Genomic DNA, 54,183 nt, shown 5'->3' with positions numbered 1-54,183 from the left:
CGGCGGTCCTGGCACAGCTTGATCACCGAGCCGAGATACTCGTCCGGGGTCAGGATGGTGGCCTTGATCCAGGGTTCGGCGATGGTGGCGATCTTCACCGGGTCGGGCAGGTCAGCCGGATTGTGCAGCTCCAGCTCCGAGCCGTCGTTCAGGCCGATCTTGTAGACCACGCTAGGCGCCGTCGCGATCAGGTCGAGATCGAACTCGCGGCTGAGGCGCTCCTGGATGATCTCCAGGTGCAGCAGGCCCAGGAACCCGCAGCGGAAGCCGAAGCCCAGGGCCGCGCTGGTCTCCATCTCGTAGGTGAAGGAGGCGTCGTTCAGGCGCAGGCGGCCGATAGCGGCGCGCAGGTCCTCGAAGTCGGCGGCGTCCACCGGGAAGAGGCCGCAGAACACCACCGACTGGGCGACGCGGAAGCCCGGCAGGGCCGTCGCCGTCTGGCGCTTCTCATCGGTGATGGTGTCGCCGACGGCGGCGTCGGCCACCTGCTTGATCTGGGCGGTGATGTAGCCGATCTCGCCCGGGCCAAGCTCGCCGGTCTCGGTCTGCTTGGGCTTGAAGACCCCGATGCGGTCGATCTGGTGGGTGACGCCCGCATTCATCATGCGCACCTTCATCCCGGCCTTCAGCACCCCGTCGAGGACGCGGACCAGGACGACGACGCCGAGATAGGGGTCGTACCAGGCGTCCACCAGCAGGGCCTTCAGCGGGGCGTCGCGGTCGCCCTTGGGGGGCGGCAGGCGGGTGACGACGGCCTCCAGGACGTCGGCGATGCCCTCGCCGGTCTTGGCCGAACAGAGCACGGCGTCCGAGGCGTCGATACCTATGACGTCCTCGATCTGCTGGCGCACCCGCTCGGGCTCGGCGGCGGGCAGGTCGATCTTGTTGAGGACGGGGACGATCTCGTGATTGTTGTCGATGGCCTGATAGACGTTGGCGAGCGTCTGGGCCTCGACGCCCTGGCTCGAGTCGACCACGAGGATCGAGCCCTCGCAGGCCGCCAGGCTGCGGCTGACCTCATAGGCGAAGTCGACGTGGCCGGGGGTGTCCATCAGGTTCAGGACATAGGTCTCGCCGTCGCGGGCCGTGTAGTCGAGGCGCACGGTCTGGGCCTTGATGGTGATCCCGCGCTCGCGCTCGATCTCCATGTTGTCCAGCACCTGTTCGGTCATCTCACGCTTGGTGAGGCCGCCGGTCTCCTGGATCAGGCGATCGGACAGGGTCGACTTGCCATGGTCGATGTGGGCGACGATGGAGAAGTTGCGGATTTTGGAAAGAGGGGTGCTCATGGTGCGCCAGCCTCTACCACATTCCGGCGCTCCTGCGAGGGTGGAGGGGTGCTTGCCGCGCCATCATGCTTAATCAGGTGTTAAGCTGGACCGCCGCATTGATGACGCCAGGGGATGGGAGGCTGTTTCGCCTTCACTCGAGGACGTTCCATGGATCGCCGCACACTGATCGTTTCGGGCCTGGCCACGCTGGGCGCCGCCGGGGCCGCCAAGGCGCAGGAGCCGGGCCAGAACGGGCCCTACCAGACGCCCACCTATCCGGCGTCGCCGCCGGCCTATCCCAATCAGAATTACCCAAATCAGACCTACCCCAATCCGGGAGAGGCTCCGGCCGAGCCGTTCACCCGCGAGGAGATGGTCAACAACGTCTCTGACTTCCTGGGCGTGACGGCGGAGGCCGCGGGCGGGGCCATCGAGCGGGTGTTCCGCGACAACGGCCGGCCCACGGCCTATATCGCCGGCCAGGAGGCCTCAGGCGCGATCTCGGTCGGCGCCCGCTACGGCAAGGGCCTGCTGTACATGAAGAACCGCGCGCCGCTGGAGGTCTACTGGCAGGGCCCCTCGGTGGGCTGGGACCTGGGGGGCAACGCCAGCCGCGTCTTCACCCTCTGCTACAATCTCCAGTACCCGGAGATCCTCTTCCAACGGTTCCCGGGCGTCGAGGGCGCCGCCTATCTCGTGGGCGGGCTCGGTGTGAACTACCTGCAGTCCGACGAGGTCATCCTGGCGCCGATCCGCGCCGGCGTCGGCCTGCGCCTGGGCGCCAATATCGGCTATCTCGGCTTCAGCCGGAAACGCCGGACCTGGCCTTTCTAGGGCCGCCTCGGGTCCTTGTTTGCCGCGCTTCCGGGCGGCGAACCGGTTCCCACTTCGCCTGAAGCGCTAGTGCTTGTCGGTCTTGGAGGCCAGCAGGTCCATCAGGGCCAGCATTACGCCGGAGACCACGAAGGTCAGGTGGATGCCCACCAGCCACGCCAGGGTCCGGTCGGGGATCGGCTCGTTCTCCGACAGGCGCATGAAGGCCCGCAGCAGAGCGATGCCGGAGATCGCCACGATGGAGGCGATCAGTTTCATCTTCAGGCCTGAGAAGTCCACCGTCCCCATCCAGGAGGGGCGGTCCTCGTCGTCGCCGGTGTCGATCTTGGAGACGAAATTCTCGTAGCCCGAGAAGGTGACGATCAGCAGCAGGTTGCCGGCCAGGGACAGGTCGATGAGGGAGAGCGCCATGAGGATGGCCTCCTCGGGGCTCATCGTCGGGATGTGCTGGAACTCGTGCCACGCCTCGTTGAAGAAGACGAAGACCAGGGCGGCCAGGGCCATGATGAGGCCGACATAGAAGGGCGCCATCAGCCAGCGGGACCGGAACAGGCCGGTCTCCAGCCAGCGTTCGAGGACGGGCTTGGGCTTGGGCGATTTGCCGGGGCTGGACGTGGTCATGTTGGATGTATGGGATGATGCCTGGGGCGATTCAAGAGCGTTGGCGGGAACCCGCCGGCCTCCAAGGCGTAGCTCCGGAAATGCTGTGTCCCGGCGCCTGAGCGCCGGGCGCCCCTGGGAGTGCGCGCTTGGAGAAGCTGTCGGCCACGGTCTGGGATTGGTTCGCCACCGGCCAATGGCTGGTCCCAGCTGGCAAGCTCGCGGTGGCCGCGGTCATCGTCGCAACGGGATTCATCGCCGCCCGCCTGGTGTCGGGGGGCCTGAGCCGATGGCGCGGTCGCGCCCGGGGCGGGCGGCCCATCATCTATATCGTCGAGAAGCTGTCGGGATATGGCCTGGTGGTGGCCGGGTTCTTTGTGGCTCTGTCCACCCTGGGGATCGACCTGACCTCACTGGCGGTCTTCGCCGGCGCCTTGGGGGTGGGGGTCGGTCTTGGCCTGCAGGGGATCGTGCGGGAGTTCGTCTCGGGCCTGGTGCTGATCTTCGATCCCCACGTCCATGTGGGGGACTTCATCGAGCTGGAGAACGGGGTGCGCGGGGTGATCGTCGAGGTGGGGCCCAGGGCGTCGCGGCTGCGCACCAATGACGGGCTCAATGTCGTCATTCCCAATTCCAAGCTGATCGAGAGCCAGGTGATCAACTGGACCCTGAAGGGCGGCACCCGGCGGATCCATGTGCCCTTCTCGGTGGCCTACGGGGTGGACAAGGCCCTGGTGCGCGACGTGGTGATCCAGGCCGCGCGCGCCACACCCTTCACCCTGCCGGAGACCGAGGACCGCAAGACCCAGGTGTGGCTGATCGGGTTCGGCGACTCGGCGCTGAATTTCGAGCTGGTGGTGTGGCCTACCTTCGACGCGGTGAAGCGCCCGGCGGCCATGCACGCGGCCTATACCTGGGCGATTGAGGACGCCCTGCGCTCGGCCCAGATCGAGGTCCCCTACCCGCAGATGGACGTGCGGGTGCGCAGCCTGTTCGGCCAGGAAGGCGGCGAGGCGTTCACGGCCCTCGGCCTGAAGGCCGGCAGCGCGCACGAGCCGGCGCCCCACCCGGTGGTCGAGACCAAGAACGACGCCGCCGACGCCCTGGTCGCCGATGTCGAGCGCGAGGCCCGCGAGCGCCTGACCCAGGATCGGGAATAGGCCGCCTCAGCTCCGCAGCTTGGCGCCCACGGTCTTTTCGGCCGCGGCGACGATCCTGGCCGAGAGGGCCTCGATCTCGGGCTCGGTGAGGGTCTTATCGCGGGGCTGGACCAGGACCTCGACGGCGACTGACTTGGAGCCCTCGGGCACGCCGGGACCCGAATAGACGTCGAAGACCCGGGCGTCGGCGATCAAGGCCTTGTCGGCGGCCAGGATCGGACGGACCAGGTCGCCGGCCGCCACCTCGGACCCCACCACGAAGGCGAAGTCGCGGCTGAGCGGCATGAGGGTCGAGATGTCGAGGGCGGGCCTGGTCTTGGTGGACTTCCGCTTGCCCTCCGGGATGGCGTCCAGGTTCAGCTCGAAGGCCACCAGGGGGCCGTCGACGTCCAGGGCCTTGAGCACGCGCGGGTGCAGTTCGCCGAACTCGGCCACCACGGTCTTGGGGCCAAGCTGCAGTCGGGCCGAGCGGCCGGGATGCCACCAGTCGGAGGTCGAGCCCTGGACCACCTGCAGGTTCGGCGCGCCGATCTCCTCCAGGATCGCCATCAGGTCGGCCTTGAGGTCGAAAAGCGGATCGGACTTCGCGCCGTCCCAGCGGCGGGGCGGGTGGGGCGCGACCAGGGCGGCCAGCACGGTCATCTGGTCCTGCGGCACGTCGCCGCGATAGAGCGGGCCGATCTCGAAGGCCGCCAGGTCTGGGAAGCCGCGCCGGGCGTTGCGGCCCGCGGCCTCGATGAGGTTGGGCAGGATGGATGGGCGCATGCAGTCCAGATCGGAGGCGATGGGGTTGGTCACCACCAGCTTCGCATCGCCGCCGCCGAACAGTTTCGCCGTCGCCCGAGCCGTGAAGCTCCAGGTGATGGTCTCGGCATAGCCGCGGGCGGCCATGGCGCGCCGCGCGACGCGGACCCGGCCCTGGCGCGCAGTGAGTACGCCGCCGGCGGCAGGCGCCAGTTCGGGCAGGGGGGTGGCGGGCAGGGCGTCATAGCCCTGGATGCGGGCCACTTCCTCGACCAGGTCGGCCTTGCCCTCGACGTCGCGGCGCCATGACGGCGGGGTGACCTGGTCGCCGGCCACCGCGAAGCCGAGCTTGGTGAGAATCTCGTCGATCCGGGCGTCGCCGATGTCCAGACCCGAGAGGCGCTTCACATAGGTGTGGTCGAAGGTCATGGCGGTGGGGGGCGTGGGCGCCTCGCCCGCCAGGGTGACCTCTGAGGCCTCGCCGCCGCAGAGCTCCAGGATCAGCTTCGTCGCCAGCTCGAGGCCGGGGACCAGGGACTGCGGATCGACGGTGCGAGCGAAGCGGTACTGGGCGTCGGAATTGATGCCGGTGGAGCGCCCGGTCTGGGCCGTCAGGATCGGGTCGAACCAGGCGCTTTCCAGGAAGACGTCGGTGGTGGTTTCCGAGCAGCCGGTGCTTTCGCCACCCATGACCCCGCCCAGGCCGATGGCGCCCGAAGCGTCGGCGATGACGCAGATATCGGGGGTGACGGCGTAGGTCTTGCCGTCGAGGGCGGCGACCTCCTCGCCGTCGCGGCCCATGCGGGCCTCGACGAAGCCGCCGGTCAGCTTGGCGGCGTCATAGACATGCAGCGGCCGGGCGCGGTCGTAGGTGATCAGGTTGGTGATATCCACCAGGGTGTTGATGGAGCGCAGGCCGATGGAGGTCAGACGCTGGGCCAGCCAGGCCGGCGACGGCCCGTTCTTCACGCCGCGGATCAGCCGTCCCGAGAAGGCCGGGCAGGCCTCTGGCACGGGCAGCTTGATCGCGATCGGATTGGGGAAGGTCCCGGGGACCGGTGCGACGGCGATGTCCTTCAGGGTCCCTAGGCCCGCGGCGGCCAGGTCGCGGGCGATCCCGACGACGCCCAGCCAGTCGGGGCGGTTTGGGGTGACCTCGAAGTCGATCACCGCCTCCAGGCCCAGCGCCGTGGCGGCCGGGGTCCCGACCGCGAGATCGTCTGGCAGGTCCATGATGCCGTCGGACTCGCTGGCGGCCTCCAGCTCGGACGCCGAGCAGAGCATGCCGTTGGAGACCACGCCGCGCACTGGCTTCTCCACCAGCGTCACGCCGAGGCCCGGCACATAGGCGCCGATGGGGGCGTAGATGGTGGTCAGGCCCGCGCGCGCATTGGGGGCGCCGCAGACGATCTCCTTGCGGCCGTCGACGGTGTCCACCTGGCAGACCCGCAGGCGGTCGGCATTGGGGTGCTGCACGGCCTCAACGATCTTGGCGACCGTGAAGGCCGCAAGCTTGGTGGCGGGGTCTGCGACGTGCTCGACCTCAAGGCCGGCCATGGTCATGGCCTCCACCAGTTCGGTGGTGGAGGCGGTGGTGTCGAGGTGCTCGCGCAGCCAGGAGAGGGTGAATTTCATGATGCTCTCCTCAGCTCAGGCCGGTGGCGGGATTCGGCGCGGCGAAGGCCGAGAAGCCGTAGTGCTGCAGCCAGCGGACATCGGTGGCGAACATGTCGCGCAGGTCGGGCATGCCGTACTTGAGCACCCCCAGGCGGTCGACGCCGCAGCCGAAGGCGAAGCCCTGCCAGACGTCAGGATCCAGGCCGCAGTTGCGCAGCACATTGGGGTGGACCATCCCGCAGCCGAGGATCTCCAGCCAGTCGGTCCCCTGGCCGATCTTCACCTCGTCGCCCGAGCGGTCGCACTGCACGTCCATCTCGGCGCTGGGCTCGGTGAACGGGAAGTGGTGCGGGCGGAAGCGGGTGACCACGTCCGGGGTCTCGAAGAACCGGCCGAGGAAGGTCTCCAGGGTCCACTTCAGGTGGCCCATGTGGATGGCCTTGTCGATCACCAGGCCCTCGATCTGATGGAACATGGGCGTGTGGGTCTGGTCGCTGTCCTTGCGGAAGGTGCGGCCCGGCACGATGACGCGGATCGGCGGCTCCTGGCCTGAGGCGATCCAGGGGGCGGCCGGCTTCTGGTTGGTGCGGTTCATGACGCGGACCTGCACCGGGCTGGTGTGGGTGCGCAGCACCTTGCGCTCCCCCTGCTCGTTCTCCGGCAGGAAGAAGGTGTCGTGCATCTCCCGGGCCGGGTGCTTGGGGGGGAAGTTGAGCGCCGTGAAGTTGTTGAAGTCGGTCTCGATGTCCGGCCCTTCGGCCAGGGAGAAGCCCATGTCGGCGAAGATGGCGATCATCTCATCCATCACCTGCATGGTGGGATGGACCCCGCCCTTGCGGCGCGGCGCCGGCGGCAGGGAGAGATCGACGCGCTCGGCCGCCAGCCGGGCGTCCAGCTCGGCGGCTTCCAGGCCGGCCTTGCGCTCGGTGAAGGCGGCGGCGACGCGGTCGCGCAGGCCGTTGATCAGCGGGCCCTGTTCGCGGCGCTCGTCGGGGGACATGCCCCCCAGCGACTTGAGCAGGTCGGAGATCGCCCCGGACTTGCCCAGGGCCGAGACTCGGACGGCCTCCAGGGCCGTGAGGTCAGGGGCGGCCGCGATGGCGGCGGTGAGGTCGGCTTCGAGTTTGGCGGTCATGACACGGCGTTCTTAGAGGGGGTGACAGGGCGCGGGAAGAGGACAGCAAAAAGCCCTCCGGCGGTTCGGCCGAAGGGCTTTGAATGCTTTAGGAGCCAAGGGCTCCCGGGCCTCAAGCCAGAGCGGCGCGAACCTTCTCAGCGATGGCCTTAAACGCGGTGGGGTCGTTGCCCGCGATGTCCGACAGGACTTTGCGGTCGATCTCGATCCCGGCCAGGTCAAGGCCGTGGATAAAGGTCGCGTAGGTCAGACCCTCGATGCGGGCCGCGGCGTTGATGCGCTGGATCCAGAGCGAGCGGAAGTTACGCTTGCGGACCTTGCGGTCGCGGTAGGCGTACTGGCCGGCCTTGTCCACCGCGGCCTTGGCCGTGCGGATGGTGTTCTTGCGGCGGCCGTAGAAACCCTTGGCCTGCTCAAGAACCTTCTTGTGACGGGCGTGGGCGACGACGCCCCTTTTAACGCGTGCCATGTGTCAGTGCTCCGATCAAAGGCCGTAGGGCAGGTAGGACTTGATGGTCTTGACGTCGGACGACGACATGACCTTCGTGCCACGGTTCTGACGGATGTACTTGGCGCTGTGGCTCATCAGCCGGTGGCGCTTGCCCGCGACGCCGGCCTTGATGAGGCCAGACGCAGTGATTTTGAAGCGCTTCTTGGCGCCTGACTTAGTCTTCAGTTTCGGCATTTCTCTGCGGAGCGTGAGCCCCGTCCTCTGGCGTATTGATGAACCGTCCTGGCATGCCATTGGCCAGACGGTTCCGAAGGGGAGGGCGAATACGCGAAAGGCCGGGGGAAAGCAAGGGTTTGAGTCTCCCGAGACCCAGCCTGCCGGTTCCCGTGGATCTAGCCGGTTCGCCCGACATAGGGCATGCGGCGCGCCACCTGGATGGCGAGGATGAGGGCCGGTACGATCAGGATGGCGGTGAGCGCGAAGGGGGCGCCGGGTGAGACCAGGCTGAAGAGCTGGCCCGCATAGATGGGGCCGCCGATCCGGGCCAGCGCATTGTTGGACATGTTCAGGCCCAGCATCTCGCCCTGGCGGTCCGGCGGCGTGGCCTTGGAGATCAGGCCCACCAGGTTGGGGAAGCAGATGGACTGGCCAAAGCCCACGATGGCCAGGCCCAGCACCGCCTGGACCGGAACCTGGGAGCTGAACTGCACCAGCATGCCGACGAACATCAGGCACAGCCCGGCGATCAGGACCCGGGGCTCGCCGAAGCGGGCCACCAGCCAGCCGGTGGCGATGCCCTGGCTGAAGGCGCCGATAACACCGATGACCATGAAGGCCAGGCCGATCTCTCGCGGGCCCCAGCCGAACTTCGCGGCCGTCCACAGGCCGTAGGTGGCCTCGATGCCGGCGAAGCCCGAGACGATGACGAAGGAGATGATCAGGATGCGGGCGATCACCGGATGGGCGAAGGCTTCGCGCAGGGCCACCTGACGGCCGCGCGGGCGAACGTCCGGCGTGCCGGGCCGGGTCTCGCGCACGAAGAAGAAGACGCCTGCCGCCGAGGCCAGGCCAAGCGCGGCGGCCGCGAACAAGGGCAGTTGGAAGCCGATGGGGCCGAGGCTGGGCTGGGCCAGCAGGCCGCCCAGGGCAGGGCCGGTCATGAAGCCCATGGAGAAGGCCGAGCCCATCACCCCCATCCGCCCGGCGCGCTTCTCCGGCGGGGTGATGTCGGCCATGCAGCCTTGAAGCGTGGAGATATTGCCCGCGAAGAAGCCGCCGGCGAACCGTGCCACGAAGGCGAAGATGATGTTGGGGGAGAAGGCCAGGGCGATATAGGCCAGGGCGCTGATGGCGATGGTGGCGATCAGCACGGGGCGGCGGCCCACCCGGTCCGACAGCCGGCCCCAGAAGGGTTCCCCCAGGAACTGGCCGAAGGAGAACATCGAAAACAGCAGGGCGATCTGCCAGGCCGGGGCGTCAAAGGCCTGGCCGAAGAAGGGCAGCAGAGGAATCACCACGCCGAAGCCGGCGATGTTCAGGAACACCACCGACAGCAGGATGATCAGGGCGCGGAGGTCCTGCTTGTCGCTCGGAACGCCCGCGCCCGGCGGGGTCATGGCTCAGGCTTTGGCGGCTCGGTCAGGAGCCGCGATCTTCGGGTCGCCGACAGGGCCAGCAGGATGGCCGGCGCCACCACCAGGGCGCCGAGGATGAAGGGGCCGTCGCGCATCACGGGCACCATGAGCCCCGCGCAGACCGGGCCCACCACCCGGGCCAGGGCGCCGGTGGCGTTGTTGAGACCCATGATCTGACCCTGCCTGTGCGGGTCGGCGGTGCGCGAGATGATGGCGCCCACATTGGGGAAGGCCACCGACTGGCCGGCCGCGGTCAGGCACATCAGGGCGATGGTCATGGGGCCGCTGACGGAGAACACCTGCAGGGCCGCGGCGACGGCGGTCATGCCCATGCCGACCGACAACATCACCCCCTCGCCGAAGCGCTCCGACATCGGGCCGGTGATCATGGTCTGGAAGAAGAAGGCGGTGGCGCCGGTGAAGGCGAAACAAACCGCGATCTCGCGCGGGCCCCAGCCGAACCGGGCCTGGGACCAGAGGCCGAACTGGCTTTCGATGCCGGTGAAGGCGAAGCCCACCAGGAAGGTCAGCAGCATCATGCGGCCGATCACCGGATGGCTGACCGCCTCGCCGATCGCCGACCAGCGGCTGGGGCGATGGCTGATGCCCTCCTCGCGGACGCGGCTTTCCTTGATGAAGAACATGATGGCGACGACGCAGAGCGCCGCCAGGCCAGAGGCGATGAACAGGGGAATGCGGAAGCCGGCCGGGCCCATGCCGGTGTGGGCGAAGAAGCCCCCGACGGCCGGGCCGATGATCAGGCCGACGTTCCAGGCGGCGCCCTGGTAGCTCATCTGGCGGGCGCGTTTCTCCGGAGGCGTGACGTCGGCGATGTAGCCCTGGACCACCGCGCCGTTCCCGGCCGCCAGCCCGCCCACCAGGCGGATGGCGAAGGCCGCCCAGATGTTGGGGGCGAAGGCGAGCGCCAGGTAGCAGAGGCAGTTGCCGATGATCGTGGAGATCAACAGCGGCTTGCGGCCGTACTTGTCCGAAAGCCGTCCCCACAGCGGTTCGCCGAAGAAGGCTCCCACCGAATAGGCGCCGAAGATCGCTCCGATCTGCCAGGGCTCGGCGTCGAAGGAGTCGGCATAGAAGGGCAACAACGGGACGATGATCCCGAAGCCCAACATGTTGATGAAGATAACGGCGATCAGCGACGCCGCAGCAAAACGCGGCGCCGGGGCCTTATACGGCTCGGATTCAGACATAATGATCCGGTGTTAGGCTGCCCCGGTGGAGCCGTAAAGACCCAGCGTGAGGCTTGGTTGTCGCGGTTCACCTGAGACCACAAAAAAGCGGCCGCCCCTGGGGGACGGCCGCTTAAATCGTATGGGGCGCCGGGCTCTAGCGGGGCGCCAGGATCATGATCATCTGGCGGCCTTCCATGCGGGGCTCGTACTCGACCTTGGCCACCGGCTCGAAGTCGGCCTTCACCTGCTGGAGCAGCTTCATGCCAAGTTCGGGGTGGGCCAGTTCGCGGCCACGGAAGCGCAGGGTGACCTTCACCTTGTCGCCTTCTTCGAAGAAGCGATGCATGGAGCGCGCTTTGACTTCGTAGTCGTGGATGTCGATGTTGGGACGGAGTTTGATCTCCTTGATCTCCACCACCTTCTGACGCTTGCGCGCCTCGTTCTTCTTCTTCTGCTCCTGGAACTTGAACTTGCCGTAGTCCAGGATCTTGCAGACGGGCGGATCAGCATTCGGCACGATCTCGACCAGGTCGAGGCCAGCTTCTTCAGCGGCCTCCAGAGCGGAAGAGGTCGGCATCACGCCCTGCTTCTCACCGTGCTGATCGATGAGCAGAACTTTTGGGACGCGGATGTCGTCATTGATGCGCGGTCCGTCTTTGACGGGCGGCGCCTGCATGGGGCGGCGAATAGGCTTTTGCTCCGTGAGCTATTTCAAGGCGAACGCACCGGCCACGCAAAGCGCTCCGGGGTCGTGCGGACAGTATATGACCTTGCGGCCCCCCGCGATCAAGCGCCGCCGGGAGCTGGGGCCAAAGCATTCGCCGCCTGTGCGACGCTCGCCACAGCCAGATCGCCCAGATTGTCGGCCTGCAGGACCGCGACATGGCCGCGCGGGGCCGACAGGCTGGGGTCCGAGGCCCGTGAGAACAGCACGATGGTCGGCGCCCCCGTCGCGGCGGCCAGGTGCAGCGGCCCGGTGTCGTTTCCCACCACCAGGGCGGCCTTGGCGCCCAGGATGGCGATGCGGGCGAAGTCGGTGCGGCCGGTGAGGTCGCGGGCCTTGCCCACATAGCGCTGGATCTGGCGGGCCTCGGCGCTCTCCTGGGGGCCGCCCAGGATGACGATGTCGAAGCCGCGATCGTAGAGGATCTTGCCCAGCTCGCCGTAGCGGTCGACGGGCCAGCGTTTGTCCAGCCGGTGGGCCGAGCCGCCGGGTATGAACAGGACGTAGGGGCGGGGCATGACGCCGCCGGCCACGGGGCGTTCCTGCGGCGCCTTGCGCAGCACCCAGGAGAGATCCGGCGGCGGAGCGCTGCCCGGCTCGGTGGGGGCGTCGGGATAGATGCCGGCATATTTCAGCTGGTCGGCCTGGCGCTCCAGGGTGTGCATCGCGTTGCGGTGCGGGTTTTTGTGCGGCAGGGCGCAGCCGAGCGCGATCCCTGACCATTCGGGGGGGAAGGGCCGCAGCATCTGGAAGATGCGGTTGGACGCCGCCGAGGTCTGGAGGTCGTAGACCCGGTCATAGCGGGCCTTCTTGATCCGGCCGCGCAGGGCCAGCCATTCGCCGGGGCCGTTGGGCTTGCCGTCGGTCTCCACGGCGTTGAAATAGGGCGAGCTCTTGGCCAGGCCCTCGAACTGGGGGGTGGTCAGCAGGGTGATGTGGGCGCGCTTGTGCGCCTCGCGGATCTTCTTCATCGCCGCCAGGGCCAGGACGAAGTCGCCCAGGGCCGACAGCTTGATCACCAGGATCTTCTTGATCTCACGCGCCATGGGCTCTGGCCTCCAGCACGCGTTCATAGGCTCCCAAGGTGGCCGCGCACATGGCCTCGGCGGAATAGAGCTGGCGGGCGCGGGCCGAGGCCAGCTCCCCCATCCTGCGAAGTTCGACCGGCCCGGCCTCGATGGCGTGGGTCATGGCCGCGGCCCAGGCCGAAGCGTCGCCGGGGGGGACCAGCCAGCCGGTCTTGCCGTCCAGCACAGTCTCGGTGGCGCCGCCGTGGCTGGAGGCGATCACCGGGCGGCCCATGGCCTGGGGTTCCACGGCGGTGCGGCCGAAGGACTCCGGAACGGTCGTGGGCAGGATGGCGAGATCACAGACCAGGCAGGCGGCCGGCATATCGTCGCAATGGCCCACCAGCTTGATCTCGGCGCTTAGGCCCTGGTCGCGGATCGAGGCTTCAAGTTCCTCGCGGTAGTCGGTGCGGCCCTGGTCGTCGCCGGCGAAGATGATCAGGAAGTTCGACTGGCCGGCCGCCTTCATGCGGGCGGCGGCCTCGATGATGGTGGGGTGGCCCTTGATGCGGGTCAGGCGCCCGCCCAGCAGGATCTTCATGCGGTTGTCGTCCGGCGTGATCCCCCAGGCCTCGCGCAGGGCGGCGATCCGCTCGCGGGTCACCCAGGCGGGGTTGAAGCGATCCAGGTCGACGCCGCGCGGGATGGTGACGATCTTCTCGGCCGGAAGCGCATGCTCTCTCAGCACATGGTCGCGGGTGTAGTCGGAATTGGCGATAACCAGGTCGCCGCGGGTCATCACCGCGTTGTACCAGCGCTTCAGCTTGGTCCTGGCGTTGTAGATGCCGTGATAGGTGGCCACGAAGGGTGTTCCCGTCGCCTGGGCGGCCCACAGGGCGGAGAAGGCCGGGGCGCGGCTGCGGGCGTGGACCAGGCTGACCTTCTCCTTGCGGATCAGGTCCACCAGGCGCGCGGCGTTGCCCAGCATCACCAGGGGGTTCTTCGACTGAACGGGCATCTGCGCCAGGCGGCCGCCGTCGGCCTCAAGCCGCGCGGTCATGCGTCCGCCGCGCGTCGCCACCAGGGCCTTGCCGCCGGCGCGCACGACGGCGTTGGCCACATCAATCGTGGTCTGTTCGGCGCCGCCGGTCTCAAGCTCGGGGACGACCTGCAGCAATGTGAAGTTGGGAGGCAGTGGCACGGCCATCTGCATAACGCACTGCGGCGCCGCGTAAAGCCCGACGCACGCTGACGGGCGCCCTCGCACGGGCTATTGATCGCCGATGAGCGAAGAGACGTGTTTCCTGGCGCGGCCGGACGGCGAGCGGGTGGCGTGGCGCAAGGTGGCGGGCGCCGGCCCCACCGTGGTCTGGCTGGGGGGCTTCCGCTCCGACATGGCCGGGACCAAGGCGCAGGCCATCGCCGAGTGGGCGCAGGCGACCGGCCGGGCCCATGTGCGCTTCGACTATTTCGGCCACGGCGAGTCCAGCGGCGACTTCGCGCAGGGGACCATCACACGCTGGCGCGAGGACGCCTTGGCGGTCCTCGATGAACTGACCGAGGGGCCGCTGGTCCTGGTGGGGTCCTCCATGGGCGGCTGGATCAGCTGCCTGGCGGCCGCGGTGCGGGCTGAGCGACTCAAGGCCATGGTGCTGATCGCGCCCGCGCCTGACTTCACCGAGAAGCTGATGGAGCCGGAGATCGACGCGGCGGGCCGCGAGGCCCTGGCCCGCGACGGCGTCTGGATGCGGCCCAGCGACTATGGCGATCCCTATCCCATCACCGCCAGCCTGCTGGAGGACGGCGCCCGCTGGTCGATCCTGCCGGGGCCCGTGCCGATCCAGGCGCCCGTGCGCATCCTGCAGGGTGGGGCCGATCCCGACGTTCCCTGGCGCCACGCCCTGGAACTGGCCCAGGCGCTGAACAGCGACGACGTGGTCTTCAGCCTGATCAAGGACGGCGACCACCGGCTTTCGCGGCCGCAGGACCTCGCGCGCCTGCTGGCCGCCCTCGAGGAGGTCTGTTCGGACTGAGAACCGGCCTGTCCGGACAGGACTTTGATCGCCCTGCCGGCGGAAGTGGCTCAGACCGACGCCATGACAAGCCAGCACGCTCCCAAGACCGCCGCCTCCGAGTTCATCGAGATCGCCAAGACGGTGGGCGCCGCCCTGCTGATCGCCCTGGTGTTGCGGGTCATCTTCTTCCAGCCCTTCACGATCCCGTCGGAGTCCATGCAGCCCGCCCTGCTGAAGGGCGACTACATCATCGTCTCCAAGTACGATTATGGCTGGAGCGCCCACTCCATCCCGTTCAGTCCGCCGCTGTTCCGGGGGCGGATCCTGGACAAGGCGCCGCAACGCGGTGACGTGGTGGTCTTTCACCTGCCTCGCGACAAGAGCATCACCTACATCAAGCGGCTGATCGGCCTGCCCGGCGACCGCATCCGGGTGGCGGGCGGTCAGGTCTTCGTCAACGGCAAGGCCATCCCGCGCCGGCCGCTGGGCATGATCGAGGACCCCGGCGCTCCGGGGGTGCGGGTGATGCAGTACGCCGAGCCCAAGCCGAACGGCCGCAGCTACGTCACCTTCGACCGCGAGCCCGGCCATGAGGGCGACGACACCGAGGTCTATGTCGTGCCCGAAGGCCACTATTTCATGTTGGGCGACAACCGCGACAACTCCCTGGACAGCCGCTGGCCGCAGGAACTGGGGGTAGGCTACGTCCCGGCGCAGAACCTGGTGGGCAAGGCGCGCTTCATCATGCTGTCGTGGAAGGGCGGGGCCTCGATCTTCAAGCCGTGGACCTGGGTGATGCGGTTCGACGCGAGCCGCGCCTTCCACCGCCTGGACTAGCGGGCGGCGTACTCGGCGCGGCTGAGGACGCCGTCATGGTCGGCGTCGATGCGGTCGAACTGGGCGTGGGATAGGCTGGGCCGGGCCAGCGAGGGCAGGGCCGCGGCGCCCACTGCCGCGGCGATGGCGGCGCCGACGACAAGACGCAGACCCTTGCGGGGGGAACGGGGCTTGGCCGGCGCCTCGAGCTGCTGGTCGATGAAGGCGCGCAGGGCCTCGCTGGCCGAGCGGCCGTCGGCGCGGCAACGGGCCATGAAGGCCTCCTTGGTGGGATAGGGAATCCGAATCTCCAGGGATTCGCTTTTCTTCAGTCGTCCGGGCTCGGTCATGGTGGTCTCAGAAGCTGGCGCGACGCCAGCCAAGCCTATGTCGCGCGCGTGTGACAGGAAAAAGGTGTCCGGACAGTTCCGAAGGGCGGGTCAGCCGCCCGCCGCCAGGATCGCCGCGAGGCCCTCACGGTACGTCGGGTAGCGCGGCAGCCAGCCCAGTTCGGCCTTGGCGAGGGCGTTGGAGACCCGCTTGGTCTCGGCGTAGAACCGCCGCGCCGAGGGGGCGAGGGCCTCTAGGTCCAGGGTTTCCTCGGGCGGCGGCGCCATGCCCAGCAGCTTGGCGGCGTGCGCCACCACCTGGCTGTTGGGGGCCGGTTCGTCGTCGCAGAGATTGTAGATCCCACCAGCGCGGGGGCGGGCGATGGAGGCCTCCAGCCCGGCCGCCAGGTCATCCACATGGATGCGGCTGAACACCTGGCCGGGCGCTGACACGCGGCGGGCGCGGCCCTCCCGCAAGCGGTCGAAGGCTGAACGGCTGGGGCCGTAGATGCCGGGCAGGCGGTGAATGGTGACGGTCAGACCCATGCCCCGGCCCACCTCGAGCCAGTCGCGCTCGGCGCTGACCCGGCGCGCGCCCTCGGTGGACTGGGCGGCCAGCCGGCTGCTCTCGAACACCCAGCCCCCGCGCCGATCGCCATAGACCCCGGTGGTGGAGAGGTAGCCGATCCAGTCGGGGAAGGCGCCGGCTCGGGCCATGGGGCGCACCAGGGCCGGCAGGGCCGGGCAGCCCTGGTCGGTCGGCGGGGCGGTGATCAGGATGGCTTGGGCCGACCTCATCTGGGCGGCGATGGCGTCGGGGTCGCTCACCGGAACCGGCTCGATCCCCTCGGCGGCCAGGCGTTCCGACCCGCCATGGTCGCGGAACGTCGCCGCCACGGTCCAGCCCTGCGGCATGAGGCGCTTCGCCAGGGCGCGGGCGGAAAAGCCGTAACCGAAGACGAAGAGGCGCAAGGCCCAGGTCTCCTAGAGCAGGGCCTGGATGGCGGCGCGGGCCGCATCGGCGAACTCGGGCCGGCGCAGGGCGAAGGCGACATTGGCCCGCAACAGGCCGATCTTGTCGCCGCAGTCGTAGGTGACGCCGTCATATTCCAGGGCGTGGAAGGTCTGGGTCTTCATCAGCTGCACCATGCCGTCGGTGAGCTGGATCTCGCCGCCGGCCCCCTTGCCCTGGCGCTCCAGCAGCTCGAAGATTTCCGGCTGCAGGATGTAGCGGCCGGAGATGAACAGGTTCGAGGGCTCGGTCCCGGGGGCCGGCTTCTCCACCATGCCGGTCATGCGGTTCAGGCGGCCGTCCTGGCCGTCGAGGGCCACGATCCCGTACTTGTGGGCCTCGCCCTCGGGGCAGGGCTCCACCGCGATGACGTTGCCGCCGACCTTCTCGTAGGACGCCACGGCCTGGGCCAGGGCCGGGACCTCGGCGGCCATCAGCATGTCGGGCAGCATGACCGCGAAAGGCTCGTCGCCGATGATGTGGCGGGCGCACCAGACGGCGTGGCCAAGGCCCAGGGGCGCCATCTGGCGCACGAAGCTCATGCCGCCGGGACGCGGCAGGTCGGCGCGGACCTCGGCGAGGATGTCGGTCTTGCCCTTGGCTTCCAGCGCCCCTTCGATCTCGGGATTGGAGTCGAAGTAGTCCTCGATGGCGGCCTGGCCGCGGCCGGTGACGAAGACGATGTGCTCGATCCCCGCGGCGCGCGCTTCCTCCACCACATAGGAGAGGATCGGGCGGTCGAAGATGTTCAGCATGTTCTTCGGCGTGGTCTTGGCGCCGGGAAGCACCCGGGTCCCCAGACCCGCCACGGGAAGCACAGCCTTGCGCACAGGTTTCGTCATGCAGTCCTCCGTCGGCCTTTGCCTAGAGGACCCAACGCACGAAATCCATTACCGCCTTGTGACGAGCCGCCGCGACGCGTCGTTTGCGCGCCCGCTACTCGACCGTGACCGACTTGGCGAGGTTGCGCGGCTGGTCGACGTCGGCGCCCTTCTGGACGGCCACATGATAGGCCAGCAGCTGGATGGGGGCGGAGAACACCAGGGGCGCCACCAGGGGATCGCAGGTGGGAACGACGATCACCTTCACCCCGGCCGGGGCGTTTTCCGCGCCCTCTGCGTCGGTGAACAGGATGATCGGCCCGCCGCGCGCCATCACCTCGCTCATGTTGGACATGGTCTTTTCGTAAAGCGCGTCGCTGGGGGCGATGACGATCACCGGGGTGGCCTCGTCGATCAGGGCGATGGGGCCGTGCTTCAGCTCGCCGGCGGCGTAGCCCTCGGCATGGATGTAGCTGATCTCCTTGAGCTTCAGCGCGCCTTCCAGGGCCAGGGCCGACATGGCGCCACGGCCGAAATAGAGCACGTCGCGGGCCTTGGCGAGGTCGGGCGCCAGGGCGCGGATGGCGTCCTCCACGGCGATGGACTGGGCGATCAGGCGCGGCGCCTCCAGCAGCAGCCTGGAGAGGCGCGCCTCCTCGGTGGCGTCGAACATTCCCCGTGCCGCGCCCGCGGCGATGGCCAGGGCGGTGAGGGCCGCGACCTGGCTGGTGAAGGCCTTGGTCGACGCCACCCCGATCTCGGGACCCGCATGGGTCGGGAACAGCACGTCGGCCTCGCGGGCCATGGTGGATTCATGGACATTGACCACGGCGGCGGTCTGCAGGCCCTGGCCCTTGCACCAGCGCAGGGCCGCCAGCGTATCGGCGGTCTCGCCCGACTGGGAGACGACGATGGCCAGGGTGCCCGGCGTCACCGGCGGCTCGCGGTAGCGGAATTCCGAGGCCACCTCGACATCGACGGGGATGCGGGCCAGGCGCTCGAACAGGTAGCGGCTGATCAGGCCGGCATAGAAGGCCGTGCCGCAGGCGATGATCTGGATGCGGTCGACCTTGGCGAAGTCCACGCCGCCGGGCGCGGTCGCCTTGCCACTCACCGGGTCGAGATAGGCCGAGAGGGTGTGCTGGCAGGCGTCGGGCTGGTCATGGATCTCCTTCTCCATGAAATGCCGGTAGTTGCCGCGCTCCACCAGGGCCGCAGACGGGGAGACGACGCGCATCTCGCGGATCACGGCCTGGCCCAGCTCATTGAAGATCGAGGCTGAGTTGTGGTCGATGGCGACATAGTCGCCCTCTTCCAGATAGGCGATGCGGGTGGTGAAGGGACCGACCGCCAGGGCGTCTGAGCCCAGGAACATCTCTCCCGACCCGTAGCCCACCACCAGAGGGCTGCCGCGGCGGGCGCCCAGGATCAGGTCCTCGTGGCCCTCGATCAGGACCGCGATGGCGTAGGCGCCGTGCAGGCGGTCCAGGGTGGCCTTCAGGGCGGCCAGGGGTTCCAGGCCGGCAGCGAGGTTGGTGTCCAGCAGGTGGGCGATGACCTCGGTGTCGGTCTGGCTCTCGAAGCTGCGGCCCTTGGCCTCCAGTTCGCGCCGCAACTCGGCGAAGTTCTCGATGATGCCGTTGTGGACCAGGGTCACCTTGCCCGCCTGGTGCGGGTGGGCGTTGGCCTCTGTGGGCGCGCCGTGGGTGGCCCAGCGGGTGTGGCCGATACCGACCATGGCCTTCAGGGGCTGGGCGGCCAGCACGTCCTCCAGGGCGCGGATCTTGCCCTTGGCGCGGCGGCGCTCGATCTTGCCGCCGACCACCCCGGCGATCCCGGCGGAGTCATAGCCGCGGTACTCCAGGCGCTTAAGACTTTCCAGGAGCCGATCCTGAACCGGGGCCGTCCCGACAATACCGATGATGCCGCACATGGACCCGAGGTTCCTTTTGTCAAACGAAGGCGCAATAATCTTTGAAAGCCCACGCCGCCTTTAGCATTCGCAAACGCGGCGTCGACTAAATCTCAGTTTCGTATCGTTTCGAGAGCTGCCTCCTGATGACAAAGCGCGCCTATTTCGGAACTGACGGCATTCGCGGTCAGGCCAATAGCCACCCGATGACCGCCGAGGTGGCGCTACGCGTCGGTCTGGCCGCGGGCAAGCTGTTCATGTCGCAGGACGATCGCCGACACATGGTGGTGATCGGCAAGGACACCCGGCTGTCGGGCTATATGGTCGAGCCGGCCCTGGTGGCCGGGTTCGCCAGCGTGGGCATGGACGTGCGCCTGCTGGGGCCGATGCCGACGCCTGGCGTGGCAATGATGACCCGCTCCCTTCGCGCCGACCTCGGGGTGATGATCTCGGCCTCGCACAACGCCTTCATCGACAACGGCATCAAGCTGTTCGGCCCCGACGGCTACAAGCTGTCGGACGCGCGTGAGCTGGAGATCGAGGCCCTGATGGACCAGCCCCTGGCCGAGGGCCTGGCGGCGCCCACGGCGCTGGGCCGGGTCTCGCGCGTTGACGACAGCCAGGCGCGTTATGTGGAGATCGCCAAGGCCACCTTCCCGCGCCGCATGAGCCTGGCTGGCCTGCGGGTGGTGATCGATTGCGCCCATGGCGCGGCCTACAAGGTGGCGCCGGTGGTGCTGTACGAACTGGGCGCCGAGGTCATCAAGATCGGGGTCGATCCGAACGGCACCAATATCAACGAGGAATGCGGCTCCACCCATCCTGAGGCCATGGTCCGGGCGGTGCGCGAGTATCGCGCCGATATCGGCATCGCCCTGGACGGCGACGCCGACCGCCTGCTGATCTGCGACGAGAAGGGCCACGTGGTCGACGGCGACCAGATCATGGCCCTGATCGCCGACAACTGGGCCAAGCGCGACCGCCTGAACGGCGGCGGGGTGGTGGCGACGGTGATGTCGAACCTCGGCCTGGAGCGCTTCCTGGCGGCGCGGGACCTGAAGCTGGAACGCACCGCGGTGGGCGACCGGGCGGTGATGGTGCGCATGCGCGAGGGCGGCTTCAACCTGGGGGGCGAGCAGTCGGGCCATATGATTCTGTCAGACTTCTCCACCACGGGCGACGGCCTGCTGGCGGCGCTGCAGGTGCTGGCGGTGCTGAAACTGGCCGACAAGCCGATGAGCGAACTGGCCCACCAGTTCGAGCCGGTGCCCCAGCGCCTGGAGAACGTGCGTTTCGCCGGCGGCAAGCCGCTGGAGGACGAGCAGGTCAAGAAGGTGCTGGCCGCCGCTGAGGTGCGCCTGGCGGGCACGGGGCGCCTGGTGGTCCGCGCCTCGGGCACCGAGCCGCTGATCCGAGTCATGGCCGAGGCCGACGACGAGAAGCTGGTCCGTGAGGTCATCAAGGATATCGTCGGCGCGGTGAAGAAGGCCGCGGCCTGAGTTCCGGCCCGGTCTGCAACTGCGCAGAACGAGCCTGCTACACGCCCATTTGAAGGCCCGCGCCCTGCGGCAAGCTGAACAAAGGGTTTCCCAGGCTGTTCAACTCCGAGAATTCATGTCAGCTTCGTAATGTTGGGGTCGCTCGACCGGCCCCGGCAGGAAAAGAAGACAGTCCTTGGGAGGACACATGCAGCGTAGTCCCGTTATCGCGGGCGCGACGCGAGGGCCGATCCGGGCGACCAGCTCGATCGCCTGCCTCGCCTTCGTCGCGCTCCTCGCCGTCGCCTTCTGGGCCGGCGCGCTCTGGATCGGAACCGTACTCTTCAACCTGCTGAGCTAGACGCCGCAGGTTCACCCGATGCTTGCCGCGACGCCCGGCGGGCGTCGCTCGCCCTGAGCTACGCGCGCCCGATGGAGGCGTACTTGAAGCCCCGCGAGCGGATGTCCTCGGGCTTGTAGATATTGCGAAGGTCCACCAGGGTCGGGGTCTTCATCAGGCCCTTGATGCGATCCAGGTCCAGCGCCCGGAACTGATCCCATTCAGTGATGATCACCAGGACGTCGGCGCCGGTCGCCGCCTCGTAGGCGTCGGACTTGAAGTCCACACCCTTCAGCATGTGCTTGGCCTCTTCCCCCTCGGGGTCATAGGCCTGAACCTTCGCGCCCAGGGCCTGCAGGGCCGGGAGGATGTCGAGGGCGGGCGCGTCGCGCATGTCGTCGGTGTTGGGCTTGAAGGTCAGGCCCAGCACGCCGACGGTCTTGCCGGTCAGGTCGCCGTCGACGGCCTTGGCCACCTTGGCGGACATGGCCTTCTTGCGGGCGTCGTTGATCTCCACCGTGGTCTCGATCAGGCGCACGGGGCTGCCGGCGTCGGTGGCGGTGCGCACCAGGGCGAGCGTGTCCTTCGGGAAGCAGGAGCCCCCGTAGCCGGGGCCCGCGTTGAGGAACTTGCCGCCGATGCGCTTGTCCAGGCCGATGCCCTTGGCCACCTGCTGCACGTCGGCGCCCAGCGCCTCGCAGAGGTCGGCGATCTCGTTGATGTAGGTGATCTTCAGGGCCAGGAAGGCGTTGGCCGCGTACTTGATCAGCTCGCTGGTGCGGCGGCTGGTGAAGACGATGGGGGTCTCGTTCAGATAGAGCGGGCGGTAGAGTTCGGTCATAACCGGCCGGGCGCGCTCGTCCTCCAGGCCCACCACCACGCGGTCGGGACGCTTGAAGTCCTCGATGGCGGCGCCTTCGCGCAGGAACTCCGGGTTTGAGACCACGGCGAACTGGGCGTCCGGGCGTTTGGCCTTGATGATGCGCTCGATCTCGTCGCCGGTGCCGACCGGCACGGTGGACTTGGTGACGATCACGGTGAAGCCGTCCAGAAGGCCGGCGATCTCCTCGGCGGCGGCGTAGACATAGGAAAGGTCGGCATGGCCGTCGCCGCGACGCGAGGGCGTGCCCACGGCGATGAACACCGCGTCGGCCTTGGCCACCGCGTCGGCGGCCTCGGTGTCGAAGGACAGGCGGCCGGCCTTGACGTTCTGGGCCACCAGCACGTCGAGACCGGGTTCGTAGATCGGGATGCCGCCGGCCTTAAGGCGCTCGATCTTGCCGGCATCCTTGTCGATGCAGATGACGTCATGGCCGAAGTCGGCGAAGCAGGCCCCACTCACCAAGCCTACATAGCCGGTGCCAATCATCGTAACGTGCATCATCTACCCCCGAGTTCGTGCTGGCCCTGCGTCAGGCCGGTACATCTTTTTGCAGCGCAGCAAAAGTGGCGCCGTGCGATCAGACTTCCTGGTTGTAGGCGCCGACCTCAGGGCGCTTGGCGAGGCGCGGCTTCACCTCTTCGCGGAACAGGGCGCGCATGTCGGCGTCCGACTGGGTGCTCTCCACCACCACCACGATCTCGGGCTTGTTGGAGGAGGCCCGCACCAGGACCCATGAACCGTCCTCCAGCGCCACGCGGACGCCGTTGACGGTGATCACCTCGACGATCTTCCGGCCCAGGATCGTGCCCCCGGCCTTGGCCAGGGCCTCGTACTCGGCCACCACGTCGTCCACCACCCCGTACTTCACCTCGTCGCCGCAGTGGGGGGACATGGTCAGCGAGGTGTAGGCGATCGGCAGGGCGTCCTTCAGCTGCGAGAGCTTTTTGCCCGGATTGCGGTCCAGCATCGCCAGGATGGCGGCCGCCGCGGTCAGGCCGCAGTCATAGCCGCGCCCCAGGGGATCATTGAAGAAGAAGTGGCCGCTCTTCTCGAAGCCGGCCAGGGCGCCTAGTTCGGCGGTCTTGCGCTTGATGTAGGAATGGCCGGTCTTCCAATAGACGGTCTTGGCGCCGTTGGCGGCCAGGACCGGGTCGGTGGCGTAGAGGCCCGTGGACTTCACGTCGACCACGAAGGTGGCGTTCTGGTGCAGGACCGACAGGTCGCGGGCCAGCATCAGGCCGATCTTGTCGGCGAAGATCTCCTCGCCGGTGTCGTCCACCACGCCGCAGCGGTCGCCGTCGCCGTCGAAGCCCAGGGCCAAGTCGGCGCCGTGCTGGCGCACCGCCTTGGCCATCTCCTGCAGCATCTCGTGGTCTTCAGGATTGGGATTGTAGCGCGGGAAGGTCCAGTCGAGGTCGCAGTCCATCTCGATGACCTCGACCCCCATGCGGCGCAGGGCGTCGGGGGCGAAGGCGCCGGCGGTCCCGTTGCCGCAGGCGCAGACCACCTTCAGCGGCCGCTTCACGGCCACGCGGCGAACGATGTCGGCGACGTAGCGTTCCGGCACGCCGGTGACGTGGGTCAGGGAGCCGCCGGGGCGCATCTGGCTCAGGCCTCCCAGGACGATCTCCTTCAGGCGGCCCATCTCGACCGGGCCGAAGGTCAGGGGCCGCTGGGCGCCCATCTTCACCCCGGTCCAGCCGTTCTCATTGTGGCTGGCGGTGACCATGGCCACGCAGGGGGCGTCCTGGTCGAACTGGGCGAAATAGGCGATGGGCGACAGGGCCAGGCCGATGTCCAGAACCTCGCAGCCCGAGGCCAGCAGGCCGACGGTGAGGGCCTGCTTCACGGAGATTGAATAGGACCGGAAGTCGTGGCCGATGACGATCTTGGTCTGGCCCAGTTCCTGGATATAGGTCCCGAGACCCAGGCCCAGGGCCTCGATCCCCAGCAGGTTGATGTCGGGCCCTAGCAGCCAGCGCGCGTCGTATTCCCGGAAGCCGGTGGCCTTCACCAGCGGATAGATTTCGTAGTCGAGGGTATTGGGGACGAGGTCGGCGCGCGGGACAGGAAGCATCGGAACTCCATCGGACGTGTTCGTGCAGGGGTCTTAAAGGTCTTGAGGCCTTAAGACCATGCGAACGCGAGCCTTGAACTTGTGTTTCGTGACGTTTGCTACACGCCGGCGCGCACCAGGTCGTGAACGCGCAAGATTCCGACCGGCTTTTGGCCCTCCACCACGAAGAGCACGGTGACCATGGGCAGGGGGTCGCTCATCAGGGCGAGCGCCTCGCCGGCCAGCATGCCGGGGGGCGCGGTCTTCTTGGGCCCCGGGGTCATGACCTCGCCGGCGGTGTGGCCCATCAGGCCGTCGATGTGGCGGCGAAGGTCGCCGTCGGTGATCACGCCGCGGAGCGCGCCGTCCGGACCGGTGACGCCGACGATGCCGAAGGCCTTCTCCGTCATCACCAGCAGGGTCTGGGCCATGGGGGTGTCGAGGGAGACCAATGGCAGTTCGGCTGTGCCGTGCATCAGGTCGCCGACGGTCTGCAGCATGGCCCCCAGCTTGCCGCCGGGGTGGAAGGTCTTGAAGTCACGAGCGGTGAAGCCTCGCCGTTCAAGAAGCGCGACGGCCAGGGCGTCGCCGAGCGCGATCTGCAGGGTGGTCGACGTGGTGGGCGCCTTGACCTCGGCGGTGGCCTCGGCGGCGTCGGCCAGCTGCAGCACCACATCGGCCGCCTTGCCCAGCGCGCTCTGGGGGTCGGCGGTCAGCGCGATCAGGGGGATATGGAAGCGGCGCGAATAGGCCAGGACATCAGCCAGTTCCTTCACCTCGCCCGACTTCGACAGGCAGAGCACCACGTCGCCCTCGGCGATCATGCCCAGGTCGCCGTGACTGGCCTCATTGGCGTGGACGAAAAAGGCCGGCGCACCGGTGGAGGCGAAGGTGGCGGCGATCTTGCGCGCCACGTGGCCGGATTTCCCGATGCCGGAACAGACGATCTTGCCCTTGGCGGCGTAGAGGATGTCCACGGCCTTGGCGAAGGCCGCGCCCAGGCCGTCAGCCTGCTGGGTCAGGGCGTCAGCCTCGGCGGCCAGCACCCGGCGGCCCACGGCCACGGCGTCGAATTCGGTCATTGGGTCGGGGATATGGCTTGGCTCTGCAGGTCGGAGACCGCCTGCCGGGCCTGGTTGACGCGCCTGTTGGCCGCTTCGGTCTCCCGCTGCATCGCCGCCTGCACCGCCGGTGTCCGCTGGGTGGGCGTGCGCCCAAAGACGCCCGGCGAGCGGTCGCCAAGGCCCTGGGGCCAGACAAGGGCCAGGGCCACCATCACAAGGGCGGCCAGGGCGATGGCGGGGAAGAACAGGCGGTCACGCATGGTCAAGCCGATATAGCGGCTCCAATCGCCTCGGGCCAGCGAACCCTTGACCTCACCGGCTGCGCACCCTAGCCCGCAGGCCTCGCTCGCGAATGGAGGTTTCCCAGTGCCCACCCTGATCCTGCTGCGCCATGGCCAGAGCCGCTGGAACCTGGAAGACCGTTTCACCGGCTGGGTGGACGTGGACCTGACGCCGGAGGGCGAGGCACAGGCGACCAAGGGCGGGGAACTGATCAAGGCCGCCGGCATCCAGATCGACCGCGCCTTCACCTCGGTCCTGACGCGGGCCATCCGCACCTGCTGGCTCGCCCTGACGGCGGCGGGCCAGGTCTATGTTCCGGAAACCAAGGACTGGCGGCTGAATGAGCGCCACTACGGCGGACTGACCGGCCTGAACAAGGCCGAGACCGCCAAGAAACACGGGGACGACCAAGTCAAGGTGTGGCGGCGTTCCTATGACGTGCCGCCGCCGCCGCTGGCGCCCGGCGGGGAGTTCGATTTCGCAGGCGACCGCCGCTATGCCGGCGCGACCCTGCCCGACACCGAGAGCCTGAAGACCACCCTGGACCGCGTCGCCCCCTACTGGGCCGCCGAGATCGCGCCGAAGCTGGCGGCGGGGGAAACTCTCCTGGTGGCGGCCCACGGCAATTCCCTGCGGGCCATCGTCAAGCTGCTCTACGGCCTCAGTGACACCGCCATCATCGATGTGGAGATTCCCACCGGCAACCCGCTGCTGATTGAGCTGGACGCCGCCCTGAAGCCTGTTTCCGCGCGCTATCTGGACGAGGCCCGCGCCACCAAGCTGCCGACCTACGGCGCTTAACAGCTAGCGGGCGCCGCCCCGCAGGGCCTGGGCGATCTGGGCGTCCGTGCGGCGGACGGCCAGCAACAGCAGACCCGCCAGCAAGGCCGGAATGAGCGCCCAGGCCAGGCCCGCGGCGGCGAGCCCGGTGGCCGCGGCGATGCACACCCCCACCGCGACCTCGGCGAGGGTGGAGACCCAGCTCGACCCCCGGCGGCGGCGGAATTCCGAGCGCTTGGCCGGGCGCTGATACCAGATGTTGATGAGGCCGTTGGCCACCGTCGCCGCCGCGCAGCCGGCGGTCGCCGCAAGGCCGACCCGTGGCTCCAGCACGATCAGGGTGACCAGGATGGGGGCCAGCAGGGCGGCGATCGGGATGAAGGCCGCCGCCAGCTTGGCCCGGCGCGCGGTGGCGATAGGGGTGGGCGCGCCCGCGATCAGGTCGGGGGCGTCCTCCGCCGAGACGGTGATCCAGGCCAGGCTGGCGGCCACCTGGCCGGCCACGAAGGCCAGGGCCGCGGCCCCGCCCGGCAGCGCCAGCAGGGATTGGCTTCCGGCGTTGCGCACCAGGACGAAGGCCAGGGGCAGCAGGTACAGCACCCGCAGCATCACCTGGGACATCAGGGCCGCATCGCGGCTCATCAACCGCAACTCCTTGCGCACCGTGGCGGCGAAGGCCCCGCCGGTGAAGGCCACCGGCCGGGTGCGCGCCTTGACCGCGCCGGCCTCGGCCCCAGCGGCGGCGGCCGAGTCGGCGGCGAACCGGCCCCCCAGCCAGAGGTTCACGCCGGCGAACATCGCCAGGGCGGTCACCAGCAGGATCGCCGCCGCGCCCGGGTCGCCCAGCAGGGCGCGCAGGGGCAGGGCCGCCACCGGGGGGATGACGACGCCCGGCGCCGTGGCCGCTGCGACCAGGTCGCTCCAGACCGAACCCACCGGGGCGCCGAAGATGTTTCGCGCCTGGGTGACCAGGAAAAACCCCGCCCCGATCAGGGCCGAGGTCACCTGGGCGATGGTGCGGGTTCGTCGCGGACCGATGGCGGCGAACATGCCCACGGCCACCACCAGGCCGCAGGCCGTGGCCGCGATGGCCACGCTCGCCAGCACCAGGAAGGCCGACAGCCAGGGCGGGTGGCCGATCAGGGCGATGGGGATCAGGAAGGGGCCAAGGAAGGCCGAGAACACCAGGAACAGGTTCAGGGCGATGGCCGCGAACCGCACGGTCAGCACCTTGCGCGGATCGATGGGCGAGGAGAACAGCAGGTCCAGGTCGCCCCGGTCGTAGAGGACATCGGCGGCGGCGGCCAGGGTCTGGGACAGCATCAGGCTGAAGATCACCGCCAGGATGGCGTCGGCCAGCAGGACGCCCGTCGGGGTCACGGTGATCTCCACCCGGCGCAGCATCAGGCCGATTGGCACGCCGCCGGCCAGGGTGACCAGACCGACAGTGGCCAGCGCGATCCAGCCGCCGCGGCGGTTCTCGCCGCGCCGCGCCAGCAAGGTGCGCCAGCCCAGCCGCATCTCGTGGGCCAGCAGCCATAGGGTCGAGCCCGGCCTGGCGATCACGCGGGCGCGGCCTCGGTCTGGCCGGTGAGGTCGAGGAACAGGTCCTCCAGGCTGGCGTCGCCATCCCCGGCCTGGGCCCGCAATTCCTCCAGACGGCCCTCGATGAGCAGCCTGCCGTGCTGGATGATGCCGATGCGGTCGGCCATCCGCTCGGCCACCTCCAGGATATGGGTGGTGAGGATCACCGTCGCCCCGGCCCGGGTGCGGGCGGTCAGCAGGTCCTTCACCTGGCGCGCGGCGCCGGCGTCCAGGCCGGTGAGCGGTTCGTCGAGGATCAGCAGTTTCGGATCGTGGATCAGGGCGCCGGCGAGGGCGGTCTTCTGCTTCATGCCGCGCGAGAACCCCTCGCATCGGCGGCCGCGCTCGTCCCAGAGGGCGAGCATCCGCAGCAGCTCCTCGGAGCGGTTCCTGGCGGTCGCCGCCTCGACGCCCCAAAGTCCGGCCACGAACTCCAGATACTCCAGAGGGGTCAGGCGGTCGTAGAGCATGGGCTCGTCCGGCGCCCAGGCGATGAGCTGCTTGGCGGCCATGGGGTCGGCCAGCGCATCAACGCCGAACACGCTGATCGATCCGGTGTCGGGCTTCAGCAGGCCCGCCACCATGCGCAGGGTGGTGGTCTTGCCCGCGCCGTTGGGACCCAGCAGGGCGTAGAGTTCGCCGGAGCGGACCGTGAGGTCGAGGTTGTTTACGGCGGGCGTCCGGAAGGTCTTGTTGAGGCCCCTGATCACCAGTGCGTCGGTCACGAAGCCCTCCCGTCCAGGCCCGACTATGGGCGAGGGGCGAAGCCGGCTCAACCGCGCGGGCTTGCGGGGAACGCCCCGGGCGCCTCACAAACCCGGCATGACCGACGACGACCACATGCGCGCCGCCATCGCGTTGGCCCGCACTCAGCTCGGGAAGACCGGCCTTAACCCCTCCGTGGGGTGCGTGATCGTGGCCGGAGGCGCGGTGGTGGGGCAGGGTGTCACCCAGGCTGGCGGCCGCCCCCATGCCGAGGAACAGGCCCTGGATCAGGCCGGGGAAGCCGCCCGTGGCGCCGTGGCCTATCTCACCCTGGAGCCCTGCGGCCAGAGGTCCACCGGAACGGCCTCCTGCTCGGAACGGCTGGTGGCGTCCGGGATCGCGCGCGTCGTCATCGCCTGCACCGACGCCTCAACCTATGCGTCGGGGCGGGGCACGGAAAGGTTGCGCACCGCCGGCCTCAAGGTGGAGCTTGGTTTGCTGGAGACCGAGGCTGGGAGCCTCTACGCGGACTACCAGCCGCCCAGGACTTAGCGATTCTTCACCGTGTTTTCGCTAAGTGGCGGAAACAGCGTGTTAATTGCGAGAACCTATTCTGGGGACAGTAAGTTCAGGGTCCCCCAGCCTCCCATGTCGCTTCAAACCGCAACCATCCAGGATCTCCAGCCTCTCACCCAGGCTGAGGTCGACGCCATCTGCGCCAAGCATGACCGGCTCTGGACCTCCAAACCCGGCGGCGCCCGGGCGGTGTTCGCCTGGAAGAATCTCACCGGCCTGGACCTGCGCGGGCGCAATCTGTGCGACGGCGATTTCACCGGGGCCATCCTTTCCGACTGCCAGCTGCAGGGCACCCGGCTGGACCACGCCAACCTGTTCGGCGCAGACCTGCAGAACGCCAATCTCACCGACGCCTCCATGCGCCGGGCCGACCTGCGCGGCGCCTGCCTGCGCAACGCCAACCTGACCGGCGCCGACCTCTTTGAATGCGACCTGCGCGAAGGCTCCATCGCCTCAGTGGACCGCGTCCAGGGCCTGAAGGTCATGGAGCACCAGAACCGGGCGGGCGAGATGCAGGGCGCCATCCTGGCCGGCGCCAACCTGGAGCGGTCGCGCCTGTCGGGCGTCATGGCCGTCCGGGCCGACTTCACCGACGCGGTTCTGAAGGACGCCAAGCTGGTCCGGGCCAATCTCAAGCAATGCACCCTGACCGGCGCCAACATGGCCGGCGCCGACCTTTCCGGCGCCGACCTGGCGGGCGCGGACCTGCGCGACTGCATCCTGGTGGGCGCCAAGACCTACTCCTGGAACATCAGCCAGGCCGACATGCGCGGCGCGCTTACCGACCAGCCCTCGGGCAAGGCGGTCTCCGACCTGCCCTATAAGACCATGATCCGCGACCACGCCCGCTGGTGCGAGACCGGCGGGGCGGAAGGGTCGCCGAGCGTGTTCGACAACGCCGACCTGCGGGCCCTGGAGACGGTCCGCGGCTTCAACCTGACGGCGCTCTCGGCCAAGGGCGCAGTGTTCTACGGCCTCGACATGGAGGGCGTGCAGCTTCAGGGCGCGAACCTCGAGGGCGCCGACCTGCGGGCCTGCAACCTGCGCCGCGCCGACCTCAGGGGCGCGCGCATGATGGGCGCCAAACTGGCCAGCGCCGACCTGCGCGACGCCCAGATGGGGCCCCTGCTGCTGGGGGGCGACCGCATCCTGCCCTGCAATCTCACCGGCGCGAGCCTGAAGAACGCCGACCTGGCGCGCGCCGACCTGCGCCACGTCCTGCTGATCGACGCCGACCTGAGCCGGGCCAACTTCACCAACGCCCAGCTGCGGCAGGCCAGTCTCACCGGCGCCCAGAAGTGGGGCGCCCGGGGCCTGGGCGAGACAATCTGATCACGTTGCGCCAAGCTTAAGGGTTCGGTTGCATCTGGGGTCTAAGAAATTCCCACAGATCGCCGTTCGCCAGAGCCTGTCCGCATGACCAACATCACCTTGTCCGGCCGAAGAAAGCTGTCCGCTGGCGAGATCGAGCTGATCGTCTCCGGCCATGAGAAGTTCATCGCCCGGCGGCCCGGCGGCAAGCGTGCGATCCTGAAGTTCGTCGATCTCTCCGGCGCTGACCTGGCGGGTCGTAACCTGGCGGACGCCGACGTCTCGGCTTCGATCTTCGACGGCGCCAAGATGGCCGGGATCAACCTGGAACGCGCCATCCTGTTCGGCTGTGATCTGCGCAAGGCCGATCTGCGCCGCGCCCGCCTGGTCCGCGCTGACCTGCGCGGCGCCTGCCTGCGCGGCGCCAATCTCTCCCAGGCCGACCTGACCCAGGCCGATTTCCGGGTTGGCCAGGTGGCCCTTCCGCATCCTTCCAAGGGCCTGGCCTCTGTGGTGCACCAGACCCGCGAGGGCCAGCTGGACAACGCCATCTTCGCCGGCGCGACCCTGGACGGCTCGCAGCTCAACGACGCCTCGGCTTTCGCCTCGGACTTCACCGACTGCTCCCTGAAGGGCGCCAAGATGTCCGGCGCGAACCTGAAGGACGCCAATCTGTCGGGCGCCATGCTGGACGGCGCCGACGTGGCCAACACCAATTTTGAGGGCGCCAACCTTTCTTTCGCAACGATCACCGGGGTCGACGTGGCCCAGGCCCGCACCTACGGCGCCAACATGTCCGGCGCCATCCGCGCCCCCACCGCGGCCGCCATCGAGCGGGCGGAGGAGCTGTTCGCCCGCGCCCAAAGCAATCACCTCTGGTGCCAGACCGGCGGCCGCGAGGGGAAGCCCGCCACCTTCGACAATGAAGACCTGCGCCCCTTGGCCGATCGCCTGCGCGGGCTGCGGCTCAGCGCCATGAGCGCCAAGGGCGCGATCATGGTCGGTCTTGATCTCACCGGCTCTCATCTGCAGGGCGCGCAGTTGGACGGCGCGGACCTGCGAGGGGTCTGCATGCGGGACGCCGACGCTCGCGGCGCGCGGCTGACCGGCGCCAATCTCACCAAGGCCGACCTGCGCGGCGCCATCTTCGCGCCCCTGCCGCTCAGCGCCACCCGCCAGACCGCCGCCAGTTTCGAGCGGACCAATGTTCGCTACGCCCTGGCCCAGGGGGCTGACATGACCGGTGCGGTGCTGGACGGCGCCGACCTGCGCGGTTGCGACCTCACCGACGCCCGGCTGAGCGGGGCCAGCATCCGAGACGTCCAGCTGTACGCCACCCTCGGCTTCGAACTCGCCCGCGCCGCCGCCTGAGCGTTCGCTGACGCTGCGTCAGCAGCGTAGCCTGACTTCCTGAATTCAGAAGGAGGCTCCCGTGCAGACCGTCAGCGTGGAAACCATCGGGCGCATCGCGGTCGTCACCATCGAGCGGCCGGACGCCCGCAACGCCGTCGACGCTCCCACCGCCCAGCAGCTCTACGAGGCCTTCAAAAGCTTCGACGCCGACCCCGACCTGGACGTGGCCGTCCTGCAGGGGCGGGGCGGGACCTTCTGCGCGGGCGCCGACCTGAAGGGGGTCAGCGAAGGACGCGGCAATCCGCTGCATCGCGAGGGCGACCTTGGCCCCATGGGCTGTACGCGGCTGGAACTGTCCAAGCCGGTGATCGCCGCCGTGGAGGGCCATGCGGTGGCCGGCGGCATCGAGGTGGCGGCCTGGTGCGACCTGCGGGTAGCCGCGGAAGGTGCGATCTTCGGGGTGTTCTGCCGCCGGTTCGGGGTGCCCCTGATCGACCTTGGCACCGTGCGCCTGCCGCGCCTGATCGGCCACTCCCGGGCCATGGACCTGATCCTCACAGGACGACCGGTCGAGGCGGCGGAGGCCTACGCCATTGGCCTGGCGAACCGGCTGGTCCCCAAGGGCGAGGCGCTGACGCACGCGATCGAGCTGGCGCAACAGCTCAGCGCCTTCCCCCAGGCCTGCCTGCGCAGCGACCGCGCCTCGGCCATCGCCCAGTGGTCGATGGATTGGCCGACCGCCACCACCAACGAGGTCGATCTTGGCCGTGAGACCCTCCGGTCAGGCTCGGCGGTTCAGGGGGCGGCCCGCTTCGCCGCCGGCGAGGGGCGGCACGGAGAGTTCTAGTTCGCGGGCCGCAGGGCGGCGCGCGTCTCGCCGGGGCTGACAACGGCGTCCTTGTCGGTGTCCAGGCGGGCGAAACGTTTGCGAGTGTGCGCCTCCACATCGGCCAGGGTGACCTCCCCGTCCGTGTCGGTATCGGCCCGCATCAGCCGGCCCCCGGCGCCCCAGCGGGGACCGGAGACCTCGCGGTCGGCCCGGCCCTGCTCCAATTCCTCGGTGGTCACCTTGCCGTCCTGGTTAAGGTCGGCCGTGGCGAAGCGCTCCCGGGCGCGCGCCAGCATCCCGTCCAGGGTCCGGGGCTCGGCCATGCCGCGCCCGGTGGCGGCGGGGACCGCTGAGGTCGTCGGATCGATCGCCGCGACGGTCTTCTCGACCTTGGGCGCGCACGCGGCGAACGCCATCAGCGCGAGGACGGCGGCGGCGGGAACGGTGCGGTTCATGATGTCCTTGGCGGAACCAGCCCGGAGGCCGCGAAAGGCTGAGGGCGATGGCGGGCGAGTTGTTGTTGGCGATGACCGAGACGATCAGGCCGGGCCATGGCCTGATCATGCAATCTGAATATGACATCATCGATCTGAGCCCTGGCTGAACGCCGGGTATCATCTTCAGTTCATTGTATTTCCTCTGCGAAACACTGTGCTTCACGGCGAATAAGATGAGGCGTCGTTGACCGTGGATCCGCGGCGAGGGTCACGGAAAAGGGCGGCGCGTCGCCGCGCCGCCCTTCCGGTCAGCCAGCCCGAGAGGGGGTCAGGCGGCCTTTTCACCTTCGATGAGGCCGGTGGCCTCGCCCGTGGCGATCTCGATCCGGCGGGGCTTGAGGGCCTCCGGGAGTTCGCGCTTCAGGGAGATGGCCAGCAGACCATCGGAGAGCTTGGCCTCGGTGACCACCACATAGTCGGCCAACTGGAACCGGCGCTCGAAGTCACGCTCGGCGAGGCCGCGATGCAGGAAGCGGCGCTGGTCGTCATTGGCGGCCTTGCGGCCTTGTACGGTGAGGAGGTTTTCCTTCACCTCGATGTTCAGTTCGTCGGGACGGAAGCCCGCCACCGCGATCTCGATACGGTAGGCGTTCTCGTCGGTGCGCTCGATGTTGTAGGGCGGATAGCCGGTGGCGGCGTCCGCGCTGGCGGTTTCAAGCAGGGCCGCGAGACGGTCGAAGCCGACGACGGAACGATAGAGAGGGGAGAAATCGACAGTACGCATGTGGGTTACATCCTTCTTGGCTTAAGCAAGGTTGCAGGTCAGGGATGCAGGCGTCGCACGCACCGAAGTCACGCGCGGCCTGGAAGGCCCGGAATTCCAGCGCCTTCGAGATCTTAGGTAGGCGCCTCTTTTCGGGCTTCAAGGGGGTTTGTTCTGACGCAAACGTCATGGCGCGGGGCCTTGCCACGGAAGGCTTGGCCATTAGGGTCGCGCCGTCCCAAACACCCTGAGGTTCGCTCGATGTCCGCCCGCTCGCTCGCCCTGCTCTCCGCCCTGGCCGTCATCGCCGTGGCTCCCGCCGCCCAAGCCGCGGAGGACAAGGCGCTGAAGGCCGCTGTCGCCGGCCCGGCCCGCACCGAGGCCAACACCGTCCGCGACGCCGCCCGCCACCCCTATGAGACCCTGACCTTCTGGGGCGTGAAGCCCAAGCAGACCATCATCGAGATTTCGCCGGGCGGCGGCTACTGGACCGAGATCTTGGCGCCCTACGCCAAGGCCACCGGCGGAACCTACATCGCCAGCGCCGCCGACCTCGACAATCCCAAGCTCTCCGACGGCGCCCGCAAGGGCCGCCAGGCCTTCGAGGCCAAGTACGCCGACGAGGCCAAGTTCGGGAAGGTCGGCTTCGTGAACTTCGGGGCCGAGTCCAAGCCCCTGGGATCGGCCTCGGCCGACATGGTGATCACCGCGCGCAACATCCACAACTGGCTCTGGCAGCCCCCGATGCTCGACAAGGCCATGGCCGACTTCTACGCCGTGCTGAAGCCGGGCGGAGTCCTGGCCGTCGAGGAGCACCGCTCCGATCCGCGGCCGCAGAACGCCGACGCCCGGGATGGCTACGTCTCCACCGCCAATGTGGTCGCCGCCGCCGAGAAGGCCGGCTTCAAGCTGGCCGCCTCATCGGAGGTCAACGCAAATCCCAAGGACACCAAGGATCACCCCTTCGGCGTCTGGACCCTGCCGCCGGTGCGTCGCAACACGCAGGGCGACAAGCCTGCCGATCCGGCCTTTGACCGGGCCAAGTACGACGCTATCGGCGAGAGCGACCGCATGACCCTGCGCTTCGTCAAACCCCGCTGAGCCGCGGAGTTTTGACCGTCCCGCCGACTGAGGCTACTCCGGTGGGGCGGTTCGCCAGGGGTTCGGGTTCGTAGATGCTCTCAGCAGTTTCCCTGTCGCGGCGCGCGATGATCGGCTCCACCCTGGCGCTCGCCGCCTGCGGCAAGAAGGCCGACAAGCCGCCCGCCGCGAAGGCCGGTCCCCTGACCCTGGAACAGGTGGTGGCCGGCGCCTGGCGCGACCCCCTCGACAAGGTCCGCGATCCCTGGCGACACCCCGTCGAGACGCTCCAGTTCTTCCGCCTGGCGCCCGGCCAGACGGTCGTGGAGTTCTGGCCGGGGGCCGGCTGGTACACCGACATCCTGGCGCCCTACCTGGCGGCCACCGACGGCAAGCTGTTCGCCGCCGACCTGCAGACCAACGATCCCGGCGAACCCGCCGCCGCCGAGATCGTGGCCGCCTACCGCCGCAAGATCCGCGCCCAGCCCAAGCTCTATGGCGACGTGGAAATCACCTCCTTCGGCCCCACCAGCGGCGCGGTGGCGCCGGCAGGCTCGGCCGACCTGGTCCTGTTCATGCGCAACTTGCACAACTGGATGGCGGCGGGCATCGCCGAGAAGGCCTTCCATGACGCCTTCGTGGCCCTGAAGCCGGGCGGGTCCTTGGGGATCGAGGAGCACCGCGCCTCGCCCGGGGTCGTGCAGGACGTGCTGGCCGCCGACGGCTACGTGCAGCAGGCCTATGCGATCCAGCTGGCCCAGGAGGCGGGGTTCATCCTCGACAAGACCTCGGAGATCAACGCCAACCCCAAGGACACCAAGGACCATCCCTTTGGGGTCTGGACCCTGCCGCCGGTGCGCCGTTCCTCGCCCCGTGGCCAGCCGGCGGACCCGACCTTCAACCACGCCAAGTACGACGCCATCGGCGAGAGCGACCGGATGACCCTGCGCTTCGTCAAGCCGACCTGAGGTCCATGGCCAATCCCGACACCTCTGAGATCGCCGCGGGCTTCGCCGCCGCCGGCTGTGACGGCGCCCTGCATGTGCGCGACCTCGCCACCGGCGCCGAGTTCGGCTTCGAGGCCGACCGTCCCGTGGTCCCGGCTTCGGTGTTCAAGGTCCTGGTGGCCCTGGAGTTCTACGCCCGGGCGGCCGAGGGGGAGATCGATCCGGCGAAGCAGGTCGACCTGCGCCCCGCCGTTGTGACGCCAGGCCCGGTGGGGATCTCCAACTTCCAGGATCCGGTGCGTCTGTCCCTGCGCGACCTGGCTGCGATGATGCTGACCCTCAGCGACAACGCCGCCACCGACCTGCTGATCGCCCGCGTCGGCCTCGACGCCATCAACGCCCGCGCCGTCAGTTGCGGCTGCCGGGAAACGCGGATCGTCAGCGACCTGAAGGCGATGCTGGACACCATGGCGGTGGAGCTGGAGTTCCGGAACTACGCCGAACTGCTGGCCGCCCAGTCCGGCAGACTGGGTCCCGCCGCCCACGCCGGAAGCACCGATCCGGGCCGCATCGCCGCCGTCGCGGCCCTCGACCCAGCGCGGGGTTCGCGGACCACCGCGCGGGACATGACCACCCTGCTGGCGGCCGTCTGGAACGACACCGCGGCCCTGCCGCCGGCCTGCGCGACGCTACGTGATGTGATGGGTCGCCAGGTCACGAGGCGTCTGGAAGCCGCCGTGCCGCACGGCGGCGCGCTCGCCGCCAAGAGCGGCGCCCTGTTCGGCCGCGTGCGCAACGAGGTGGGGGTGATCACCTGGCCGGATGGCGCGCGCTATGCCGTCGCCGTCTTCACCCAGGCGCACCAGCCCTTTGTCGGCGCCGCCGTCATCAACGCGCAGATGGCGCGCGCGGTGAAACTGGGGATCGAAGCCCTGTGGGCAGGCTAGCTGTCGGCGCCTTCCCCCGTGGACGGGGGAGACTTCAGAGCTGGGTCTTGTAGTCGGCCATGATCACCTCTTCGGTCACCGGAACCTTGCCCATGTTCAGCTGGTCGAAGATGACCTCCGCCAGGGTGGGCAGGGTCGAGCGGTCGACCTGGGCCTCGGCCTCCCACAGTCGGCCGCGCATGATCGCCTTGGGGCAGTGGAAGAAGGCCTCCTCCACGGCGATGGACAGCACCAGGCGCGGCGTCTTCCCGAACTCCACGAACTGAGCCAGCAGGTCCGGATCGGCGCTGGCGCTGGCGCGGCCGTTCACGCGGTAGACGTCGTCAAAGCCGGGGATCATGAACATGAACCCGATCCGCCCCGGTCCGGCCAGCAGGTTGCGGAGGGTGTCGAGGCGATTGTTGCCCGGGCGGTCGGGCAGGAAGATCGTCCGCCCGTCCTCGCTAACATGGACAAAGCCCGGCTCCCCACCGCGAGGCGAGACGTCGATCGACCCGTCGGCCCCCGCCGAAGACACCACGCAGAAGGGCGAGAGCGCGATGAAGCTCCGGCCGTGCCTGTCGACCGTGGTCAGGGCCTTGTCGATCACCAGCTTGCCCGGCTGGCGGTATATCTGGTCCAGGTCGGCGAGCTCGAGCGTCCTCATGGCGTTTCCCGTTCTTGCGAAGCGTTCTCAACTATGCGCGCCGGTCCCGCGATGTGCAAGATGAACGGGACCCGAAACGCCGGGTCAGACTTGAGCCACCTTGATGCGCTATTCTGTCAGCATCATTCGTTCGAGAGCTGGAACATGTTGCGAATCCTCACTGCTGGCCTGATCACCCTGGCCGCCGCGGCGCCGGCCCTGGCCCAGGAGTCCACGATCCAGCCCGGCTATTGGGAGGTGACCAACAAGGTTCAGGCGGTGATCAGCCAGACCAAGAAGGAGCGGCGCTGCATCACGCCGTCTGAGGTCGCCAAGTTCACCATGGGACCCAGCAACCGCCACTACGCCTGCACCTATCCGACCCGGGTCTTCCAGGACGGCAAGATCACGCTCAAGGGAACCTGCGCCAGCAAGAAGGGCCGTCAGGTCGCCATCGAGGCCAAGGGGAGCTATTCCCCCAGCACCTTCAAGTTGGTGGCCGATGTGGACACCACCTATGCCGGCCTGCCGCTCGGCGGTCGCTTCACCACCGATGCGCGCCGTCTGGGCGACGTCTGTCCCGCGCCGGTCAAGGCGGGCTGATCCGGAGGCCCTGAAACCCTTCGCTAACCCTGCGAAAAGCGTCGCCGTTTACATCATTCGCGCGAGAGGCGAAGGTGCCCCTCCATCCACCGGGAAGGGCCGAATCCTTGGCGAGCTTGCAGGAACTGACCGAACGGGTGCGGACGGGCGTGGGCGACGACTCCGGCCTCGGCAAGTCCGTGAAGTTCGACCTCAAGGGCGAAGGCTTCATCCACATCGACGGCGGGGTCGTCAGCAATGACGACAAGCCCGCCGACCTGACCATCACCATCAGCCAGAACGACATGAAGGCCATGGGCAAGCGCCAGCTCGACCCCATGACCGCGGTCATGAAGGGGCGCATGCGGCTGTCTGACATGGGCCTGGCCATGTCCCTGCAGCCCCAGGTCCAGCAGCTGTTCTCGAAGATGGTGGCCGACCATGGCTGAGGCCGCGCCCCTGGTCTCCATCCCCTCCGCCCCGATCCCGGCGGGCGGCGTCGCCGAATGGGTGGTCGGCTCGGGCGGCGCGAAGCTGCGTGCGGCGATCTTCAAACCCAAGGACGCTTCGCGGGGCTCGGTGGTGCTGAGCACCGGCCGCACCGAGCACATCGAGAAGTACTTCGAGGTGGTCGAGGACCTGATGGCGCGGGGCTTTACGGTCCTGGTCCAGGAGTGGCGCGGACAGGGCCTGTCCCATCGCGAGCTGCCCGACCGCCTGAAGGGCCACGCCTACGGCTACCAGACCTTCGTCGAGGACTATCACGCCATCCTGGCGGCCTTCGAGGCGCGCCTGCCCAAGCCTTGGATCGCGGTGGGCCATTCCATGGGCGGCTGCCTCACCCTGCTGGCCCTGGCCAAGGGCGAGTCGCCCCGCTTCGCCGGCGCCGTGCTCTGCGCGCCCATGTTGGGGGTGCGCACCGGAAACACCCCGCTCTACCAGGCCAAGCTGATGGCCGCCTGGAAGAGCCTGACCGGCCGTGGCGGCCAGTACGTGCAGGACACGCCTGCCGACCCATTCAGTGAAGTCTTCGAGGGCAATGTCCTCACCCACGATCCCGTCCGCTTCGCCCGCACCCGAGCTCAGGTGGCGGCCAATCGGGACCTGGCGCTCGGCAGCCCCACCTGGGGCTGGCTCGATTTCGCGTTCCGCGCCACCGCCTACCTCGCCAATCCCGCAAATCTGCGGAGCGTCAAGATCCCTGTGGTCATCGTTTCGGCCGGAGACGACAAGCTGGTCGTCGACGACGCACAACGATCGGTCGCATCACATCTGCCCGACGGCGAATTCGTCAGCGTGGCCGGCTCCTATCATGAGATTCTTATGGAAACGAACAACAAGCGCTCCGGCTTCTGGGCCGCTTTCGACTCTCTGATCGGCAAGATCACCGGCGCCAAGCCAGCCCCCGCCAAGCCCGCGCCCGCAGCGGCGGCGCCCGCGGTCGCGCCGGCGCCGGCGCCGACGCCTGCGCCCAAGCCCGCCCCGGCCCCTGTCGCCGCCGCGCCCAAGCGCGCCGCAGCTCCGAAGGCCGCAGCCAAGCCCGCGGCCAAGAAGCCTGCCGCAAAGGCCGCCGCCCCCGCCAAGGCCGCTGCGCCGAAGGCGGCCGCGAAGCCTGCCGCCAAGGCTGCGGCCCCCGCCAAGGTCGCTGCGCCGAAGGCTGCGCCCAAGCCGGCTGCAAAACCCGCCGCCGCGAAGCCGGCTCCGAAGGCCGTTGCCGCCAAGGCCCCCGAGAAGGCCACGGCTCCGAAGCCTGCCGCCAAGGCTGCGGCCAAGCCCGCCGCCGCCAAGGCCGCGCCGAAGGCTGCTGCGACGCCGGCCGCCAAACCCGCCGTCGCCAAGAAGCCCGCCGCGGCCAAGAAGCCTGCCGCCCCCAAGGCCGCGCCTAAGAAAAGCTGATCTTTACCGCTCACCCCGGCGAAGGCCGGGGCCCAGATCCTAAGGCTCTGAGCGTCTGGAGAAGGGTCTGGGATCTATCGGCGGACGCATCGCTCTACGACCTGGTTCCCGGCCTTCGCCGGGATGTGCGGAATGCTCGTTAGTTCGCCGACCGCCGCAGGGCGACCAGGGCCTCGTCGAGGCAGGCCCGGTCGCCGGCGATGACGATCTGGCCGCCCTGCTGGCCGACGGAGTTTCCTCGCCAGTCGGTGACCAGACCGCCGGCCCCTTCGATCAGGGGGATGGCGCTCTCGATGTCCCAGGATTTCAGGCCAGCCTCGATGACCATGTCCATCGTGCCCGCCGCCACCATGGCGTAGGCATAGGCGTCGCAGCCCAGCCGGGCGAGCTTCGCCGCCGCGCGGACCTGGGTCCAGGCGCCCAACTCGGCGCCGCTGAAGCAGCCCTCGGGGTCCGTGGTGGCGATGATGGCGTCGGTCAGTTTCGGACAGGCGCGCACCTTCAGCACCTTCTCGGTCCCGCGCGCGATCAGGCGCGAGCCCCCGGCGTGGCCGATGTAGAGCTCGCCGATATAGGGCTGGCCGATGGAGCCGAGCACCGGGCGGCCCTCGTGCCGCAGCCCGATCAGGGTGGTCCAGACCGGCAGGCCGGCGATGAACGCGCGGGTCCCATCGACCGGATCCAGCACCCAGACAAACTCGGCGTCCGGGCGGTCTTCGCCGTACTCCTCACCGATTACCCCGTGGTCCGGATAGTGCTCGGTGATCAGCTTGCGGATGGCCGCCTCCGCGCCCTTGTCGGCGGCGGTGACGGGGTCGAACCAGATGGCCGTGCCCTTGTCCTCCAGACCGTGATCGGCCCGGAACAGCGGGGCGATGACCTCGGCTGAGGCGCGGTTCAGGTCGATCAGAAAGCTGTCGAGAGCAGCGAGACGGTCGGGAGCGAGCATGCACCCGCTTTATCCCGCCGCTCGCGCTTCCGATATCCCCCCAGATACTGAAGCGGGGGCTTTAGACGGCCTCGTGTTCGCCGTTGAGCGACTTGGCGAGGTCCAGCAGCCGGCGGCGCGGACGCTCACCCAGCTGGTAGTAGGCGCGGATCAGGTCGAGGGTTTCCTTGCGGGCGAACATCTCGCCCCCGCCGTCGCCTTCGTTGGCCGGTTCGCGCTGGGCCAGTTCCGAGAGGCCGTCATAGAAGTAGCCCACCGGCACTTCCAGGGCTTCGGAGAGCTGCCAGAGGCGCGCGGCCGAGATGCGGTTCGCGCCGCATTCGTACTTCTGGATCTGCTGGAACCGCACGCCGCAGGCGCCGGCCAGTTGTTGCTGGGTCAGACCCAGAAGACGGCGGCGCCGGCGAAGGCGCTTACCGAGATGAACGTCGATGTCGTTACCCATGGGATGCACCGCCCCCTTCTTCGTATCTGTTGGCGCCCGTCCCAAAGCGAGACGGTCTGGCCTGAAACCGGCAAGTCGCGCGCCAGGGGACTCCGGCTCGCGTTGCACGGATCGGGGCGCGCGTTTAGGAGGGGGCATGGCGGAGACGCGACCCTCCCTGGCCCAGCACGTCGTCTGGCGGCTCGAGGCCCTGGCCTATGACCTGGTCACCGGCCTGGCGCGGCTGTTCCCCATCGATGCGGTGTCGGACTTCGGGGCCTGGCTGTTCCAGCGCCTGGGGCCGCTGACCAGCACTCACAAGGTCGTGCAGACCAACCTGCGCATCGCCTTCCCCCAGGCCGACGAGGCCGAGATCGCGCGCCTGACCCGTGAGAGCTGGGCCGAGGCCGGGCGGGTGGCCCTGGAATTCCCCATCCTCGACAAGATCGTGGGCGACCCGACCCGGGTCGAGGTGGTGAACGCCGAGCGGCTGAGGCAGATCGCCGACAGCGGGGAATCGGTGGTGTTCATCTCGGGCCACTTCTCCTCGATGGAGGTGATGCCCGCCGCTATCGTCCATGCCGGGATCACCTGCCAGATCACCTATCGGGCGATGAACAACCCCCATGTGGACGAGAGCTTCCGCCGCAGCCGCTTCCGCTATGGCGTCCGGCTGTTCGCCCCGAAAGGGACCGAGAGCGCCCGCGAACTGATCCGGGCCCTGGGGCGGGGCGAGTGCGTAGCCCTGATGAACGACCAGAAGTTCAACGGTGGGGTGGCCGCGCCGCTGTTCGGCGTCACCTGCTACACCGCGCCAGGACCCTCCAGCTTCGCCCTGCGCTTCGGTATTCCGCTGCAGCCCATGTCGGTGCAACGCACCCACAAGGCGCGCTTCAAGGTGGTGGTTCACGACCCGATCCACCTGGCCAACACCGGTCACCGCAATGAGGACATCGCCGCCGGCGTCGCCCAGGTGAACGCTTTCATCGAGGACCGCATCCGCGACCGGCCCACCGAATGGTTCTGGGTCCACAAGCGCTGGCCCAACGAGGTCTACAAGCGGAGCCGCAAGTGAGCGGGGCCCTGAACGCCATCCAGCGCATGGACGCCCTGGCGGCGGGGCAGGGCGGCTTCTTCTATCCCTGGACCTCGAATCTTGGCGCCGGCGACGGCGAGGAGGCCTATGCGGAGCTGGTGGAACGCCATCTGTCGCCGAACCTGACCGTGCTGGAGGCCGGCTGTGGCCACGGCCCCGACGTGCTGCGCTTCGCCCCCCAGGTGGCCCGCTATGTGGGTTACGATTTCTCGGAAGGCTTCGTGCGCATCGCCCGCGAGCGGGCCGACCAGGCGGGGCTGAAGGACGTCGAGCTGATCTGCTCGAACTCCAGCGCGGGCGCCAATGGCGGCCGGCCGCGCATCCCCATGGGCGACGCCAGCGTGGACCTGATTGTGTCCCGGCGCGGCCCCACCAACTTCATCCTCGACGCGCCCCGCGTGGTGCGGCCCGGAGGCTGGCTGATCCAGCTCAATCCGGCGCCGTCGCCGCGCCATGCCTGGGACGACGAATTGCCGGAGGACCTGCGGTCAGAGCCCGCCCGGGACTTCGACATCGCCGGCCACATCTCAGGCCTGCTGGCGCAGGCGGATCTGGCCTTGCATTCGGGCTGGAGCTTCGATGTGCCGGAGCATTTCACCGACGCACGCCAACTCTACGCCTACCTGGCCTGGAACCAGTTCCATGGCCTGGGGCTGCGCGCCCAACCCCTGGAAAGCGCCTTGCCGTCCCTGCAGGCGGTGATGGCGAAACATGCGGGACCAGAGGGGCTGGACCTCCGGCGGCGGCGCTATCTGTGGTGCGCTCGCATCGCTTGACGGTGACAGGGTGGCAGCCCGCGCGGGGCCGATCAAGCCAAGCTATTGTGCTTTGCCAGGCCGCCGGACGTCGCCGATTTTCCGGTCATGACCTCAGATATCCATGGCGACTGGCACGGTGTCCTCGACACCGGCGCGGTGAAGGTGAAACTCGGGTTTCGGCTCGACGGCGACACGGCGTGGCTCAACACCCGCGCCGCCGGGGTTCTGGAACTGCCGCTGGCCCGGGACGGCCAGAGGGTCGCCTTCGGAAGCGTCCCCTTCGATATCGTGCTCGACCTGCAACGGGTAGGCGAGAGGCTGGAGGGGACCTGCTTCCACAACGCGGTCGATTTCCCGGTGAGCTTCGCGCCTGGCCTGGCGGCGCCAGCCGTCCACGCGGCCCGGCCGCAGACGCCCGCGCGGCCATTCCCGTATGAGACCGAAACCGTCACCTTCACCGGCGCTGACGGCTCCAAGCTGTCGGGAACCCTGACCCGGCCGTCGGAGCCTGGCCCGCATACCGCCCTCGTCCTCTCCTCCTGGTTCGGCCAGACTGACCGGGACCAGATGGTGGCCGGCCACAGGCCCTTCGCCCTGTGGGCCGACCAGTTGACCCGTCGCGGCTTCATCACCCTGCGCTACGACAAGCGCGGTGTCGGCGCCTCCGAGGGCCGTTTCGACACCGCCACGACGGCGGACTTCGCCGCGGATCTCGCCTGCGCCGTCGCCGTCCTGCGGAACCGGACCGACATCGGCGTCGTGGGCCTGCTGGGCCACAGCGAAGGCGGCCACATCTCGGCTGACCTCGCCGCGGCCGACCCCACCATCGCCTTCTGCGTGATGATGACCCCCACCGGCGTGCCCGATGAGCTCATCCTGGAGGCCGAGATGTTTAACGCCGCGCGGGTTGTGGGCGGCGTCCCCCGCGACTTCGATCGCACCGTGCGCTTTGTCCGGGCGCTTTCCGAAGCCTCCAAGGCCCCGACCGCCGGAGAGACCGTGACCCTCGCCAGGGAGATCCTGGCGGCGGAAGCCTATCCGCCAGAGCGCCTGGACAGCCGCGCCGCCATCGCCGCCTCGCCCTGGCGCCGCTACTGGGCCACCTACGACCACACGGCGGGCCTGCGGGGCCTGACCTGCCCGGCCCTGGTGGTGTTCGCCGGCATGGACCTGCAGACTCCGCCAAGGGCCCACGCGGCGAAGATCATGGCCGCCAATCCATCGGCCAACGTCGTGACCCTGCCAGGCCTCAACCACTTCCTGCAGCCGGCGATCACCGGCGCGCCATCGGAGTACGGGGAGATCGAGACCACCCTGGACCCGTCGGTCATCAAGGCCGTCTGTGATTGGATTGTCGAGGTTGGCAGGCCCTAGAGCATGATCGCTTGAGACGGAACCGCGCAGCGGTCCCGGCTCAGGCGTGAATCATGCTCTCGCTTATATCTGGAGCCTGATCCACCGCATCGGCGGAATCGCGAAGCGATTCCACCTCAACGGATCAGGCTCTAGGCCGGCGTCCTCGCCCCGACCATCAGGGTCGGGTCCAGGTTCCGCCCGCGCCACTTCATGCGCCAGCAGAGGTGGGGGCCCGTCGCGCGGCCCTCCTTGCCCACGGCGCCGATCACCTGACCCTGGCTCACCATCTCGCCGCGCCGGACGTCCACCCGCGACTGGTGCAGATAGAGGCTGATCAGGCCCTGGCCATGGTCGATCATGGTCAGGCCGCCCTCGAAGTGCATGCCGGTCTCGGCGAAGGCCACGACGCCGGCCGCCGGTGAGCGGATCGAGGCGCCGGCCGGCGCGGCCAGGTCGGCCCCGTAGTGGGGCGTGCGGGGTTCGCCGTTCAGCACGCGCTGGCCGCCGAACCGACCGCTGATCCGGTACTTGGCCAGAGGCGCGATGAAGCCGGTCTTGAACCCGTCCAGGTCGGCGCGGCTGGCGAAGCCCTGGGCCTTGCGGCCCGCCTCAGCCCGGATGCGGGCCAGCAGGGCCTCGCCCGTAGGGTTGACCTGGTTATTGGCCAGGCCGCCGATCCGCTGGATGTCGAAGTCGCCGGGCGCGATCTGGGCCATGTGGCTGGCCTCGCCGTCGGCATTCACCACGCGGATGATCGCCTGGGGCTCGGCGTCGCGGTCGAAACCGACGATGAAATAGCCGGCCTCCGAAGCCAGGCCCTCATCCACCCCGTTCACGAAGACCCTGGCGCGGGGGCTGGTGCGGCCGATGGCGAAGCCGCCCTGCTGGTAGCGGCCGGTCAGCAACAGCCCGGGCCCGGCGGCGCGCGCCGGGGTCCAGAGGCTGATCGCCCCGAGACCCAGAAGGGCGCCGCGCCGGTTCAGCGGTTGGTCGCCTGCCAGCGGGCCAGGCTCTCGGCGGGGCCGGCATAGGCTTCCTGCAGCGGCGCGCTCCAGTAGCGCAGGGCCTCCAGCGGCACCTTCACCCCGGAGACGGCGCAGACCACATAGCGGCCCGGCTTCAGGACGACGAACTCGCCGTCGCCATAGTGGACGACAGCCAGGTCGGCGGTGGATCCGGAAAGGTCATGGGCGTTCATGGGCGCCATCTTAAACGAGAGGGTGGCCTCAGAACAGGTCGCCCTGCGCGGAAGGTGTCGCGGGCGGCTTGGGCGCGCGGACGGCGCGCGCTGGGGCAGGTGGCGGCTCAGGCGCGGCGGTGGGCGTGCCGTCGATAGTGGCCTCGCGCGTCGTGTCGGCGAAGACCAGGCTCACCCCCTCGCCGCTGCGCAGGGATGCGCCGTCCAGGGCCAGGGAGCCATCGGCCCGGATCACCTTGGCGAAGCCCCGGCGAGGCGGGGCCTTGGGGTCGAGGGGCGCCAGCAGCTTAGCCTGATAAGCCAGCCGCTCGGTCATCCGCTCCAGGCCGCGGGCCAGGGCTGGCTGCAGGCGGATAAAGGTTCGGGCCAGAGCCTGGGCCCGCTGCTCCTGCGGACGCTGAAGCAAGGTCGGGACCAGGCGGGCGGCGGCGCGGCTCAGCTCGGCGCGGTGAGCCGCGACATTGCGTTCGAGGCCCGCCGCGAGGCGTGGTGACACGCCCGCCAGCCGCTCGGCGCGGGCTTGCTGGGGCCGCTGCAGCAGCCCTGGCGTCAAGCGTGAGGTGGCGCGGATCAGCTGTGTGTCGTGGATCGCGAAGTTGCGGTCCAAAGCGGCGGCCAACCGGCTGGCCGTTAGATTGAAGCGCTGGGCGGCCATTTCCACGAGGTCTCGAACCCGGTCCAACGCCCGCTTGGCGTTGGCCACTCGCTGCCGGCGATCCTCGACGATGCGGCCGCCCTGGCGGTGCAGGCGCGACGTCAAATCGAGGGTGGCGGCGCGCAGCTCGGCCAGGACGGGCGTGGCCATCTCGGCGGCCGCCGTCGGCGTCGGCGCGCGGCGGTCGGAGACGAAGTCGATCAGGGTGGTGTCGGTCTCGTGCCCCACCGCCGAGATCAGCGGGATGGTGCCGGCGGCCACCACCCGGGCCAGGCCCTCGTCGTTGAAGGCCCAGAGATCCTCCACCGACCCTCCGCCGCGCGCCACGATCAGCACGTCGGGGCGGGGCACGGGTCCGTCGGGGGCCAAGGCGTTGAAGCGCGCGATGGCGTTGCTCACCTGGGCGGCGGCGGCGTCCCCCTGGACCACGCACGGCCAGACGATCACCCGGCAGGGCCAGCGGTCGCGGATGCGGTGCAGGATGTCGCGGATCACCGCCCCGGTCGGGCTGGTGATCACGCCGACCACCATCGGCATAGCGGGCAGGGGGCGTTTGCGCGAAGTCTCGAACAGCCCCTCGGTCTGGAGCCTGGCCTTCAGCCGCTCCAGCTGGGCCAGCAGGGCGCCGACGCCCGCGGCCTCCATGGTCTCGATGACGATCTGATAGCGGGAGCCGGCGGGGTAGGTGGTGATCTTGCCGGTGACGATCACCTCCAGCCCCTGCTCGGGCCGGACCGACAGGTTCTTCACCGAGCCCTTCCACACCACCCCGTCGATGGCGGCGCGCTCGTCCTTCAGCGTGAGATAGACGTGGCCGTTGCCGTGGTGGGTGACCTTGGACAGCTCGGCGCGCAGACGGACGAAGCCGTAGGCGTCCTCAAGCGTGCGCTTGAGCGCGAACGCGAGTTCCGAGACGGAATAGGCTTTGGCGTTTGAGTCGGTCGACTCTGGCGCGAGATCGGTCATGCAAAGAGATTAGCGAGGGCTGGATCGAAACCCAAACCCTCGCCCGCTCTCCAAGCGTGAAACTAGATGTAGCGGCGCAGCGAACGGGCCAGTTCGTTGGGGCCCGAGCGCTTCTTGGCCTGGGCCGGCTGATAGGCGACCCGGGCGTGTTCGGCGCAATAGGGGCCGTCATCCTGGCGGCGGCCGCAGAAGGTGAAGCCATCGGTGGAGGGATCGCCGATCGGCCACTTGCACATGTGGGCGCCGAGGGTCAGCACGGTGGCCGAGCCGGGGGCCTCGTCGATATAGCGGACCGGAGCCGGCACGGGCGCCTGGGCCACCAGGGGCTCGGCGATGCGGCGCGGGGCGGCGGGTTGCGCCACGGCGCGTTGCGGACGCGGGGCCTTGAAGACCGGGCGGGCGGGCTTGGAGGGGGTGGCGCGGCCCGACAGTCCCAGCCGGTGGACCTTGCCGATCACCGCGTTGCGGGTGACCCCGCCAAGCTGCTTGGCGATCTGGCTGGCGGACAGGCCGTCCTGCCAGAGCTTCTTGAGATTTTCGACGCGTTCGTCTGTCCAACCCATGGTCTTGCTCCGCGTGTCCTGGTTCCATCAGCCCCGCGCGGCAGACCCAGGATCAATATGTTGTGGCAGCGCGCTACTCACGACATCACCAACTACCAGATATCGTAAACAGATCCTTAAGACCCACAATAGGCGCCCCTGTCTTCATCCACAGGAACCACATATAGCGTCGGAAGGCCGCACTCTTGCGCTTCCCGCGGCCTGGGCGCACATGAGCGCCCATGAAGGATATGCCCGACGCCGCAGCCGTTATGCCGCCCGAGCCCCGGGACTATCACGGGGTCAACTGGGCCGGCTTGCGCACCCTCTATCTCCGCGAGATCCGCCGGTTCTGGAAGGTGGGTATGCAGACCCTGGCGGCCCCGGTGGTCACCGCACTGCTGTACATGATGGTCTTCGTGGTGGCCGCCCAGGGCGCGAGGGTCCCGGTCCATGGCGTGGCCTTCGCCACCTTCGTGGCGCCCGGCCTGATCATGATGCAGATCCTCAACAACGCCTTCGCCAATTCGTCGTCGAGCCTGCTGCAGGCTAAGATGAACGGTCTGACCGGCGACTTCCTCACCCCACCTCTGACGCCCCTGGAGCATGTCGCCGGCTTCGCGCTGGGCGCCGCCACCCGCGGCATCGTGGTGGGCGCGGTCACCTGGCTCGCCGTCCTGCCCTTCGCCGACCTGCCGGTCACCCACCTCTGGGCGATCCTCTATTTCGGCGCCGGCGCCTCGATGATCCTGGGCCTGCTCGGCGTCATGGCCGGCCTCTGGTCGGAGAAGTTCGACCACATGTCGGCGGTGACCAACTTCATCATCATGCCCATGACCTTCCTGTCGGGCACCTTCTATCTGGTGGAGCGCCTGCCCGAGCCCTTCCGCTCGGCCAGCCACTACAACCCGTTCTTCTATCTGATCGACGGCTTCCGCTATGGTTTCATCGGCCACGCCGAGGGCTCGCTGATCGCCGGCATGGGCATGACCGCCGGCCTGGTGATCGCCTTCAGCTGCATCTGCCTGTGGATGTTCGAGACCGGCTACAAACTCAAGACCTGAGCGCGTCACACACCGGTCGTCGCCCAAGAATATTGACAGAGCGGGGTTCGAAGACGAAAACGTCGAGCCTTCCTGTCCCCGCCGCCACGCGCCGGGGACGCTTCTCTTTTGGGAGGTATCCCCAGTGACTGAAAAGACCGCGACGCAAGCCGCGCCCGTCCCCAGCGATCACATCATGGGCGTGTACAACCGCACCCCGCTGGCGTTCGAGCGAGGCGAGGGCGCGCGACTTTTCACCACCGACGGGGAGGCCTACCTCGACTGCATGGCGGGCATCGCCGTCAACGCGCTCGGCCACGCCAATCCCAAGCTGGTGCAGGCGGTGAAGGACCAGGCCGAAAAGCTCTGGCACGTGTCCAACATCTTCACGATCCCGGGCCAGGAAAAGCTCGCCAAGGTGCTGACCGACGCGACCTTCGCCGACGAGGTGTTCTTCACCAACTCCGGTGCCGAGGCCATCGAGTGCGCCATCAAGACCGCGCGTAAGTATCACTGGGCCAAGGGTCACCCGGAGCGCATCGACATCATCGGCTTCGACGGCTCCTTCCACGGCCGCACGCTGGCGGCGGTGAACGCCTCGGGCAACAAGGCCTACCTGGAGGGCTTCGGCCCGCCGATGCCGGGCTTCATCCAGGCCAAGTTCGGCGACATGGAGGCTCTCAAGGCCCTGGTCGGCCCCACCACCGCGGCGATCATCGTCGAGCCGGTGCAGGGGGAGGGCGGCGCGCGCTCCCTCACCGAACAGCAGCTCCAGGCCCTGCGCCGCCTGTGCGACGACACCGGGACCCTGCTGATCTATGACGAGATCCAGTGCGGCCTGGGCCGGACCGGCAAGCTCTTCGCCCATGAGTGGGCCAAGGACGCGGCGCCCGACATCATGGCCATCGCCAAGGCGCTCGGCGGCGGCTTCCCGGTCGGCGCCTGCCTGGCCACGGCCGAGGCCGGCCAGGGCATGACGGTCGGCTCGCACGGCTCCACCTACGGCGGCAACCCCCTGGCCATGGCCGTGGGCTTGGCGGCCATGGAGGAGCTCAACAGTCCCGAGCTCCTGGCCCACGTTCGTGAAGTGGCCGGCTATTTCGTGCAGCAGCTCTCTGGCCTGCAGGAACGCTTCCCCGACGTGGTGGAGGATATCCGCGGCAAGGGCCTGCTGATCGGCATCAAGCTGAAGACGCCCAACCGCGAGTTCATGCAGCATGCCCGCGACCAGCACATGCTGATCGCCGGCGGCGGCGACAACTGCGTGCGCCTGCTTCCGCCGCTGACGCTCACCCTGGAAGAAGCCCAGGAAGCCATCTCGAAACTGGAAGCGTCCTGCGAAGCGGCGCGAACCTCGGCGAAAGCCGCGGCCTGATTTAACTCCGCTCATCCCGGCGAAGGCCGGGACCCAGATTAGGACTTCTCGCTCTCAGGATGAACCTGGGCCCCGGCCTTCGCCGGGGTGAGCGGGATTTGGGGGATCCCCAATGACCCAAGTCAGACACTTCCTCGACCTCTGGCGGATACCCCCCGCCGACCTGCGCGTGATCCTCAATGACGCCAAGGCCCGCAAGGCCGCGCGCAAGGGCTGGACCCAGGGCCGCATCGACGCCGACGCGCCCGGCGCCGAGCGGACCCTGGCCATGATCTTCGAGAAGAACTCCACCCGCACCCGCTTCTCCTTCGACGCCGCCATGCGCCAACTCGGCGGCAATGTGATCATCTCCACGGCCAACGACATGCAGCTGGGCCGCGGCGAGACCATCGAGGACACCGCCATGGTGCTCTCGCGGATGGTCGATGCGGTGATGATCCGCGCCAACCGTCACACCGATCTGGAGACCTTCGCCGAGGTCTCCAAGGTGCCGCTGATCAACGGCCTGTCGGACAAGAGCCACCCCTGCCAGATCCTGGCCGACCTGCTGGCTTTCGAGGAGCGCTGCGGGTCAGTTGAAGGTAAAACGCTGGCCTGGATCGGGGACGGCAACAACGTCTGCTCGACCTTCATCCACGCGGCGCCCGTGTTCGGGTTCAAGCTGAAGATCGCCAGCCCCGCCAGGTACCATCCCGACCGCGTCGATCTCGCCCGCGCCGCCGACTTGCAGGGCCGGATCGAGGTGAGCGACAATCCGCTCGAGGCCGTCATCGGCGCCGACTGCGTGATCACCGACACCTGGGTCTCCATGGGCGACACCGATCGCGACGACCGGCTGGCGGCGCTGGGCCCTTATCAGGTCACCGAAGCCCTGATGGAAAAGGCCAATCCCGGCGCGGTCTTCATGCACGACCTGCCCGCCCACCGGGGCGAGGAGGTCACCGGCGAGGTGCTGGACGGTCCCCGCTCGCTCGCCTGGGATGAGGCCGAGAACCGCATCCACGCCCAGAAGTCGATCCTGGCCTGGTGCTTCGGCGCCATCGGCTGATCTGCCACGCTCGCAAAGCGGCGGGCCTTTCCCTATATGGCCCGCCCATGAGCATCGACACCACCGCCGCCCCCGACGACCTCGTCGCCCCCTTCCAGATCGAGGGTGAGCCCGTGCGCGGCCGCCTGGCCCGGCTGGGCGCCGCCGTGGACGAGATCCTGGCGGCCCACGACTATCCCGAATCCGTCGCCAACCTGCTGGGCGAGGCCTGCGCGCTTGCCGCCCTGGTGGGCTCCAACCTGAAGTTCGACGGGCGGCTGATCGTCCAGGCCCAGGGCGACGGCCCGGTCCGCTACGTCGTGGTGGACTACGACACCGACGGCGCCCTGCGCGGCTATTGCCGCTACGACCCCGACGCCGTGGCCAAGGCGGCCCAGGGCTTCGTGCGGCCGGGGGCCAAGACGCTATTGGGGGAGGGGGTCTTCATCATGACCGTCGACCAGGGCGCCGACATGGACCGCTACCAGGGCATCACCACCATCGAGGGCGAGACCCTGGCCCTGTGCGCCGAGCAGTACTTCGCCCAGTCGGAACAGACCCCCACGCGGGTGCGGCTGGCGGTGGGCCAGGCCGATCTGGGCGACGGCCTGCGCTGGCGGGCCGGCGGCATGCTGATCCAGAACATAGCCGAGGACGAGAACCGTGGTCCGACGGCGGAGGCCTGGGTCCGCACCCAGGCCTTCTTCGAGACCATCGGCGAGGACGAACTGATCGACCCCACCATCTCGGCCGAAACCCTGCTGTTCCGCCTGTTCCACGAGGACGGGGTCCGGGTCTTCGAGGCCAAGCCGCTGAAGGCCTTCTGCCGCTGCTCCCAGGACCGCATCGAGAGCGTGCTGACCTCGTTCTCGCCCGAGGAGCGCGCCGAGATGGTGGAGGACGACGGCCTGATCAAGGTGACCTGCGAGTACTGCTCCAGCACCTTTTCCGTCGACCCGGCGGATTTGAAGGCTGAGGCCTGACAACCCTCCCCCATCGAGGGGGAGGGTTAAGGCCTCAGGCCGCGTCCAGGGCCCGTTCGACGTCGCGGATCAGGTCCCCCGACCCCTCCAGCCCCACGCTCATCCGCACCCAGCCCTCGGTGAGGCCGATGCTCAGGCGCTCGGCCTCCGGCATGGAGCGGTGGGTGGTGGTGGACGGGTGGGTGGCCATGGACTTGGCGTCGCCCAGGTTGTTGGAGATGTCGACGATGGCGAGCGTATCGAGGAAGCGCCAGGCGGCCTCGCGGCTGCCCAGGTCGAAGGCCACGACGCTGCCGCCGCCGGACATCTGGTTGGCGATGATGGCGGCCTGGGGGTGGTCGGGGCGGCCGGGATAGATCACCTGCCGGCACTTGGCGTGCGCGCCAATGGCGTCGGCCACCTTGGCGGCGTTCTCTGTCTGGCGGGTGACCCGCAGCTCCAGGGTCTCCAGGGCCTTGACCAGCACCCAGGAATTGAACGGCGACAGCGCCGGCCCGGTGTGGCGCAGCAGGTCCTTGTAGCTCTCGGTCATCAGCTCCGCGCCGCCGAGGATCGCGCCCCCCAGCACCCGGCCCTGGCCGTCGATATGCTTGGTAGCCGAATAGACGACGATGTCGGCGCCCAGCGCCAGCGGCTTCTGGAAGAGCGGGGTGGCGAAGACATTGTCCACCACCAGCTTGGCGCCGGCCGCATGGGCGACGTCGGCGACGGCCCCGATGGCGGTCACCTCCAGCAGCGGATTGGCGGGCGTCTCCACCAGGAAGGCCTTGGTGTTGGGCCGCACGGCGTTCTTCCAGGCCTCAATGTCGGTGGCGTCGACGAAGGTCACGTCCACCCCGTAGCGGGGCATCAGTTCCGACAGGATCCAGCGGCAGGATCCGAACAGGGCCCGGCCGGCCACGATGTGGTCGCCGGCCCGAACCAGGCCCTGCAGGGCCACATGCACCGCGGCCATGCCCGACGCGGTGGCGCGGCACTGCTCGGCGCCTTCCAGCAGCGCCAGCCGGTCCTCGAACATCTGGGTCGTGGGGTTGCCGAAGCGCTGGTAGATGAAGCCCGGCTCCTCGCCGGAAAACCGCTTGTCGGCCGCGCTGGCGCTCTCGTACGAGAAGCTCTGCGTCAGGAAGAGGGCCTCGGAGATTTCGCCATAGGGAGAGCGGGCCATACCGCCGCGCACCAGCTTGGTCTCTTGCTGCCAGGTGTTCGGATCTTCGGCCATGGGGCGCTCCTCTAAGACGTCCGCAGAAAGCGCCTTCGCGCGCCAAACCGGAATCCAGTTTTCCTGCGAAAGCCTTCAGGGAGGGCGGCATCAACCTCACGGCGCGCCTCGGGGTCAAGCTTCACCGTTCGCCGTCTGGCTGAATCGGCTTCCGACTTGCCCAAAAACACGGCAACCTCAGCTCAACTATAGGGAGGACACCACCTAATGCCGCTCAATATGCTGTTTCGCCTTCTCGGCCTGATCCTGGTTGTGCTGGGCCTGCTCAACGTCGCCATCGGCTTCCTGCCGGCCTCGGTCCTGGCTTCCATTCCGAAACAGCTGATGCTGGTGGAAGGATTCGCCCAGTCGGTGAGCCTGCTCGGCCTCGGCGCCATGATATATCTGCTGGCCGAGATCGCCGCCAAGCGTCCCGCCAAGAGCTACTAGACCGGCCATGCCGGTCAATTTCGCGATCCGGGTCTTCAGTCTGCTCCTGACCTTCTTCGGGGCGCTGAACCTCGTGATCCTGGCCCTGTCGGACCATCTGCAAAGCTGGGTTCCGGCGGTGCTGCGCCCGGCCGCCAACTTCGGTGAGGCGCTCGCCCTGTTTGGGGTGGGCGCCGCCATCGCCATGCTGGCCGAGATCGCCGCCAAGGTCGGACGGGGTAAGCACTAGGCGGAGGGGGGCGGGGGAGGAGAGGCCCTAGCCCCTACCCTACCGCTCACCCCGGCGAAGGCCGGGATGTGGATTCTCGTTCGAAGTGCAACACCCTGGAGAAGGCCTCGGCTGGGGTGTGGAAGTCCAGGCACTGTCTTGGGG

At 68.7% G+C, this 54,183-nt stretch carries 57 protein-coding genes (1 of these 57 only partly in view); 26 read left to right on the top strand and 31 right to left on the bottom strand.

All coding sequences use genetic code 11. The annotated features are described in order from the left end of the window. A protein-coding gene (gene lepA, locus OCL97_RS14090) for a translation elongation factor 4 (protein ID WP_310542634.1) crosses the window boundary here: on the bottom strand, positions 1-1,289 show its 5' portion. The gene continues 517 nt to the left of window position 1, outside the view; the window shows 1,289 of its 1,806 coding nt (coding positions 1-1,289); it begins with the start codon at positions 1,287-1,289; the stop codon falls past the left edge of the window. 150 nt (positions 1,290-1,439) lie between these two features. Between lepA and OCL97_RS14085 the strand changes: the two genes are divergently transcribed. After that, positions 1,440-2,105 (top strand): DUF1134 domain-containing protein, encoded by a 666-nt coding sequence (locus OCL97_RS14085; protein ID WP_377370568.1) that lies wholly within the window; start codon positions 1,440-1,442, stop codon positions 2,103-2,105. Positions 2,106-2,171: 66 nt separating this feature from the next. On the opposite strand, the gene OCL97_RS14080 is transcribed toward OCL97_RS14085, so the two are convergent. Next, complete coding sequence (locus OCL97_RS14080) at positions 2,172-2,726, bottom strand: TIGR00645 family protein (RefSeq protein WP_304781071.1); 555 nt, start codon at positions 2,724-2,726, stop codon at positions 2,172-2,174. A gap of 128 nt (positions 2,727-2,854) precedes the next feature. Here OCL97_RS14080 and OCL97_RS14075 point away from each other — a divergent pair, with 128 nt between their 5' ends. Beyond that, on the top strand, positions 2,855-3,865 hold the full coding sequence (locus tag OCL97_RS14075) for a mechanosensitive ion channel family protein (RefSeq protein WP_304781068.1): 1,011 nt from the start codon (positions 2,855-2,857) through the stop codon (positions 3,863-3,865). Positions 3,866-3,871: 6 nt separating this feature from the next. Here OCL97_RS14075 and pheT read toward each other — a convergent pair whose 3' ends face one another. The 9 genes from pheT to OCL97_RS14030 all read right to left on the bottom strand — a co-directional run bounded on the left by pheT (position 3,872) and on the right by OCL97_RS14030 (position 13,568). After that, positions 3,872-6,244 (bottom strand): phenylalanine--tRNA ligase subunit beta, encoded by a 2,373-nt coding sequence (gene pheT / locus OCL97_RS14070; RefSeq protein ID WP_377370567.1) that lies wholly within the window; start codon positions 6,242-6,244, stop codon positions 3,872-3,874. Between the two features lie 10 nt (positions 6,245-6,254). Continuing rightward, positions 6,255-7,361 (bottom strand): phenylalanine--tRNA ligase subunit alpha, encoded by a 1,107-nt coding sequence (gene pheS, locus OCL97_RS14065; protein ID WP_377370566.1) that lies wholly within the window; start codon positions 7,359-7,361, stop codon positions 6,255-6,257. A 112-nt stretch (positions 7,362-7,473) separates the two neighbouring features. Beyond that, positions 7,474-7,830 (bottom strand): 50S ribosomal protein L20, encoded by a 357-nt coding sequence (gene rplT, locus OCL97_RS14060; RefSeq protein WP_304781060.1) that lies wholly within the window; start codon positions 7,828-7,830, stop codon positions 7,474-7,476. Between the two features lie 15 nt (positions 7,831-7,845). Then, positions 7,846-8,046, bottom strand: a complete 201-nt coding sequence (gene rpmI / locus OCL97_RS14055) for a 50S ribosomal protein L35 (protein WP_215342450.1) — start codon at positions 8,044-8,046, stop codon at positions 7,846-7,848. A 158-nt stretch (positions 8,047-8,204) separates the two neighbouring features. Continuing rightward, positions 8,205-9,428 carry an MFS transporter gene (locus OCL97_RS14050; RefSeq protein WP_377370565.1) on the bottom strand — a complete coding sequence of 408 codons (1,224 nt, stop codon included), beginning with the start codon at positions 9,426-9,428 and terminating at the stop codon, positions 8,205-8,207. Continuing rightward, positions 9,425-10,654, bottom strand: coding sequence for an MFS transporter (locus tag OCL97_RS14045; RefSeq protein WP_377370564.1), 1,230 nt, complete (start codon positions 10,652-10,654; stop codon positions 9,425-9,427). The genes OCL97_RS14050 and OCL97_RS14045 overlap by 4 nt, the downstream gene beginning before the upstream one ends. 136 nt (positions 10,655-10,790) lie before the next feature. After that, on the bottom strand, positions 10,791-11,312 hold the full coding sequence (infC, locus tag OCL97_RS14040) for a translation initiation factor IF-3 (RefSeq protein WP_215342444.1): 522 nt from the start codon (positions 11,310-11,312) through the stop codon (positions 10,791-10,793). Positions 11,313-11,422: 110 nt separating this feature from the next. Further along, the gene (locus OCL97_RS14035) at positions 11,423-12,406 is read right to left on the bottom strand and encodes a glycosyltransferase family 9 protein (RefSeq protein ID WP_304781049.1); all 984 of its coding nucleotides are present in this window, start codon (positions 12,404-12,406) and stop codon (positions 11,423-11,425) included. Then, the gene (locus OCL97_RS14030) at positions 12,396-13,568 is read right to left on the bottom strand and encodes a glycosyltransferase family 4 protein (RefSeq protein ID WP_377370563.1); all 1,173 of its coding nucleotides are present in this window, start codon (positions 13,566-13,568) and stop codon (positions 12,396-12,398) included. Before OCL97_RS14030 ends, OCL97_RS14035 begins: the two co-directional genes overlap by 11 nt. 82 nt (positions 13,569-13,650) lie before the next feature. Between OCL97_RS14030 and OCL97_RS14025 the strand changes: the two genes are divergently transcribed. Continuing rightward, positions 13,651-14,400: an alpha/beta fold hydrolase gene (locus OCL97_RS14025; RefSeq protein ID WP_377370562.1), complete on the top strand. Its 750-nt coding sequence runs from the start codon at positions 13,651-13,653 to the stop codon at positions 14,398-14,400. Positions 14,401-14,463: 63 nt separating this feature from the next. Further along, on the top strand, positions 14,464-15,219 hold the full coding sequence (gene lepB, locus OCL97_RS14020) for a signal peptidase I (protein WP_377370579.1): 756 nt from the start codon (positions 14,464-14,466) through the stop codon (positions 15,217-15,219). Here the strand turns inward: lepB and OCL97_RS14015 are convergent. From OCL97_RS14015 to glmS, 4 genes are all read right to left on the bottom strand, one after another. Then, positions 15,216-15,548, bottom strand: coding sequence for a hypothetical protein (locus OCL97_RS14015; RefSeq protein WP_377370561.1), 333 nt, complete (start codon positions 15,546-15,548; stop codon positions 15,216-15,218). The genes lepB and OCL97_RS14015 overlap by 4 nt on opposite strands. A gap of 90 nt (positions 15,549-15,638) precedes the next feature. Next, positions 15,639-16,499: a Rossmann-fold NAD(P)-binding domain-containing protein gene (locus OCL97_RS14010; protein WP_377370560.1), complete on the bottom strand. Its 861-nt coding sequence runs from the start codon at positions 16,497-16,499 to the stop codon at positions 15,639-15,641. Positions 16,500-16,511: 12 nt separating this feature from the next. Continuing rightward, positions 16,512-17,381 carry a UTP--glucose-1-phosphate uridylyltransferase gene (locus OCL97_RS14005; protein ID WP_377370559.1) on the bottom strand — a complete coding sequence of 290 codons (870 nt, stop codon included), beginning with the start codon at positions 17,379-17,381 and terminating at the stop codon, positions 16,512-16,514. 94 nt (positions 17,382-17,475) lie between these two features. Then, positions 17,476-19,293: a glutamine--fructose-6-phosphate transaminase (isomerizing) gene (gene glmS, locus OCL97_RS14000; protein ID WP_377370558.1), complete on the bottom strand. Its 1,818-nt coding sequence runs from the start codon at positions 19,291-19,293 to the stop codon at positions 17,476-17,478. Positions 19,294-19,418: 125 nt separating this feature from the next. Here glmS and glmM point away from each other — a divergent pair, with 125 nt between their 5' ends. Together glmM and OCL97_RS13990 are read left to right on the top strand one after the other, a co-directional pair. After that, positions 19,419-20,771, top strand: a complete 1,353-nt coding sequence (glmM, locus tag OCL97_RS13995; protein WP_377370557.1) for a phosphoglucosamine mutase — start codon at positions 19,419-19,421, stop codon at positions 20,769-20,771. A 187-nt stretch (positions 20,772-20,958) separates the two neighbouring features. Beyond that, positions 20,959-21,111, top strand: coding sequence for a hypothetical protein (locus tag OCL97_RS13990; protein WP_310542349.1), 153 nt, complete (start codon positions 20,959-20,961; stop codon positions 21,109-21,111). Positions 21,112-21,169: 58 nt separating this feature from the next. Here OCL97_RS13990 and OCL97_RS13985 read toward each other — a convergent pair whose 3' ends face one another. The 4 genes from OCL97_RS13985 to OCL97_RS13970 all read right to left on the bottom strand — a co-directional run bounded on the left by OCL97_RS13985 (position 21,170) and on the right by OCL97_RS13970 (position 25,353). Beyond that, on the bottom strand, positions 21,170-22,471 hold the full coding sequence (locus OCL97_RS13985; protein WP_377370556.1) for a UDP-glucose dehydrogenase family protein: 1,302 nt from the start codon (positions 22,469-22,471) through the stop codon (positions 21,170-21,172). Positions 22,472-22,550: 79 nt separating this feature from the next. Then, positions 22,551-24,050: a phosphomannomutase/phosphoglucomutase gene (locus tag OCL97_RS13980; RefSeq protein WP_377370555.1), complete on the bottom strand. Its 1,500-nt coding sequence runs from the start codon at positions 24,048-24,050 to the stop codon at positions 22,551-22,553. Between the two features lie 98 nt (positions 24,051-24,148). After that, on the bottom strand, positions 24,149-25,111 hold the full coding sequence (locus tag OCL97_RS13975) for a KpsF/GutQ family sugar-phosphate isomerase (RefSeq protein ID WP_377370554.1): 963 nt from the start codon (positions 25,109-25,111) through the stop codon (positions 24,149-24,151). Then, positions 25,108-25,353 (bottom strand): hypothetical protein, encoded by a 246-nt coding sequence (locus OCL97_RS13970; protein ID WP_304781192.1) that lies wholly within the window; start codon positions 25,351-25,353, stop codon positions 25,108-25,110. The genes OCL97_RS13975 and OCL97_RS13970 overlap by 4 nt, the downstream gene beginning before the upstream one ends. 106 nt (positions 25,354-25,459) lie before the next feature. Here OCL97_RS13970 and gpmA point away from each other — a divergent pair, with 106 nt between their 5' ends. Continuing rightward, positions 25,460-26,176, top strand: a complete 717-nt coding sequence (gene gpmA, locus OCL97_RS13965; RefSeq protein WP_304781015.1) for a 2,3-diphosphoglycerate-dependent phosphoglycerate mutase — start codon at positions 25,460-25,462, stop codon at positions 26,174-26,176. A gap of 3 nt (positions 26,177-26,179) precedes the next feature. Here the strand turns inward: gpmA and OCL97_RS13960 are convergent, their stop codons facing one another. Then, the gene (locus tag OCL97_RS13960; RefSeq protein ID WP_377370553.1) at positions 26,180-27,721 is read right to left on the bottom strand and encodes a hypothetical protein; all 1,542 of its coding nucleotides are present in this window, start codon (positions 27,719-27,721) and stop codon (positions 26,180-26,182) included. Further along, complete coding sequence (locus OCL97_RS13955) at positions 27,718-28,464, bottom strand: ABC transporter ATP-binding protein (RefSeq protein WP_377370552.1); 747 nt, start codon at positions 28,462-28,464, stop codon at positions 27,718-27,720. The genes OCL97_RS13960 and OCL97_RS13955 overlap by 4 nt, the downstream gene beginning before the upstream one ends. A 97-nt stretch (positions 28,465-28,561) precedes the next feature. Between OCL97_RS13955 and OCL97_RS13950 the strand changes: the two genes are divergently transcribed. The 4 genes from OCL97_RS13950 to OCL97_RS13935 all read left to right on the top strand — a co-directional run bounded on the left by OCL97_RS13950 (position 28,562) and on the right by OCL97_RS13935 (position 32,531). Continuing rightward, on the top strand, positions 28,562-28,996 hold the full coding sequence (locus tag OCL97_RS13950) for a bifunctional diaminohydroxyphosphoribosylaminopyrimidine deaminase/5-amino-6-(5-phosphoribosylamino)uracil reductase RibD (RefSeq protein ID WP_377370551.1): 435 nt from the start codon (positions 28,562-28,564) through the stop codon (positions 28,994-28,996). A 96-nt stretch (positions 28,997-29,092) separates the two neighbouring features. After that, positions 29,093-30,352: a pentapeptide repeat-containing protein gene (locus tag OCL97_RS13945; RefSeq protein WP_304781008.1), complete on the top strand. Its 1,260-nt coding sequence runs from the start codon at positions 29,093-29,095 to the stop codon at positions 30,350-30,352. Between the two features lie 84 nt (positions 30,353-30,436). After that, on the top strand, positions 30,437-31,702 hold the full coding sequence (locus tag OCL97_RS13940) for a pentapeptide repeat-containing protein (protein ID WP_305338945.1): 1,266 nt from the start codon (positions 30,437-30,439) through the stop codon (positions 31,700-31,702). A 61-nt stretch (positions 31,703-31,763) separates the two neighbouring features. Further along, entirely contained in the window at positions 31,764-32,531 is a 768-nt protein-coding gene (locus OCL97_RS13935; RefSeq protein ID WP_377370550.1) for a crotonase/enoyl-CoA hydratase family protein, read from the top strand. On the opposite strand, the gene OCL97_RS13930 is transcribed toward OCL97_RS13935, so the two are convergent. After that, positions 32,528-32,968 (bottom strand): EF-hand domain-containing protein, encoded by a 441-nt coding sequence (locus OCL97_RS13930; protein ID WP_377370549.1) that lies wholly within the window; start codon positions 32,966-32,968, stop codon positions 32,528-32,530. The genes OCL97_RS13935 and OCL97_RS13930 overlap by 4 nt on opposite strands. 310 nt (positions 32,969-33,278) lie before the next feature. After that, positions 33,279-33,734, bottom strand: a complete 456-nt coding sequence (locus tag OCL97_RS13925) for an Hsp20 family protein (RefSeq protein WP_304780997.1) — start codon at positions 33,732-33,734, stop codon at positions 33,279-33,281. A 240-nt stretch (positions 33,735-33,974) separates the two neighbouring features. Between OCL97_RS13925 and OCL97_RS13920 the strand changes: the two genes are divergently transcribed. The 3 genes from OCL97_RS13920 to OCL97_RS13910 all read left to right on the top strand — a co-directional run bounded on the left by OCL97_RS13920 (position 33,975) and on the right by OCL97_RS13910 (position 36,687). Next, complete coding sequence (locus tag OCL97_RS13920) at positions 33,975-34,814, top strand: class I SAM-dependent methyltransferase (RefSeq protein ID WP_377370548.1); 840 nt, start codon at positions 33,975-33,977, stop codon at positions 34,812-34,814. A gap of 74 nt (positions 34,815-34,888) precedes the next feature. Beyond that, positions 34,889-35,761 carry a class I SAM-dependent methyltransferase gene (locus OCL97_RS13915; protein ID WP_377370547.1) on the top strand — a complete coding sequence of 291 codons (873 nt, stop codon included), beginning with the start codon at positions 34,889-34,891 and terminating at the stop codon, positions 35,759-35,761. Between the two features lie 5 nt (positions 35,762-35,766). After that, the gene (locus OCL97_RS13910) at positions 35,767-36,687 is read left to right on the top strand and encodes a serine hydrolase (RefSeq protein WP_377370546.1); all 921 of its coding nucleotides are present in this window, start codon (positions 35,767-35,769) and stop codon (positions 36,685-36,687) included. A gap of 34 nt (positions 36,688-36,721) precedes the next feature. Here the strand turns inward: OCL97_RS13910 and OCL97_RS13905 are convergent, their stop codons facing one another. Further along, on the bottom strand, positions 36,722-37,333 hold the full coding sequence (locus tag OCL97_RS13905) for an MSMEG_1061 family FMN-dependent PPOX-type flavoprotein (RefSeq protein WP_377370545.1): 612 nt from the start codon (positions 37,331-37,333) through the stop codon (positions 36,722-36,724). A 144-nt stretch (positions 37,334-37,477) separates the two neighbouring features. Between OCL97_RS13905 and OCL97_RS13900 the strand changes: the two genes are divergently transcribed. The 3 genes from OCL97_RS13900 to OCL97_RS13890 all read left to right on the top strand — a co-directional run bounded on the left by OCL97_RS13900 (position 37,478) and on the right by OCL97_RS13890 (position 39,790). Next, a complete protein-coding gene (locus OCL97_RS13900; RefSeq protein WP_304780984.1) occupies positions 37,478-37,915 on the top strand; it encodes a DUF3617 domain-containing protein in 438 nt (145 codons plus the stop codon). A 107-nt stretch (positions 37,916-38,022) separates the two neighbouring features. Beyond that, complete coding sequence (locus tag OCL97_RS13895) at positions 38,023-38,343, top strand: SCP2 sterol-binding domain-containing protein (protein WP_304780982.1); 321 nt, start codon at positions 38,023-38,025, stop codon at positions 38,341-38,343. Further along, positions 38,336-39,790, top strand: coding sequence for an alpha/beta fold hydrolase (locus OCL97_RS13890; protein WP_377370544.1), 1,455 nt, complete (start codon positions 38,336-38,338; stop codon positions 39,788-39,790). Before OCL97_RS13895 ends, OCL97_RS13890 begins: the two co-directional genes overlap by 8 nt. A 139-nt stretch (positions 39,791-39,929) precedes the next feature. Here OCL97_RS13890 and hisN read toward each other — a convergent pair whose 3' ends face one another. Together hisN and OCL97_RS13880 are read right to left on the bottom strand one after the other, a co-directional pair. Further along, positions 39,930-40,739: a histidinol-phosphatase gene (hisN, locus tag OCL97_RS13885; RefSeq protein ID WP_377370543.1), complete on the bottom strand. Its 810-nt coding sequence runs from the start codon at positions 40,737-40,739 to the stop codon at positions 39,930-39,932. 61 nt (positions 40,740-40,800) lie between these two features. Continuing rightward, positions 40,801-41,184, bottom strand: coding sequence for a helix-turn-helix domain-containing protein (locus OCL97_RS13880; RefSeq protein WP_215906474.1), 384 nt, complete (start codon positions 41,182-41,184; stop codon positions 40,801-40,803). A 136-nt stretch (positions 41,185-41,320) separates the two neighbouring features. Here OCL97_RS13880 and OCL97_RS13875 point away from each other — a divergent pair, with 136 nt between their 5' ends. The 3 genes from OCL97_RS13875 to OCL97_RS13865 all read left to right on the top strand — a co-directional run bounded on the left by OCL97_RS13875 (position 41,321) and on the right by OCL97_RS13865 (position 44,391). Then, complete coding sequence (locus OCL97_RS13875) at positions 41,321-42,238, top strand: lysophospholipid acyltransferase family protein (RefSeq protein WP_377370542.1); 918 nt, start codon at positions 41,321-41,323, stop codon at positions 42,236-42,238. Continuing rightward, positions 42,235-43,035, top strand: coding sequence for a class I SAM-dependent methyltransferase (locus OCL97_RS13870; protein ID WP_377370541.1), 801 nt, complete (start codon positions 42,235-42,237; stop codon positions 43,033-43,035). Before OCL97_RS13875 ends, OCL97_RS13870 begins: the two co-directional genes overlap by 4 nt. A gap of 87 nt (positions 43,036-43,122) precedes the next feature. Further along, entirely contained in the window at positions 43,123-44,391 is a 1,269-nt protein-coding gene (locus tag OCL97_RS13865) for an alpha/beta hydrolase (RefSeq protein ID WP_377370540.1), read from the top strand. 131 nt (positions 44,392-44,522) lie between these two features. Here OCL97_RS13865 and OCL97_RS13860 read toward each other — a convergent pair whose 3' ends face one another. The 4 genes from OCL97_RS13860 to gcrA form a co-directional block, all read right to left on the bottom strand. After that, the gene (locus tag OCL97_RS13860; RefSeq protein ID WP_457852598.1) at positions 44,523-45,278 is read right to left on the bottom strand and encodes a M23 family metallopeptidase; all 756 of its coding nucleotides are present in this window, start codon (positions 45,276-45,278) and stop codon (positions 44,523-44,525) included. Positions 45,279-45,352: 74 nt separating this feature from the next. Further along, entirely contained in the window at positions 45,353-45,571 is a 219-nt protein-coding gene (locus OCL97_RS13855) for a DUF2093 domain-containing protein (RefSeq protein ID WP_215342380.1), read from the bottom strand. A gap of 28 nt (positions 45,572-45,599) precedes the next feature. Next, complete coding sequence (gene xseA, locus OCL97_RS13850; RefSeq protein ID WP_377370539.1) at positions 45,600-47,192, bottom strand: exodeoxyribonuclease VII large subunit; 1,593 nt, start codon at positions 47,190-47,192, stop codon at positions 45,600-45,602. Positions 47,193-47,254: 62 nt separating this feature from the next. Beyond that, positions 47,255-47,755, bottom strand: coding sequence for a cell cycle sigma 70 cofactor GcrA (gene gcrA, locus OCL97_RS13845; RefSeq protein WP_215342376.1), 501 nt, complete (start codon positions 47,753-47,755; stop codon positions 47,255-47,257). A 221-nt stretch (positions 47,756-47,976) separates the two neighbouring features. Here gcrA and OCL97_RS13840 point away from each other — a divergent pair, with 221 nt between their 5' ends. The 4 genes from OCL97_RS13840 (at position 47,977) to OCL97_RS13825 (ending at position 52,162) form a co-directional block, all read left to right on the top strand. Then, positions 47,977-48,798, top strand: coding sequence for an ABC transporter permease (locus OCL97_RS13840; protein ID WP_304780957.1), 822 nt, complete (start codon positions 47,977-47,979; stop codon positions 48,796-48,798). Between the two features lie 175 nt (positions 48,799-48,973). Beyond that, positions 48,974-50,152, top strand: coding sequence for an aspartate aminotransferase family protein (locus OCL97_RS13835; RefSeq protein WP_377370577.1), 1,179 nt, complete (start codon positions 48,974-48,976; stop codon positions 50,150-50,152). Between the two features lie 112 nt (positions 50,153-50,264). Then, positions 50,265-51,200, top strand: coding sequence for an ornithine carbamoyltransferase (argF, locus tag OCL97_RS13830; RefSeq protein WP_377370538.1), 936 nt, complete (start codon positions 50,265-50,267; stop codon positions 51,198-51,200). 47 nt (positions 51,201-51,247) lie between these two features. Beyond that, on the top strand, positions 51,248-52,162 hold the full coding sequence (locus OCL97_RS13825; RefSeq protein ID WP_377370537.1) for an Hsp33 family molecular chaperone: 915 nt from the start codon (positions 51,248-51,250) through the stop codon (positions 52,160-52,162). Positions 52,163-52,196: 34 nt separating this feature from the next. Here OCL97_RS13825 and metZ read toward each other — a convergent pair whose 3' ends face one another. Then, a complete protein-coding gene (gene metZ, locus OCL97_RS13820) occupies positions 52,197-53,381 on the bottom strand; it encodes an O-succinylhomoserine sulfhydrylase (protein WP_377370536.1) in 1,185 nt (394 codons plus the stop codon). Positions 53,382-53,600: 219 nt separating this feature from the next. Here metZ and OCL97_RS13815 point away from each other — a divergent pair, with 219 nt between their 5' ends. Together OCL97_RS13815 and OCL97_RS13810 are read left to right on the top strand one after the other, a co-directional pair. Further along, positions 53,601-53,810: a hypothetical protein gene (locus tag OCL97_RS13815; protein ID WP_377370535.1), complete on the top strand. Its 210-nt coding sequence runs from the start codon at positions 53,601-53,603 to the stop codon at positions 53,808-53,810. Between the two features lie 7 nt (positions 53,811-53,817). After that, entirely contained in the window at positions 53,818-54,039 is a 222-nt protein-coding gene (locus tag OCL97_RS13810) for a hypothetical protein (protein ID WP_377370534.1), read from the top strand. Positions 54,040-54,183 lie beyond the last annotated feature (144 nt).

The sequence above is a fragment of the Phenylobacterium ferrooxidans genome (assembly GCF_042714595.1).
GTDB classification, from domain to species: Bacteria; Pseudomonadota; Alphaproteobacteria; order Caulobacterales; family Caulobacteraceae; genus Phenylobacterium; species Phenylobacterium ferrooxidans.
This window is presented reverse-complemented; position numbering and strand designations above follow the sequence as displayed.

Bases quoted from the DNA above. Each gene is read 5' to 3' on its own strand.
- OCL97_RS13900 (WP_304780984.1), top strand. From the start codon at position 37,478: ATGTTGCGAATCCTCACTGCTGGCCTGATCACCCTGGCCGCCGCGGCG.
- argF (WP_377370538.1), top strand. From the start codon at position 50,265: ATGACCCAAGTCAGACACTTCCTCGACCTCTGGCGGATACCCCCCGCC.
- OCL97_RS14045 (WP_377370564.1), bottom strand. From the start codon at position 10,654: ATGTCTGAATCCGAGCCGTATAAGGCCCCGGCGCCGCGTTTTGCTGCG.
- gcrA (WP_215342376.1), bottom strand. From the start codon at position 47,755: ATGGGTTGGACAGACGAACGCGTCGAAAATCTCAAGAAGCTCTGGCAG.
- OCL97_RS13905 (WP_377370545.1), bottom strand. From the start codon at position 37,333: ATGAGGACGCTCGAGCTCGCCGACCTGGACCAGATATACCGCCAGCCG.
- OCL97_RS13875 (WP_377370542.1), top strand. From the start codon at position 41,321: ATGGCGGAGACGCGACCCTCCCTGGCCCAGCACGTCGTCTGGCGGCTC.
- metZ (WP_377370536.1), bottom strand. From the start codon at position 53,381: ATGGCCGAAGATCCGAACACCTGGCAGCAAGAGACCAAGCTGGTGCGC.
- OCL97_RS13980 (WP_377370555.1), bottom strand. From the start codon at position 24,050: ATGCTTCCTGTCCCGCGCGCCGACCTCGTCCCCAATACCCTCGACTAC.
- OCL97_RS13990 (WP_310542349.1), top strand. From the start codon at position 20,959: ATGCAGCGTAGTCCCGTTATCGCGGGCGCGACGCGAGGGCCGATCCGG.
- OCL97_RS13880 (WP_215906474.1), bottom strand. From the start codon at position 41,184: ATGGGTAACGACATCGACGTTCATCTCGGTAAGCGCCTTCGCCGGCGC.
- OCL97_RS13855 (WP_215342380.1), bottom strand. From the start codon at position 45,571: ATGAACGCCCATGACCTTTCCGGATCCACCGCCGACCTGGCTGTCGTC.
- OCL97_RS13910 (WP_377370546.1), top strand. From the start codon at position 35,767: ATGGCCAATCCCGACACCTCTGAGATCGCCGCGGGCTTCGCCGCCGCC.
- OCL97_RS13815 (WP_377370535.1), top strand. From the start codon at position 53,601: ATGCTGTTTCGCCTTCTCGGCCTGATCCTGGTTGTGCTGGGCCTGCTC.
- OCL97_RS13915 (WP_377370547.1), top strand. From the start codon at position 34,889: ATGCTCTCAGCAGTTTCCCTGTCGCGGCGCGCGATGATCGGCTCCACC.
- OCL97_RS13840 (WP_304780957.1), top strand. From the start codon at position 47,977: ATGAAGGATATGCCCGACGCCGCAGCCGTTATGCCGCCCGAGCCCCGG.
- OCL97_RS14085 (WP_377370568.1), top strand. From the start codon at position 1,440: ATGGATCGCCGCACACTGATCGTTTCGGGCCTGGCCACGCTGGGCGCC.
- OCL97_RS14025 (WP_377370562.1), top strand. From the start codon at position 13,651: ATGAGCGAAGAGACGTGTTTCCTGGCGCGGCCGGACGGCGAGCGGGTG.
- lepB (WP_377370579.1), top strand. From the start codon at position 14,464: ATGACAAGCCAGCACGCTCCCAAGACCGCCGCCTCCGAGTTCATCGAG.
- hisN (WP_377370543.1), bottom strand. From the start codon at position 40,739: ATGCTCGCTCCCGACCGTCTCGCTGCTCTCGACAGCTTTCTGATCGAC.
- OCL97_RS14080 (WP_304781071.1), bottom strand. From the start codon at position 2,726: ATGACCACGTCCAGCCCCGGCAAATCGCCCAAGCCCAAGCCCGTCCTC.
- xseA (WP_377370539.1), bottom strand. From the start codon at position 47,192: ATGACCGATCTCGCGCCAGAGTCGACCGACTCAAACGCCAAAGCCTAT.
- OCL97_RS13970 (WP_304781192.1), bottom strand. From the start codon at position 25,353: ATGCGTGACCGCCTGTTCTTCCCCGCCATCGCCCTGGCCGCCCTTGTG.
- OCL97_RS13930 (WP_377370549.1), bottom strand. From the start codon at position 32,968: ATGAACCGCACCGTTCCCGCCGCCGCCGTCCTCGCGCTGATGGCGTTC.
- OCL97_RS13810 (WP_377370534.1), top strand. From the start codon at position 53,818: ATGCCGGTCAATTTCGCGATCCGGGTCTTCAGTCTGCTCCTGACCTTC.
- pheT (WP_377370567.1), bottom strand. From the start codon at position 6,244: ATGAAATTCACCCTCTCCTGGCTGCGCGAGCACCTCGACACCACCGCC.
- infC (WP_215342444.1), bottom strand. From the start codon at position 11,312: ATGCAGGCGCCGCCCGTCAAAGACGGACCGCGCATCAATGACGACATC.
- OCL97_RS13825 (WP_377370537.1), top strand. From the start codon at position 51,248: ATGAGCATCGACACCACCGCCGCCCCCGACGACCTCGTCGCCCCCTTC.
- OCL97_RS13920 (WP_377370548.1), top strand. From the start codon at position 33,975: ATGTCCGCCCGCTCGCTCGCCCTGCTCTCCGCCCTGGCCGTCATCGCC.
- OCL97_RS13835 (WP_377370577.1), top strand. From the start codon at position 48,974: ATGGGCGTGTACAACCGCACCCCGCTGGCGTTCGAGCGAGGCGAGGGC.
- OCL97_RS14035 (WP_304781049.1), bottom strand. From the start codon at position 12,406: ATGGCGCGTGAGATCAAGAAGATCCTGGTGATCAAGCTGTCGGCCCTG.
- OCL97_RS13940 (WP_305338945.1), top strand. From the start codon at position 30,437: ATGACCAACATCACCTTGTCCGGCCGAAGAAAGCTGTCCGCTGGCGAG.
- OCL97_RS13865 (WP_377370540.1), top strand. From the start codon at position 43,123: ATGACCTCAGATATCCATGGCGACTGGCACGGTGTCCTCGACACCGGC.
- pheS (WP_377370566.1), bottom strand. From the start codon at position 7,361: ATGACCGCCAAACTCGAAGCCGACCTCACCGCCGCCATCGCGGCCGCC.
- OCL97_RS14050 (WP_377370565.1), bottom strand. From the start codon at position 9,428: ATGACCCCGCCGGGCGCGGGCGTTCCGAGCGACAAGCAGGACCTCCGC.
- glmS (WP_377370558.1), bottom strand. From the start codon at position 19,293: ATGTGCGGCATCATCGGTATTGTCGGGACGGCCCCGGTTCAGGATCGG.
- glmM (WP_377370557.1), top strand. From the start codon at position 19,419: ATGACAAAGCGCGCCTATTTCGGAACTGACGGCATTCGCGGTCAGGCC.
- rpmI (WP_215342450.1), bottom strand. From the start codon at position 8,046: ATGCCGAAACTGAAGACTAAGTCAGGCGCCAAGAAGCGCTTCAAAATC.
- OCL97_RS13950 (WP_377370551.1), top strand. From the start codon at position 28,562: ATGACCGACGACGACCACATGCGCGCCGCCATCGCGTTGGCCCGCACT.
- OCL97_RS14015 (WP_377370561.1), bottom strand. From the start codon at position 15,548: ATGACCGAGCCCGGACGACTGAAGAAAAGCGAATCCCTGGAGATTCGG.
- OCL97_RS13890 (WP_377370544.1), top strand. From the start codon at position 38,336: ATGGCTGAGGCCGCGCCCCTGGTCTCCATCCCCTCCGCCCCGATCCCG.
- OCL97_RS14005 (WP_377370559.1), bottom strand. From the start codon at position 17,381: ATGACGAAACCTGTGCGCAAGGCTGTGCTTCCCGTGGCGGGTCTGGGG.
- OCL97_RS13985 (WP_377370556.1), bottom strand. From the start codon at position 22,471: ATGCACGTTACGATGATTGGCACCGGCTATGTAGGCTTGGTGAGTGGG.
- OCL97_RS13945 (WP_304781008.1), top strand. From the start codon at position 29,093: ATGTCGCTTCAAACCGCAACCATCCAGGATCTCCAGCCTCTCACCCAG.
- OCL97_RS13975 (WP_377370554.1), bottom strand. From the start codon at position 25,111: ATGACCGAATTCGACGCCGTGGCCGTGGGCCGCCGGGTGCTGGCCGCC.
- OCL97_RS13925 (WP_304780997.1), bottom strand. From the start codon at position 33,734: ATGCGTACTGTCGATTTCTCCCCTCTCTATCGTTCCGTCGTCGGCTTC.
- rplT (WP_304781060.1), bottom strand. From the start codon at position 7,830: ATGGCACGCGTTAAAAGGGGCGTCGTCGCCCACGCCCGTCACAAGAAG.